The sequence below is a fragment of the Nitrosopumilus adriaticus genome (assembly GCF_000956175.1).
Classification (GTDB): domain Archaea; phylum Thermoproteota; class Nitrososphaeria; order Nitrososphaerales; family Nitrosopumilaceae; genus Nitrosopumilus; species Nitrosopumilus adriaticus.
Genome location: NZ_CP011070.1, coordinates 1,738,253 through 1,795,923 on the forward strand (window position 1 = coordinate 1,738,253; position 57,671 = coordinate 1,795,923).

Sequence of the window (57,671 nt, forward strand, 5' to 3'; positions counted from 1 at the left end):
GAACAGAAAAAATATTCGTGTAAATACGATGACATTAGGCGGGGTGCTTGACAAAGAGTACATGAATAAAAAATTCATAAAAAATTACTCTGAAAAAACAATGATTGGACGAATGGCAAACAATAATGAGTATAACGGAGGATTATTATTTTTGTTATCAGATGCTTCATCCTACATGACTGGGGCAAATCTAATATTAGATGGAGGATGGAGCGCGTGGTAATTAAAAAGAAATCAATTTCTGTTTTATCATCATTTCTGCCAACCTAAATTCAATTTCTGTATCGATCATAAGACCACACTCAGGAGGGATTTCTACAGGTAATGATCGTGGTAAGATAGGTGTTTTGTATTTAAGAAATTGTTTAACATCATATGCAAATAATCCATTTAGTTGATAAACAATGGGTGCATCTTGTCTACGCTTTGGTCTATTTTTTAATTTTTTAGATAACTTGAGAAAACCCTTTGAATCTAATTCCATCATATTAAAATATGGATTAAAGTGCTGTTGATAGACACCATAAACTGCGTATGGTTTTTTATTTTTTAATATTCTTAGAGCATTTTTCATATCAGATATTCTGAAGAAAGGAACAGTACAATCACGATTAACTAAAACATCAAATTCATAACCTAATCCTCTGAGTTCTTTAATTCCATGAAGCATCACATTGGCAAATCCAGCTGAATCTGTTGCGAGGTTTTTAGGACGTTTGAATGGAACTTCTGCACCATATTTTTTTGCAACTTTTGCTATTTCAGTGTCTTCTGTTGAAACAACTACATTGGTAAATATTTTTGATTTGAGTGCAGATTCTATGGCGTAAGATATCAATGGTTTATTATCGAGTTTACGAATATTTTTACCAGGAACACCTTTTGAACCACCTCTAGCCCCAATAAAACAAATTGCTTTCAAAATTACTCTTTTTCTTCAATCCACGTATTAAATAAATTCTTGTTAATTGATTTTTAGATAAGATTAAAAATAGACTTTGTTGTATTGTAGTAATTTATGAGTAAAACAAAGCAAAAAACTGCAATGACTAAAGAATTAAAGAATAAATCAATTTTAGTTACTGGAGGGGCAGGTAGTATTGGTTCTGCGCTAGTTGAAAAACTATTAGAATTTCCTATCCAATCAGTTAGAGTTTTTGATAATAATGAATACGCATTAGCCAAATTAAATAAAAAATTGAAAGATTCTAGACTAAGAATTATCTTAGGGAATATCTTAGATCAGGACAGAGTATCTATTGCATGTGATGAAATTGACATAGTTTTTCATCTTGCAGCAATTAAAAATATTGAGATTTCAGAATTTAATCCGATTGAAACAATTGATACCAATGTAAATGGAACTGTAAATATGATAAAAATGTTAATTGAAAAGAAACCAAAAAAATTTATCAATATTAGCACAGATAAAGCTGCTGATGCATCTACTCTTTATGGAAATACAAAACAGTTAGGTGAAAGACTAACAAGTTGGGCTGGTTCTCATACATATCCACGAACAAAAACCGCAACAGTCAGATTTGGAAATGTTATAGAATCTAGAGGAAATGTTTTTGAAATATGGAATGAGGAAAAAAGTAAGAACAAACCTCTGTCAATCACAGAGCCTTCAATGAAAAGATATTTCATTCATGCTAATGAAGTAGTAGATTTTATCTTAACTGGTTTATTGTTAGCTAAGAAAGGAGAAATTTTTATTCCAAAAATGAAAAAATTTAACATAAAACAACTTGCAGATAAAATATCAAAATCACAAAGAATTATTGGATTACGTCAAGGAGAGAAATTAGAGGAAATTTTATTAAATTCTGATGAAAAAAGTAAGGCGACTGAAAAAAACGATATGTGGGTAATAGAACCAAATAAAGGTAAATTAGTACGTTAAATAAATCATAATTAATTAATACATAGCATTGAAAATTAAAAATTGTTGAATGAGATTAAAATTCGAAGTATAAAAATTGGTTCAAAACATCCAGTTTTTGTAATTGCAGAAGCAGGAATTAATCATAATGGTTCTTTTTCTATAGCGAAAAAATTAGTTGATATGGCAAAAAAAGCAGGTGTTAATTGCATAAAATTTCAAACACATATTACAGAAGAAGAAATGACAAAAACAAAAATTCTACCAGGTAAGATTTCAAAAAAACCATTGTGGGACATAATTAAAAATTGTGAATTAACAGAAAACGAAGAAGTAAAACTGAGTAAGTATTGTAAAGAAAGAAAAATTCTTTTTTTATCTACTCCATTTTCTATCACTGCCGTAGAAAGATTAGAAAAAATAAAAATGCCAGCATATAAAATTGGTTCTGGAGAACTAACAAATATTCCATTCTTAGAACATATTGCAAAAACGAAGAAACCAGTAATTCTTTCTACAGGTATGTCAGAAATGAATGAAATAAAAACTGCAGTCAGATTGTTTAAAAAATATAAAACTCCACTTGCTTTACTTCAAACAACATCAGAATATCCATGTGACTATAAGGATATTAATTTAGGAGTTATAGAAAAATATCAAAAAGTATTCAAAATTCCAATTGGAATTTCTGATCATTCCATTGGAATCTATACTGCATTAGGGGCCGTTGCAAAAGGTGCATGTATTGTTGAAAAGCATATAACATTAAATAAAAAAATGTCAGGACCGGATCAGAAATTATCTTTAGAATATAAAGAATTATCAGAATTAGTTAAAGGGTGTAAAGCAATTAAAGAAGCATTAGGAAACTCTAAAAAAATTCTAAAAAAAGAATTACCCGTTTTACGATTTGCAAGAGAATCAGTTGTTACATTAAACAAAATTTCAAAAAATGAAAAGTTTACCCATGATAATTTAACCACAAAAAGGCCAAATACTGGTCAAATACCTGCAAAAGATTTCCACAAAATTATTGGTAAAAAGGCTAAAAAAGATCTTCATAAAAATAAACAATTGAAATATAGTGATATTATTTGAAAAGAAAAATTTTGTTTGTTACTGAAAGAAGAGCAGATTATTCTAAATTACGACCAGTAATTAGTGCAGTAAAAAAATCAAAAAAATTTGAATATTATTTAGTTGTAACAGGTAGCCATTTATCAAAAAAACATGGAAGTACTATTGATGAAATAAAAAATGATGGATTCAGGATTTATAAAAAATTTCATATGTTTTATGATAATGAGGATGACTCCCCTGCTACAATGACATTAGCATTTGGAAGAGCTATTGAAAATTTAACCAAGATTATAAAATCATTAAAACCAGATATTGTATTTTCTGGTTTTGATATTGGTGCAAATTTTGCTGCAGCAATTGTTGGTGCACATATGAATATTCATGTAGCACATTTAGAAGGAGGAGAAATTACAGGAACAATAGATGAATCAATTCGACATGCAACAACAAAATTTTCACATATTCATTTTACTAGTAGTAAAGAGGCGTCAAAGAGGCTTATCAAGTTAGGAGAATCCCCCAAGAATATCTTTACAGTAGGAAATCCATCATTAGATGTAATAAAATCTATTAAATTTTTATCAAAAAATGAACTTGAGAAAGAATTTGACATAGATCTTAAAAAACCATTTTTATTAGTTGTTCAGCATACAGTTACTACAGAAATCAATAAAATTGACAGATATTTCTTAGAAACAATTAATGCTATCAAAGAATCAGACATACAATCAATTATTATCTCTGGAAATATTGATGCAGGCTCGCAGAGAATAAAAAAGATCATTAAAAATTCAAAAATTTCTCATTATGAACACTTACCATTTAAAAAATACATTAGTTTGCTTTATCATGCTTCAGCAATAATTGGTAATTCAAGTAGTGGAATAATGGAAGCACCATTTTTACATATTCCATCAATAAATATAGGAACTAGACAGGAAGGAAGAAGTAAAAACAAGAGTATCATAAATGTAACTTATAATAAAGAAGAGATTAAAAAGGCAATCAGAAAAATTCTTAATGATAAAAAATTTTTAGTGCAAATTAAGAAGCAAAAACCTCAACATGGTAAGGGTGAAGCATCAAATAAAATTGTAAAAATATTAGAGGATTTAGATTTAGAAAAAATACCTATTCAAAAGAAATTAGCATACTAAATTATGTTAAATACGTAACAAACTAAAATCGGAAATAAATAAAATCTTCAGGATTTCCATCAAAGAAAAATAGAATAGAGGACATAATAATTATTAGAATTAGAATCCAATATGAAAGTCTCATATTAGAAATACTTTCAACCAAATTAGGTTTCTTGAAAGTTATAAAATTCAAAATAACAAATAATATAATCAATCCAATTGCAAATCTATGTTGAGAAGCAGTTGTAAAAAGACTAATTAATTGAAAATCTATCAAAACATATTTTTCAATTGAATACATCATACTGTCTACATCATGTACTCTAAATGGAATCCATGCTAGAAACACAAAATACTGTGTGACTGATATTGAAACTATTTTTCCTATTTTTGATTTGAAAAATGAATTGTTTTTAAGAATTGGGAATTTATTTAGAATTAATTTGTGAACTGCAAGATATAATCCGTGTAATAATCCCCAGACAACAAAATTCCATGATGCTCCATGCCATAATCCTCCTAGGAACATAACTGTCATCAAATTGAAATATGTTCTGCCTGTAGATTTCTTGTTTCCACCTAATGGAATGTACAGATAGTCTCGAAGCCAACTTGACAGTGAGATGTGCCATCTTCTCCAAAAATCTGATGGAGAGGTTGCAAAATACGGTTTGTTGAAGTTCAGGGGCAACTTGAAGCCTAGAATTAGTGCAGCTCCAATTGCAATGTCAGAATAACCTGAAAAATCACCATAGATTTGAATGCCAAAAGCTATTGTGCCTAAAATAATTGTAAATGACTCTAAGCCAATAGGATTTGAAAATATATCATTTACCATAGGTGCGATATTATCTGCAAAAAACATTTTCTTAAGAAAACCAAACGCCATAATTGTTATGCCTAGTTTGAGATTTCTGTCATGAATTGAGATCAGAGATAGTCTGTTGGTTCCAAAGTTCTCCATCTTTTCTCTTAGTTGGGGCAAAAAGTCCTTGGCTCTTACAATGGGTCCTGCAACTAGCTGTGGGAAAAATGCCACAAACAAAGCAAATTCTCTTAATGTTTTACTAGGCTCTAATTTCCCTCGATAGATATCAGCAGTATAACTAATTGTTTGAAACGTGTAAAATGAAATTCCTATGGGTAATGCAAGATTGAGAAATGGAATTGATTCGAATCCTAACGAATGAGATACTGCATTGATTTGAGATATTCCAAAATCAGCATACTTGAAGAATCCCAATAATCCAAGGTTTCCAGCAAGACTGATTGAGAATATTATTTTTTTGCGGGTAATATTTTGTGATTTCCAAATTTCTCTACCTGCATAAAAATCAAGAAGTGTAGAAAATATCAGTAGAATAATCAGATAGTTACTGGTATAATAAAAGAAAAAGTATGATGCAACAAGTAAGAAGAGATGTTGAAACTTTCTATATTTGAAAATTACAACTACTGATACTACAAAAATAAAAAATATTATAAAATCAGGGGAATTGAAAAGCATTATGTTTCCTCGATAATCATTTTTGCAATGTCTTGATTAAAGATAAAACCTTTAGGACCATGAACAATATGGTTTGGTGAACTCCAGATCTCAGATTTTGTGTAATTAGTTAACAATGAATTAACATGTATATCGTATTTATTTTCAATAAATTCAATTATGTTTTCAAAGTTCTTTTTATCAACATCATTTAATGTCTCCAGATATTCTGAATTATGAGGCGTGATAAATAAAATCACATCAATGTTATTATTTTCAAATTGATTTAGCAAAAAAATCAAAGATTGTAATTGTAAATTATTCTCAGGCTCAGGTATCTTAGTTACTTCAGCATTATTCTTATAAAAAATTCCTATGTCTTCAAGATACATGATATTAGAATGTCTTTCAGAATATGGAAAAAAAGGAGTGGATGTCATACTGGTAGCATGAGATGGCGTTACTCCAACAATATTTCTAATAACATTCAAAGTAGTTAGTTTAGGATTTTGAAGAAAATCAGCTTCAAAATAAAAGGAATTTTTAATAAAATTTTCCGGATTAGGAAGTGGATATTCATTATTAATTGGAGTTATGCCTGCAAAATCCCTAAACCCAAGTCCATAGACCACTAGAATTGGTTTCAATGAATGAATTTGTGAAAAATGTTTTAATCTCTTTGTAGGTGTATCAGAACCCTTGGCCAGATTATAGATTTCAAATTCCTCAGAATGATTTTCATTAATAATTTTCTCAATTTCCTCAGAATCAAGCATGCCAACATGACTAGAACCAATTAATAATATTTTATCAGAATCATCAAAAGTTCTGGAGAAAAATTGTGTTTCATTAGTAGTCATTTCTTTTTGAAAAATATATTGAAATGAAACAAAAAGAGAAAATGAGATTAATAATGCTAAAGAAATTGATAATAGAATTTTTTTCAATGTGAGATATTTAAGAATAATCCATTATACATATTTAGATTCAAAAAAAGAATAACTTTTAGAGTAACATAAGGAAGTAAATTTAATGAGGAAAATTCTTGTCACAGGATCTACAGGATTTATTGGAAAAGATCTCACAAAGAAAATCCCCAATTCAATTATTATTAAAGATTTTAGAGAAAATGAAAAAATTAATTTACAAAATAAAAATGATGTAATGAAAATTGAATCTGTAGATACAGTAATTCATCTTGCTGGAAAGACACCACTAAAACAAATAGAAGATATAGAATATTTTAGAAACAATCTTAGTGCTACAACAAACATTTTAGAATATTGTATAAAAAAAATATTAAAAAATTAATTTATGTAAGTAGCTATGTATACGGAAATCCGAAATATTCTCCAATCGATGAAAATCATCCAATTCACCCACATAATGCATATACAGAAAGTAAATACCTAGGAGAAAGATTATGTGAGTTTTTTTCAAAAAATTCAGAATTAAGTGTAATTATATTAAGGCCATTTAATATTTTTGGAGAATCAATGAAAGAAGGATATTTGTTGAGTAATTTGATAAATTCTGCAAAAACTGATAAAAAAATTAAAATCCTAAATAAAAATTCTAAAAGAGATTTTCTATATATTGATGATTTTGTGGATGCGATTTTAAAAGCTTTAGATTATAATTGCAAATTTGAAATATTTAACGTTGGTTATGGAAGATCATTCTCCTTTATTGAAATAATTTCTAAAATAGAAAATTTTCTCAATAAAAAACTCAATATTGAGTATGAATATGATGAAAAACAATTAATCCCAAAAATTGAAGCAAACATAACAAAAATTAAAAATAATTTAAAATGGGAACCAAAGATGAATTTTGAAGACGAATTATTCAGATTGTTAAAATAAATTATTTTATGATTGTGTCAATTTTTTATATAATTCTAGATATTTTTTTCCAATATTAGACCAATCATACTCTTGAACTAGTTCAAAAGCATTGTTAGAAAGTTTTTGTAACTTTTCTGTATTATGTATTATTGAATTTATTGAATTGAGTAACTCAACAGAGCTGTTAGGTTCAATTAAAATTCCAGTCTTATTATTTTCAAATAATTCTACATTTCCACCTATAGCAGTAGCAATTACTGGAGTTTTACATGCCATTGCTTCAAGTAATGTTGCACTAATTCCTTCAGCAAGTGAAGGCTGGATTAATAATTTAGATCCACGGATTAAAGGAATTGTTTTTTCTTTAGGTTGATACCCCAAATAATGAATATTTTTATTAGTTTTAATTGATTCTGTTACAGTTTCTTTTTCTGGTCCATCACCTACAATCAATAAATGAATATCTTTAGGAAGATTTTTTGCAGTTTCAAGTATTGTTAGAATACCTTTTTCTTTTGATAAACGACCAGCAAAAATTATTTGTTTTTCATACCTAGTATCAATGCCAGAAGGTATTGATTTGATATCAATTGCGTTTGGAATGAAAGTGACTTTTGGGCCTAATTTACTATAATATTCAAATGCTTCTTTAGAACCTGCGGTAACAGCATCAGCCCATTCAAAAGCATTTTTTTCGTATTTATTTGAAAAATTTGAACTTGATTGCCCATGAAGCATTCCAATTTGTTCACTATAAATTCCATGAATGGTAAGAATTTTTTTTCCAGAAATATTTTTCATTGCAAGTGCAGCTATTGGATGCTGTGCATGAACTATATCATAAGGTTTCATTAATTTTGCTTTTAAAAAAGAAGAAATCAAAAAGCTGGGATTTTTTAATTTTTTAATTGGAATTACAGGAGTATTTTCTGAAGAAAGTACATCCACATGATGGCCATTTTCTTTAAGAAATTTTATTAAATCTCTAACATGTTGTGCCACTCCACCAATTCCTTTTAATGTTGGTGAAATAAGGAGAATTTTCACATAACAAAATTAGTTGGTGACCTTTTAAGGTCTTGGATTAAAAATCCTTTTACATTGTAGCTTGTGCAGCATCATGGAACATCTGACTCTTTGCACAGCCAGCAGCAAGTTCATCACCTGCTCCACGTCTCATGAGACCACGATATAATCCATCTTCAAGTTTAACGCCTTCTCTTTCTTCCCATTCCTCTACAGTGATAGAATATTTCTTTTGGATTCTGTCTCTATACCATTCTGGAATTACATTGAATGCACAGAATGGAACTATTCTAAGATCTGGAGTTAGATAGTGAATATCACATCTTTGTAATCTTTCAAGATCTTCATTGTATTTGTCTTGAAAGTGCATCATACCAAGGAATAATCCTTTGACATGCCATGAACCAACTGAATCAAATGATCTCTTCATAAGGATATTACCAAACATTTTTGCTAAATCCAATCCTGCTGGTTGTTTCTTTGTATCAACAAAGCCTTTGAGTTTTCTTACAACTTCTAGCATTGTAAAGTATTTGTTTTTACCAGAACGAATCTCTTCTGCTTTATCTTCAAATAATTCTAACATTCCTTGAATGTCACAGAATTTTGTTAATGGGACAAACTTCTTTGTATCTGCATCTTCAAAGATGTATGTTCCTGCACCACAAGCAAAGTGAATTGATAATTCGTATTTTGGTTTGCTTGAGAATGCTTCAATTACATTTGTTAATGGCATGCAACTTGGGACTGGGAACCAGTCATCAACTGTTACTTCCCCGTTAGTTTGTTCCTCAATTCTTTGAACACAATCAGGAACTGTGATTCTATATTTTTCACGTTCAGATTTACCCATTCTTCCAGTTAATGATACTGGTTGAAAGTTTACAGCGTGCACTACATCCATGTTCTTTTGTGCATATCTGATAATCCCACCTAATTCATGATCATTGATTGATTTGATTACTGTTGGAACAAATACCACAGTAGTACCTGTCTTTCTGCAACTATCAAGTGCATATGGAATTTCCCAGTGGTTCTTTGGATTTGTTCTTGCAGTTACACCATCAAAGGAAAGATACAAGTTGTTACATCCAGCAAGTCTTACTTCTCTTGCTGCTTCCGGATCCATGGCGTGTCTAATACCATTGGTATTCATCTGAATATGGTCAACACCTTCTTCTTTCATTATTTTAATAACATCAGCAATATCTTCTCTAAGCATTGGTTCTCCACCAGTAATTTGCATAGAGTTTCCTGGAATTGGTCTTTCAGATCTTAGTGTCTTCATCATTGCTCTGACTTGAGTATGATCTGGTTCATACATGTAAGCGCCTTCAAGGCCTTTTTTTACATAGAAAAAGCAATACCAACATGTCAAATCACATCTATTAGTTACAATCATGTTTGCAAGTCCACTGTGTGATAAGTGATTTGAGCATAATCCACAGTTATTAGGACATGAACATTTGTCAATCATTACGTTTGGAGAATGGGCACCTTTTCCATCCATCCAGTATGTACTAAATTTCTTGTACATTTCATAAGAACCAAAGTATAATTCCTCACATTCACCGTGAGTTGGACAAACTTTAGACATGAAGACCTTGTTATCTCTCTCAAAGACTTCAGCATCCAGAATCATGTTACAGTCTGGACAAATACTTTGAGTGAATCTAATTGTGGATTTTTTACCTAAATTTTTTGTTGATTGATTGGATATCTGAATTAGTGCCATACCTGTAATCGAAATTCTTCTGAAATACTATATAATCCATTTCACACTCACCCCCGTGTGGAATTTAGTAATTAGGCATACCTGATTTAAATACCAAAACTGATCGACTAGATCGCATATGAGTATCTCTGATAAAACAAGAAAGGCATTAGAAAAAATCGGTCTAACTAGTTATGAAATTAGAACATTCTCTGCATTACTCAAATCTGGTGAGTTGACAGCTTCAGATCTTAGTCAAAAATCAGGAGTACCATATTCAAAAATTTACGAAGTATTAGGAACTCTAGAGGATAAGGGATGGATAGGATCAGATGATTCAAGACCAACAAAATACTTTGCAAAATCACCTTCTACCGGACTAGAAACTACTAAACAAAAAATGGAAAATGATTTTTCTCAAAATCAGAATGTAATATTAAATGAGTTAGTTCCATTATATGAAAAAAGTGGAACTAGTGAAAGACCAGATATTTGGGTACTTTCAGGTGCCATTAACATTGCAGCTAAAATTTTAGAGATGGTAGATACTTGTAGAAATGAAGTAATGATTGCATTACCTGAAGCTGGAGTAGATTTAGTAAAACAAGCATTACCAAAATTAAGATCACTTCATGATAAAGGTGTAGACATTACAATTCTTACTTCAGATAAGATGGACAAAGAATCAATCAAGGCAATCAAGCGTGTTTCAACTGTAAAAATAAAAAAAGGTCTATTTGGAGGAGGTATAATTTCTGATAAAAGATATGTTGTAATTTTATTAGGTCCAGAAATAGGAGGTGCCAATACTTCAGAAGTTGTAGCAATTTGGGCAGATCATGCAGGATTGGCAGGATTTGCACGTCAATACTTTGAATATTTATTAAAAGATTCAAAGGTGATATAATATGGATGCAATAGATGAAGAAACTCTTTTTGTAGGTACTGCTGAAGCTGAACATGTAGAGATGTATCTTAAGGCAATCTGGCATATCAAAGAAAGAGGTGAAGATGTTAAGATCAGTACCATTGCAAAAATGCTCAATGTCAGACAACCAAGTGTAGTTCAAATGCTCAAGAAATTAAATTCCAAAAATCTGGTAAATTACAACAAGGCAGGTGTAAAACTTACAGAGGATGGTGAGCGTATAGGTGCGAGTATGATGAGAAATAGTAGATTACTTGAAGTTCTCATGGATAGTGCATTAAAAGTAGAAATTGATGAAGAAATGGTATGTGGAATCGAACACCATATGAATAAACAATTTACAGATGCACTTTGTGTAATGTTGAAGCACCCAAGAAAATGTCCACATGATCACGATATTCCAATGGGCGAATGCTGTAAATCAACATAATTGAAATTACATCCCAAAAGATATATCATCTTAGAAACTAAATTTATTCATGGCATGTTTCTGTGGCTGTGAAATTTATGAAAAAAATGAAGATGGATTCAAAATTGCATGTGTAAAATGTGGACATGGGCCTCAAAATCATGATGAAGAATTCAGAGCCGCTGCAAGAAAGAATGAATCACAAAGTCAAAAGCGTGATGCAGACTTTGGATGATTACTCACCAATTATTTTTACTAAAACTCTTTTTGGTCGTTTACCATCAAATTCACCATAAAAAATTTCTTCCCATGGTCCAAAATCTAATTTTCCATTAGTTATTGCAATAACAACTTCTCTTCCCATAACTTGTCTTTTGAGATGAGCATCTGCATTATCTTCACCAGTTTTGTTATGTTCATATTGAGTGGTTGGTTCGTGAGGAGCTAATCCTTCCAACCATTTCTCATAATCATGAAGCAATCCTCCCTCATTATCATTAATGAAAACACTTGCAGTAATATGCATGGCATTTACAAGACAAAGTCCTTCCTTGACTTTACTTTTTGTTACAAGATTGTTTACATCATTTGTAATATTGACAAATGCTCTTCGTGTTTTAACTTCAAATGTAAGATATTCTGTAAGGAATTTCATATTTTTAAACACAAATTAATCATTAAAAACCTAAGGCAGGCTCAGAACTCAAGATCCTCATCATCATTTCAAAGGGATAGGTTCATCACTGCCTGCATGCATAATTCAGGCAGATTCCTATTGAGTCTTTCAAGAAGCTTGATAAATGGCTAATAGTTCAATCTTTCAAAATGGTTGCAATTGATACTCCCGCCTCATTGGAAAGCTTTAGAAGATTTATAATTTCGAGTACTTGTAAATCCTACGCCCCAAGGAGTTATTTGGAAGATTCGGAGGTGTTTGCAGAAAGAGAAGACAGTCTTGGTGCAATTTACGTAGAAGCAGCTGATAAAGTAACTTTGAAAAAAATAAGAGATATTACATTTGTTAATGCAAGAGATATTCTAGGAATTATATATAATTCAAAAAGTGGAAACACATCTTTGAAATGGCGTCAATTAAGACGAAATAATGGTAAAGTTTCTGGCGAAGCTTCTGCAAACTCTCTTACAAATCTAGCAGAATCAGGAGTTCTTACTTTAGATTGGGTTGAAAATTATCTAAAGAAAAAAACAGAAGAAACAAAGACTAACGAAGTCACAGGCTAAACTCTTTTCTTTTTGTAGATTAAAGCATAATTATGATTACAAAGACTATTGATGATAATTCAATTTCAGTAATAGCAGAAGATTCAGATGACCTTTTGAATTTACGTCGGATTATTAAGAAAGATGATAAAGTTATTGGAGATACAACAAGAGTACTAAAACAAGATAAAGATTATTCAAGACCAGACAAAGGAGAAAGAATCAAAGTAAGAATTGCATTAACTGTTGAAAAAATTTCACTTGATGATGTCCTTGACAGATTGAGGGTTGGTGGAACTATTTATGAATCAAGTAATGAATCAGTACCTCATGGATCACATCATTCATTTATTTTAAAAATTAATGATGGAATAACAATTTCAAAGAAAAAATGGTCACCAATTGAAAAGAAACTTTTAGAATCAAACAATAATCAAATTGCTTTTGTACTTGTAGCTATAGATACTGCTGACTGTGGAATTGCAAGATTGAGAGGAACACATTTAGAATTTATGCCAAATATTTATTCAGGTTCTGGTGGTAAAAGATACAAAACTAATTTTAATATTGAAAAATTCTTTGATCAAGTCCAACAAGCAGTATTATCCATTAGAAAAAAAGAAGACATAATAATAATTTTTGGGCCAGGTGAAACTAAAAAAAGACTAGTAAATTTTATTCAAAAATCACAAAAATTCAAAATTCAGATTGTTGAAGGAATTGATTCAGGTGGTGAAGATGGAATATACACATTCACAAAATCTCAAGCGATGCAGGAAATAATGTCTGATAGTAACTTAGCCAAGTCTTCATCTATTATTAATGAAGTAATGGTTCTTGCAAATAAAAAAAGTAGCAAGTTTACTATGGGATTTGATGAAACTTTTCATGCAAATCAAATGAGCGCTGTTGAATCTCTTGTTTTCTCAGATAAAGCAATACAAGATAATGATGAGCAAAAAATTATGGATTTTCTCAATGATGCTGAAAGTAAAGGAGTCAAAATTTACAGTGTTGATTCATCAACAGATATTGGTCTTAGGGTTTCAGGTTTGGGAGGAATAGTTTCCTTGTTACGATATGCAATTGAATCTTAATTTGTAGAATCAATTAACCATTTAAGATAGGACTTGTTCATCGAAGTTACTTCAACTTCAACTATTTCTGGAACATCATAAGGGTGAGATTCCAAAATTTTCTTTTTTAGCAATTTTTTATTTTTTGTCATGGTTTTAAAAATTGCAAGATATTCTGTTGTATTTTCAATTTTTTTATTCCAAGAATAAATTGAAGAAATTTTTGAAATGTTTACGCATGCAACAATCTTATTATTTACAAGTTCATTTGCAATTTTAGAAATTGATTTTTTGTTAGGATATGTTGAGATAATTACTGTAGGTTTCATAGTAACCGATAAATGTACGTACCTTAAAAAAATTAACAATTAGTTTGGAACTTGATTTTATTACACAAAATTCGATAATCTATGTCTTAATTGCTTGGGTCATTATAGTCATAATTGCAAAAGGGCTAAAATTAGAAAAATATGGTTTTGAAATAAAGGCTTACAGTTTAGTATACAAAAACAGAGGGGTAGATTTAGTTCTAAATAAAATTCTCACTCGAACAAAAAGAGGAATCAGAGTTTTTGCAGATACGAGTGTAATTGCAGGTTTTATTATGATGGGTTTTGCATTTTGGTTTTTGCTCAATAATGTATCAAACTTTTTTGTTGCACAATCTGAATTCTCAGAATTAACAGTTCTTATTCCAGGAGTGACATTAACATCTGCATCATCAATCACATACTTTTTACTATCAATTCCAATTGTTCTCGTAGTTCATGAGGGAGCACATGGAATAGTTGCTGCTTTGGAAAAAATTAAGATCAAAACAGGTGGCTTTGCAATATTTATCGCAATGTTTGCAGGATTTGTAGAGCCAGATGAAGAAGAATTTGATAAGGCAAAAAAGATTTCAAAATTAAGAGTAATAGGTGCAGGGGCAACATCAAATGTAATTTTTGCATTTGTATTAGGAGCTATATTATTAACAAACCCATTTTTTGCAATGGTATTACCTGAACCGCTTCTCAGTGCATTTTATGAATTACCTGACGGAGTTTTGATTCTATCTATCATAGAGAACTCAGGAGCTGAACAAGCAGGATTGCTTGCAAATGATATCATTACATCAATTAATGGTATACCGATCTTGAGTCCAATTGATTTTCCCAGTTTGAATCCAGGTGAAACAGCAAGTGTGACAGTAATAAGAGATAGTCAAACATTAGAATTTGGAGTTGAGATAATCCCATCTCCAGAAGATCCTGAGAGAGGATTAATTGGAATAATGAGAGACAATACATTTGCATACAAACCAATAATGAATTTCATCACATGGAATGATCCAAATGTTTCAATGTTTTTGTTATGGTTATGGATGATTTCATTTTTCATAGGAATTATCAATATGCTTCCTCTACCAATTTTAGACGGGGGAAAATTCATTCATACAATTATTGACAAAAAAATCTCGGATAAATCAGTTAATGTAGTCATGTGGGGAATTTACGCATTCACGTTTACCCTATTTGGACTTAACATTGCATTATCATATTTAAAATCTGGCTGGTTTACAATATAGAATTCACCTAAAGAATCATTAATGAAAAAATATCAAGAAATTCATGATATGTGATAGTTGTCAAAATCCAGCTGTCTATACGAGAAAATATTCAGGTCAAAAATTATGTTCACCATGTTTCTCAAATTCTATTGTTAGAAAAACTGCTAAAACAATTTCAAAATATAATATGATTCAATATAATGAATTAGTAGCTGTTGCTGTTTCTGGTGGAAAAGATTCCTTGGCGTTACTGAAAATTATTCATGAAATGGCATCTACACATCAGTTTAGAATAATAGTAATTACCATTGACGAAGGAATTCCAGGATATAGAAATGAGGCTTTAGAAATTGTTGAAAAATTTTGTTCCGAACTTAATGTAGAGCACAAAGTTTATGCATACAAAGAGCTTTTTGAATTGACATTAGATGAAGCCTTAGATTTACGAGAAAATGAGAAAACTTCATCATGCTCAATATGTGGAACCCTTAGAAGAAGGGCAATAGATTATGCTGCAAAGGATGTAGGTGCAGATGTGATAGCAACTGGGCACAATCTAGACGATACATTACAAACATTTGTCATAAACATGCTTTCAGGAGATACTACTAAGATTGGTTGGATGGATCCAGATACATCCTCAAATTCTTTAAGAAAAATAAAACCGTTTTGTGAAATTTATGAATCTGAAATAGTGTTTTATGCATTTACAAATAATATTCCATTTCAATCAGAACCTTGTCCACACATGAATGAAGGTATTAGAACAGAGATTCGTGAATTTCTAAATTCTCTTGAAACTCAGCATAGTGGAATTAAAAATAACTTGTATCAATCAATTCTCAAAGTTTCTCAAATTGTAAAGACTTCAAATTCAAAAGAAAAAATATCTTGTAAAAAATGTGGAACAGAATGCACTGGGGATATATGCTCAGTTTGCAATATCGTTTTAAAACTAAAAGAAAATCAAACCTAATGCAAATATAACATACTTTTTTTAGAATAAACGGTAGTAGGTAGGATTAGGGTGCCAGCCGTGCCCTGTTCTGAAACCGGCTATATGCAGAGATCAGCAACTGTTGGGTAAATCTCTAGATGGGTAATTCCCGCTTGGTGTGCGGAAATGAAATCACGCCGAGGCGGGTGGTTGCAGGACTAGAAATATCCGAAGGGATAACTTCTAAGACCGAACCATCGAAAGGGATGAGGTCCGGGAGGGAGCAATCCTAAGGTGGAGCATCCACGCTTCCTCGTCAACGTGGCGGATCTTGTATGCCTTGAAATGGGGCTATTCGTCTAGACTGGAACCAGCAGATCTACTACCTTTATAATTTCAATAAAATCAGTATGTTCATGGAAGGAATAATCTCATTTGGAAATAAAAGAGATTATGAAGACTTTAAGAAGCAGATTCCTAGTTCAGTATTACCTCTTTTCAATTCTATCAGAGATTTTTGCTTATCTTTAGGAGATAATGTAGTTGAAGACATTAGGATGCACAGAGTTGTTTTTTGTAAATCAATTACTTTTAGATGGTTTGCAGATGTAGAGCCTCAAAGAGAAGGAGTGATAATTAAAATTCAAAAAAGTAGAAAAGAACCCATTGAGATTATTCAGATCAGTAAAGAACAAAATATTTTAGAATTTGGCAATGTAATTAAAGAAGCCTTTGAAAAAATTCACTAGTATGCAACATCAAACTTTGAAAATTCGCCACTAAATTTTTCATTTCGTATTTCTATATCTTCAACAATTGCATTTGCAGGTCCACCATGAGCCCATTCAACTAATCTTGTAACATTTTCTGTATCACCTTCTAAAACGGCTTCAACACGACCATCCTTCAAATTTTTGACCCAACCATAAACATTGTTTTGTTTTGCTTTCGCTTTTAATGTCTGACGAAAAAAAACTCCTTGTACTCTACCAGTTACAAAAATTCTAATTCGTTGTTTTGACATTAGAGATAGATTTCAAAGAGTCATTAATCAATTTTAGGCTATAGAAAAAAACTATTTCCTTTCTTTGATTCTAGCTCTACCAGTCTTTCTAGCAGCAATACTTCCCACTTTAGCACCTGGAGGGGCATCTCTTGAAACGGTTGAGCTTTGTCCAACATGTTGATGACGACCACCACCGTGTGGGTGAACGTAAGCTGCTTGAGCAACACCTCTAACAATTGGATATTTCTTTCCTTTAGCCTTAAAACTACGCCACTTGTTGCCTGCACTCATAAAGTGTCGTTCACTTGCTCCACCACCAGCTAGAGTACCAATCATAGCCCTATTCTTTGGATTTAGAGTAGTAAATCTCCCAGATGGTAGTTTAACAGTAACTCCCTCATCACCATGAGAGAAAATAGTTGCATCAGTACCTGCAGATTTTACAATAGCACCACCATCACCAAAATGCTTTTCAATATTACAGACAATTGTACCGTCAGGGATATTTTGTACACTAATTACATTACCCTTCTCAATCTTTGATTTTAATCCAAATTGTAAAATTTCACCTACTTTAGCTCCCAAAATTGCTGGAACGTATGATACGGATCCATCTTCAAATCTAATCTTGGCTAATGGTGCTTCTCGTCCACGTTCGTGAACCAAATCGATAATTTCCCCTTCATGTTGTTCTGCAAGTGGAAATCGAGGGTAATTTGCTTTGGAGCCTACTTTTCCAGTAGATGTAGATCTAAACTGCATTCCTCCACGGCCACGTCTTCGAACTAATGGTCTCTTACCCATGTTGATCGTTTCCTACGGAAAGAGGATTTTAAGCTTGTGATGGCTATTGTAAGTTAAGAAAATTACCACAAAGGTATAAAAATTAGACAGAGGGCATTTCTGTATGAGCCAAAGTGGTCTTTCTCTCAAAGTTCTTGAAGCATATACTAGAGATGTTGGGAGAGGAGTAGCAAGAATAGATTATGATTCTATGGATACCCTAAATGCCTCCACAGGCGATGTTATTGAAATTAAAGGTAAAAGGAGAACGGTTGCAAAATGTCTTCCTTTGTATCCATCTGATGAAGGAAAGGGAATTATTAGAATCGATGGGCTTGGAAGGAATAATTCAGGAATTGCAATTGGAGATACAATTTCTGTTAGAAAAATAAAAGCAGTTGCTGCAGAAAAAGTAGTAGTTGCACCATTAGAAGCAATTCCCCCAATTGATGAAAGATATCTTGCAGATGCTCTAGAAAGTGTTCCTTTGATTAAAGGTGATAATGTAATGGTACCATATTTTGGTGGTCGTTTAACTTTTCAAGTTATTGGAGTCACTCCCGCAGCTGATGCTGTTTTAGTTACTCAAAAAACTGTTTTTCATATTGCAGAAAAAGGAGAAACATTACGTGGAGTTCCACAAGTAACCTATGAAGACATTGGGGGTTTAACAGATGAGATTAAAAAAGTCAGAGAGATGATTGAACTTCCCTTAAGACATCCAGAGATTTTTGAAAAGTTGGGAATAGAAGCACCAAAAGGTGTTTTGTTGTATGGTCCTCCTGGAACAGGTAAGACATTACTTGCAAAAGCAGTAGCCAATGAAAGTAATGCACATTTTATCAGTATCTCGGGTCCAGAAATAATGAGTAAGTTTTACGGTGAAAGTGAAGCTAGACTAAGGGAAATTTTCAAAGAGGCTAGAGAAAAAGCTCCATCAATTATCTTTGTAGATGAAATAGATTCTATTGCACCAAAAAGAGAAGAAGTTACTGGAGAAGTTGAAAGAAGAGTTGTTTCTCAAATGTTGTCATTAATGGATGGTCTAGAAGCTAGAGGTAAAGTAATTGTTATTTCTGCAACAAACAGACCAAATGCAATTGATCCTGCACTTAGAAGACCAGGTAGATTTGATAGAGAAATTGAGATCAAAGTTCCAGACAAAAAAGGAAGAAAAGACATCCTTGCAATTCATAGTAGAAACATGCCATTATCTGATGATGTAAATATTGATAAAATTTCAGCAGTTAGTCACGGTTATGTTGGAGCAGACTTGGAATATCTCTGTAAAGAGGCTGCAATGAAATGCTTGAGAAGATTACTACCTATTCTTAATTTAGAAGAAGAGAAAATCCCACCAGAAACTTTAGATAAATTAATCGTAAATAATGATGATTTCCTCAAAGCTTTGATAGAAGTTACACCATCTGGAATGAGAGAAGTTTTCATAGAAAATCCCGATGTAAAATGGGATGATGTTGGTGGATTAGAAGATGTTAAACGTGAACTACAAGAGGCTGTCGAATGGCCTATGAAATATCCTGGGCTTTATGACAAATTAGGCCATAACATGCCAAGAGGAATTTTGCTTCATGGACCAAGTGGAACAGGTAAAACATTACTTGCAAAAGCAGTAGCCACACAAAGTGAAGCAAATTTTGTTTCTGTTAGAGGTCCCGAACTTTTATCAAAATGGGTAGGAGAATCAGAAAGAGGAATCAGAGAGATTTTCAAAAGAGCACGTCAATCTGCCCCATGTGTTGTATTCTTTGATGAAATAGATTCTATTGCACCAATTAGAGGTGCAGGTGGAGAAACAGCAGTTACTGAAAGAGTTGTTAGTCAATTACTTACAGAATTGGATGGAATGGAAAACATGCACGGAGTTATTGTTTTAGCTGCTACAAACAGAGCAGATATGATAGATCCTGCATTATTAAGACCGGGTAGATTTGATAAAATTATTCAAATTCCACTTCCAGATAAAGAAAGCAGAAAGAGTATATTGAAAATTAATGCAGCAAAAATTCCAATAATTGATGATTCAAGTGATCCTCAGCATGTTGACATTGAGAAAATCGCTGATCTAACTGATGGTCTAAGTGGTGCAGATACAGCATCCATTGCGAATACTGCAGTATCTTTAGTTATCCATGAATTTTTGGATTCACATCCAGATACAAAAGATATTGAGAAAACTACAATTGACGCTAAGGTAACAATGAAACACTTTGAAGAAGCAGTCAAAAAAGTCAGAGAACAAAAAGATCTAAAGTTAGGCGAAAAACTAGTTGCATCCTATTACAGGTAGTTTTAATTAAATAACAAATCTAATTCTCATAAATGTCAGAACACAGAGGATATGAAGGTAATTCACTAGATTTTCTTAAGGCAAATAAAATTATAGTGGGGGATTCTGTTAAGATCACTGCAGATATTACGTATTCAGGCATAATAATGCCAAGATATGAACATAGTGATGATAAACATATTGTTTTGAAATTAAAAAACGGATATAATATAGGATTAGAAATTTCTGAAATAAAAAAAATTGAAAAAAGTGAAAGTATAGAAAAAATAATTGAAAAAAGTGAAAGTATAGAAAAAAGTGAAGGGCTACCAAAAATTTTACTTTTATCAACTGGAGGAACAATAGCTAGTAAGGTCGATTATAGAACAGGATCAGTAACTCCTGTATTAACAGCTAAAGAACTTAATGCATCTGTACCAGAGCTTGCTAAAATTGCTAATATTGATGCAGAAGTAATATTTTCAGAGTATTCTGAAAACATTCAACCTAAACAATGGTTACAAATTGCTGAGAAAATAAACCAATATTCAAAATCAGATTATGTTGGAATAATTATTGCACATGGTACAGATACTATGCATTATACATCATCATTTCTTTCATTTGCATTAGCAGGATTTTCAATTCCAATTGTACTTGTAGGTTCTCAAAGATCTTCAGATCGTGCTTCATCTGATGCGGCATTAAATTTGATTGGTGCAGTAAAATTTATCACTACAAGTAATACTAAAGGAGTCTACATTGCAATGCATCTAGATGAAAATGATGAAACAATTGCATGCCATATTGGAACCAGGGTGAGAAAAAATCATACTAGTAAAAGAGGTGCGTTTGAAACAATTGGGGATGATCCTGCATTCATAATTGCAGAAGATCAAATTCAAAAAATATTAAAGAAGATTTTTTTAAAACAAAAGAGTTTCTTCCAAAAATTAAGCTAGATACTAATGTTGCATTAGTAAAATATCATCCTGGATTTAATCCAGATTTGTTAGAAAAAATTATTGAGATGGGATATAAAGGAATAATTTTTGAAGGCACAGGACTAGGACATATTGGGAAAACAATGTACAAAAGTGTAAAAAAAGCTAATGAAAAAGGAATTTTTCTAGGCATGACTTCTCAATGTATTGACGGAAGAGTTAGAATGACAGTATATGAAAGTGGTCGTGATTTGCTTAATTTAGGAATAATTCCATTAGAAAATATGATTCCTGAAGTAGCATTAGTTAAGACAATGTGGGCAATAGGGAATATACAAAATATGGAAGAGGTGAAAAAAATTATGCTTCAAAATATTGCTTCAGAAATATCAAATTGAGAGAGTGAAAAATGTGTCAGAATTCTCAATTAGTGAAGTTGGATTAAAAGTAGGACTAGAAATTCATCAACAACTAGCAACAAATAAGAAATTATTTTGCAATTGTAGACCAATTGAATCAGAAGAATACTCAATTAAATTTCAAAGAAAATTGCGTGCAGTTAAAAGTGAATTGGGAGAATATGATCCAGCTGCATTATTTGAAAAGTCAAAATCTAAAACAATAGTCTACTATGCAAATAAAGAAAGCAGTTGTTTAGTTGAACAAGATGAAGAACCACCACATAACTTAGATAATGATGCAAAAGATCTTGCACTTGTAATTGCAAAATCACTGAATTCAAAAATTTTTAATGAAATTTATCCAATGAGAAAAACAGTAATTGATGGCTCAAACACAACAGGTTTTCAGCGAACTATGTTGATTTCACAAGGAGGTCATATTGAAGTTGAGGGTGATAAAGTAGGAGTGCAAGCTATTTGCCTTGAAGAAGATGCAGCAAAACTTCTTGGTGATAAAGGTAACATTAGAGAATATAGTTTAGATAGACTTGGCGTTCCTCTTTTAGAGATTGCATTAGATCCTGTAGAAGGAGATTCTAAAAAAATTAAGAAAATTGCATTGTCTTTAGGTAGGCTACTACGAAGTACTAAAAAAGTAACCAGAGGAATCGGATCAATTAGACAAGATGTCAATGTTTCAGTTAGAGATGGAGGGGCAGTAGTAGAAGTAAAAGGAGTTCAGCAATTGGATCAATTGGAAAAAGTAGTAGAATTTGAGGCTAAAAGGCAATTTGGATTAGTAAAAATTGCTGAGAAGTTGAGAAATTCTGAGTTTAAAGGAATTTCAAAAAAAGAAAATATTTTTGATATCACTGAAAATTGGAAAAATTGTAAATCTAAAATAATTCAAAAAGCATTAAAAGATAATTCAATTATCAAAGCAATAAAAATTGAAAATTTTTTGGGAATGTTTGGTTATTCCCCATTTGAAGGAATAAGATTAGGAAAAGAAATAGGACAATTAGTAAAGTTTTATGGTATTGGTGGTGTTTTTCATTCAGATGAATTGCCAAACTATGGAATAGAAGATGAAGATATCACGATTGTTAAAAATATTTTAAAAGTAAATCAAAATGATGCATTTTTGATAATTGCTGCTCCTTCTTCAAAAATAGATTTTGCAATTAATTCAATTATTAACAGATTAGAAGTGGCAAAGAAAGGTGTTCCTGCAGAAACTAGATTGGCCACACAAACTGGTGAAACTGTTTTCTTAAGACCCCGTCCAGGTGCATCAAGAATGTATCCTGAGACAGACATTCCACCGATCTCAGTTTCAAATGAAGAATTAGAAAATGCTAGTAAAAATATTCCAAAATCATGGGATGAATCACTTTTAGAATTACAAAAAAAATATGAATTGAATCCTCAGCTGTCTGAGCAGATTTTTGATTCACGATATATTGAATTATTTGAAAAAATTGTTGAAAAAATTAAAGTCAATCCCACTTTTGTAGCATCAATTTTATGTTCAACGATTACTAATTTAGAGAGAAACGGTCTTGATTCTGAACTATTAACAGAAAAAAACATTGTAAAATCATTTCAGTTATTAGAAGAAGGGAAAATTGCAAAAGAATCAATTGAGATAATCTATGAAAATATCATGTCTGGTAAGTCTCAGTCTATTGATGAAGCTTTGAAAAATGCATCAATTGAGGCTATTGATGAAGTGAAAGTGGAAGAAATTATCTTGGAAATAATTGAAAAAAATCAAGAAATTGTAAAAAATCAAAAGGAACGTTCAGTAGGGCCTTTGATGGGTATAGTTATGAAGGAATTAAGAGGAAAAGTTTCTGGTGAAATAGTTAACAATCTTCTTTTAAAAAATATTAAGAAAAAATTAGATAATATTTGATGAAATGCGGGAAGTGGGATTTGAACCCACGAACTCCTAGAAGATAAGGATCTGAACCTTACACCGTTGACCAGGCTGGGTGACTCCCGCAATGTGAATTTTTGAAATCTAGAATAAGTTTCTTTATTATACTATGAATAAAGTATTCAAATCAATCAAGTGAAAAAATGGAATTTAATGAAGTGTATTGTTCAAATTGTAAAAAAGTTTTAGGGCAATATAATGTAAAATTCTACAATGATGAAAAAGTTAAGGAGTTATTGAATACAACTCATTCTTCTCATGTTAGAAATGGGCATCAAGTAAATATTAGAAAACTTGTAAAAGACTAAACAGTTTTAATTTTTTCTATAGCTTCTTCAAGAATTGAAATTCTATGTACATTATTATCAGAAATATGTTGATTCCAAGGTTGTGAGTACAGAATTACTGTTTTGTTATTTTTAAGAAATTTTTTTGTATTTAATGGTGAATCATCAATAAAAATATCATAATCTAAATCAGCTTTCATAGGGCCATCTATTACAGACACATAATTATCAAAAAATATTTTATGATGATTTAACCAATTTTTTACAAAAGAATCTGTCGAACGTTCTCTTGCAGTTACAATATCTACCTGACCTAGTTTCAAAAGATTTTTTGTTACGGAAGATAGACTCTCTTGAGTTGGAGGTATTGAATTCCAATTTTTCCAGCATGAACTTAATTCTGTGTAGAAATCATATTGATTGATTTGATATTTCTTCCAAAAATCCCAATCTGTGATATCATTTTTTGAGATTTTAGGCCTAATTTTATTACTAAAATTTAACCAAGGTACTATTACATCAGCAAGTACGCCATCAACATCCAAAGCAATTTTCATTAATCTAGTCACTATCTTTTTTAAATTCCTCTAGAAGCTTTTTTTGATGCTTACTAAGTTTTTTTGGAATATTTACAACAATTCTAACATATTGATCTCCCTTACCTCTAGAATTAATGTGTGTGACTCCTTTTCCCTTTAGTTTGATTATAGTATTTGGTTGACTACCAGAATCTACTTTAATTTTTTCATTTCCATGTAAAGTTGGAACAATAATATCACATCCTAATGTAGCATCAATCATTGAAACATCCTGATCATAAAAAATATCTTTTCCATCTCTTTTGAATTTTAAATGAGGTTGAACTCTAACTCTTACTATTAAATCACCATTTGATCCTTCTGGAACCTCATTTCCTTCATTAGGAACTGTATAATCTCCTGAATCAATTCCAGGTGGGATTTCAAAAGTTATTTTTTTATTACCTTTTTTCTTCCCTTGACCATTACATTCGTTGCATGGAGTCTCAATAATTGAACCTTGACCATTACATGTAGAACATGGTGCTGCAGTTACAAAAGATGCAAAACCCATGTTTCGAGTTTGTCTTACTTGTCCTTGACCATTACATGTAGAACATGTTTTCTTATTAGTTCCAGGTTTACATCCACTCCCGTTACAATTATCACATTGGACTTGTTTTTCTAAATCAATTTCCATTTTTTTTCCATGTAAAACATCCTCTAATGTTACTGAAGTTTCATATAGAATATCAGATCCTCTTTGCTGATTAAAACCAAATCCGCCTCCACCACGACCAAATATTGATTCAAAAATAGAATCAAATCCGCCTCCACCACGACCAAATATGTCACTGAAATCTCCACGAGCCCCTTGAAAAATATCTTCACTAGAATATCTTCCATCTACACCTTCATGACCATGCTGATCATAGAGTTGTTTCTTTTCAGGGTCGGAAAGCACTGCATATGCTTCAGAAATTTCTTTAAAATGCTCGCTGGCGTCAGAAGATTTGTTACGATCAGGATGAAATTTTAAAGCTAGTTTTCGATATTGTTTTTTTATTTCATCTGTAGAAGATGTTTTTGAAACTCCTAAAACCTCATAATAATCACGTTTTGCTGCCATGAATCATACCTGTACAATTATTACCGTATAAATGATTGAATTTTAAAATTAGTTAGTTTTGGTTTCATCGTTTGAAGATGATTCGTTAGGTTGATTTTCAGCACTTTGTTGTCCTTCAGCACCTGCACTTTGTTGTCCTTCAGCACCTGCACTTTGTTGTCCTTCAGCACCTGCACTTTGTTGTCCTTCAGCACCTGCACTTTGTTGTCCTTCAGCACCTGCACTTTGTTGTCCTTCAGCACCTGCACTTTGTTGTCCTTCAGCACCTGGTGGAGGTGAAGCATTTTTGTATAGTTCTGTAGTTACTTCGTTGACCAAAGTTTGTAATGCTTCAAGTTTAGGTTTTAGTTCATTTGGTTCTTTATCTAAGACTTCTTTCACTTCTTTTACAGCATCAGTAATTTTAATTCCTTGTTCTTGAGAGATTTTATCTTTTAAATCATGATTGACTAATTTTTCTGTAGTGTAAATGTAACTTTCTGCCTCATTTCTAAGATCAATTTTTTCTTTTTTCTTTTTATCTTCATCAGAGAATTTTTCTGCATCTTCTTTTAATTTTTCAATTTCTTCTTTTGATAATTTTGATGTAGATTCAATGGTAATTTTTGCTTCTTTTTGAGTTCCAAGATCTTTAGCAGTTACATTGATAATTCCGTTTGCATCAATATCGAATTTTACTTCGATTTGAGGGATTCCTCTTGGAGCAGGAGGTAAATCAGTTAGATTAAAGCTTCCTAATGAAACATTATCAGTTGCCATTGGACGTTCACCTTGAACAACATGAATAGTAACAGCTGTTTGATTATCAGCTGCTGTAGTGAAGACTTTACTTTTAGAAGTTGGAATAGTTGTATTTCTTTCAATCAGTGGTTCCCTTACACCACCTAAAGTTTCAATTCCTAATGTTAGTGGAGTTACATCAAGTAGAACTATATCGCTAGTAACATCTCCAGCAATAATTCCTGCCTGAATTGCTGCTCCCATTGCTACAGCTTCCATTGGATCAACTCCTGATTCAGTTTCTTTTCCAATAATATTACTTACAAATTTTTTAACTAATGGAATTCTTGTTGGTCCTCCAACCATGACAATTTTATTTATATCAGAATTGGAAAGTTTTGCATCTTCTAGTGCTTTCAATATAGAAGGCTTACATCGTTCAACGATTGGGCCAATTAACTCATCCAATTTAGCTCTTGTTAATCGGAATTCAAGATTTTTTGCACCTGATGAAGGATCATGTGCAATAAATGGTAAATTGATATCAGTTTCCATAACTGTCGATAACTCAATTTTTGCTTTTTCAGAAGCTTCTCTTATTCTGGTCATTGCAGTTGTATCTTGTGATAGATCCACACCTTCTTTCTTTTTGAATTCATCAACAATAAAATCAATGAGAACTTTATCCATATCCGTTCCACCTAACTGAGTATCACCTGATGTACTCATAACTTCGAATACACCTCCACCCATTTCCATAATAGTCACATCTAATGTACCACCACCAAAATCAAAAACGAGAATTTTCATGTCTTCTTTTGCTTTATCTAATCCAAATGCGAGAGATGCTGCAGTTGGTTCGTTAATAATTCTGACTACATCAAGACCAGCGATTGTTCCTGCGTCTTTAGTTGCTTGACGTTGATTATCATCAAAATAGGCAGGTACTGTAATTACTGCTTTTTCTACTGGTTCACCAATAAAAGCCTCAGCATCTTTTTTGATTTTTTGAAGAATGAATGATGAAATTTGTTGAGGTTTGTATTCTTTATCTAAAATTTTAAAAGTGTAATCTGTTCCCATTTTTCTTTTGGCAGCAACAATAGTACTATCAGGATTTGTAACTGCTTGTCTTCTTGCAGGCTCACCTACTAGGCGTTCCCCATCTTTAGAAAATGCTACAACTGATGGGAATGCTTTACCTCCAACAGTGGATCCTTCAGCAGCTGGAATAATGGTTGGCTTTCCACCCATTATTACTGCAGCAGCAGAATTACTTGTTCCTAAATCAATACCAATTATTTTTGCCATTTTTTATCATCCTTTTTTTGAAATTTCTACTAGTGTCGGTCTTATAACTCTCTCATGAGAAATATATCCTTTCCTGATCTCCTTTGTGATTGTGTTATCATCCAAGTCAGGATCAGTAATAATAGAAATTGCTTCATGGAGATTTGGATTAAAGATTTCTCCTAGAGATTCAATAGGAATTACATGATATTTTTTTAATAATGAATCCATATTTTTTAAAATAGAATCTAATCCATCTGAATTTATTTTATTGCCAGACAAGACTTCCTTTGCACGAATAAAATCATCATATATTTTTAGAAAATCCAGTATGAATTCATCTACTTTTGTATTAACACCTTTTTCTATATCAGATTGTGTTTTTTTGTTTTGATTTTCAAAGTCTGCCAATATGCGTTTTAATTTGTCTTCATATTCAGACACTTTTGCTTTTTCTTCATCAAGTAATTTTGTTAGTTCTTCAACAGTTTTGTTACTTGATTCTTCTGGTGAATTTTCAGAATATGTTTGTTTTTCAGATATTATATTTATTGGTATTTCATCAGAATTATTTTCACTTGACAAATCAAAGAAAATAATTTGTTAGCTAATTTATACTATTATTGAATTGTTTCGCATAAGGGGTTAGCTTTCACGATTATTAATTCAGAGCCTTGTTTGGTTTTTTCAATAATATCAAAATCATTTTTTGAACAAGCTACAACAATTGTGGTTTTATCACTATGAAATAAATCAAAATTCGGATCTTCATAGGCTTCAACATCACCAATATAATCACGCAATCTAGATGTCAAATTTTGAAGCATTTCGATTTTATCACCACGCATAGCATGTTGATCAAGAGTCCATGACAATGCAATTTTTGTTCTACTTGCTTTGAGATCATTTTTCTTTAACGTAGATCGAATTTCATCAATTAATCGTTTGATATAGCCATCAATGCCCTTTACACTTCCATTAATTAGGTACATGAGGGAATTTGCACCTTCAAATGAAGAACCCAAGGATTTCAGATCAAAAAGACCGCTGACCATATTATCAAGGAATATCTCCTGAAAATCATCTGAAGAAAGATCATTTTTAGTTATATCATCTTGAGCATATTTGCAAACTTCCAAAACACTACACAAACTAGAAAATCTAGATAGGATGTTGATGGCATGAAAATGTTCTGATGATGAAATAGCTACAAATTTTTTCTCTTTTTTGCCTAGAGTAAGTAAATCATGAAGCACAGGATCTTCCTTTCCATTAAATGAGCCAATGATTTTTGGTTGTTGGTTTAGATCCTCTAACGGATAATAAAAGTAAGAAATGTGTTTTCCGGCCTCAAGACCGGTTACATGTTCAAGTAATGAAATATTCTCATTATTACCACCAAATCCTGTTGGAAGTGTAAAAACAACAGAGCTGTTTTTCTTTAGTGAAGTAACTGCATCCTTAAATTTTGAATGGATTTCAGTTTTGATATCTTGTCCTGTTTTTCTAATTCTTGGTGTAAAGAAAAGATATTGAGCTTTAGAAATGGCCACATCAATTGGCTCCATGGCTAAAAGAGGTTCATCTTCTTTAAGGGAAGATACATTAGGATATGTTTTAGCTATTTCTGCTTTTAGAGAAATTGCTGATGGAGTAGATTCATCTATTATGTAAACATCTGCACCTTTGATTGCCATTTGTGATGCAATTGCATAACCTTCTGTACTGAGACCATAAACGACAACTTTTGCTCCCCCCATACATTTACACTGATAATGGACTAAGAAAAACTTATTGAACTAACTAGAATTATGAAAATAACTTGAAAATATGGATAGATATTCTAACTCCTAAACAATTATTGTTTTCTGAACCAATAATTGAGAAATTAGGAAAAAAACATAAAATTTTGTGTACATCTAGAGACTATAATGAAGTTTCAAAATTAGCAAAAATACGTGATTTTGACCTTATTTTTGTTGGAAAACATGGAGGGGGGGATAAAAAGAGTAAGCTTCAAGCCAGCATTATCAGAATGGAGAAACTTTTCAAAATAATTGAGAAATTTTCGCCAGAAATGGCAATCAGTTTTTGTTCTCCAGAAGCTGCAAGAATTTCATTTGGATTGGGAATTAAACACATGGCATTTTGTGATTCACCACATGCTTCTGCTGTAATGCGATTAACATTACCATTAATTCAAAAATTATTGATTCCTAATGTAATACCAAAAAATGAATTTTCAAAATACGGGATTGATAAAAAAGATATTATTTCATACAATGCTATAGACGCATTTGTTACAATTAAAAGAAAAATTAATCAAAAAAAGGTATCTCCATTTAAGAAAAACAATAGGAAAAATATTTTGATTAGAATAGAAGAAGAGGAAGCATCATATGCTTCAAAATCAAGTAAAATAATTCCAATTATCAAACGAATTGTAAATGAGTATGACAATGAAAATATCGTAATTTTGGGCAGATATACAAAACAAATTGAAAGTATTCAAAATATAATTGGTAAAAAGGCCAAAGTTGTAAAAATGACATTTGATGGAAAACACTTGCTGAGTAATACAGATATTTTTATTGGTTCAGGAGGAACCATGACAGCTGAATCAGCATTAATGGGAATTCCAACGATATCATATAATGCAGTTCCAAACATAATTGAAGATTTTTTGGTGAAAAAATATTTGATTAAAAGAGAGACAAATCCAATTAAAATTTCAAGATATATTAATAATATTTTTGAATCATCAAACAGTAAAAATCAAAAAAGAGCAAGAAAAATAATTGGGCAAATGGAAGATCCCATTGAAAAACTAATCGAAATTATCAATCAATAATTTTAGTTAATTTAAGACTCAAATTCAGCTAAAAAGTTCATTAAGGGAATGAGAGTGCTCGATTTAGCAGCCCGGTAGTGTAGCGGTCAAGCATAGAGGCCTTTGAAGCCTTTGACCCCAGTTCGAGTCTGGGCCGGGCTACTTTTTTTGTATAATATGATTTCGTAACAAGAATATATCACAGATAGTTTTTTTGGAATTAGGCATAATGACTGACATTATTTTGGGAATGGGTGAAGTAGGGGAAACACTATTTCATCTTCTAGAAGAAAAAAATTTTGATAGTATAGGAATTGATGTAGATATTTCAAAATGTAGGAATTATTCAGAGAGTAAAGAGATTGAAAATCCTGAATATCTTCATATTTGCTTGCCAGGAGAAATACCAGAATTTGTGGATGTAACAGTGAATTGGATTAATAAGATTGATGGAATTAAAGTTGTCCTAGTACATTCAACTGTGAAACCTGGAACTACAAAAATGATTCAAGATAAATCCAAAGTCTTAGTTTTATATTCACCAGTTCGTGGAGTACATAGAAGATTTTTAGAAGATATTAAAAAATATACAAAATTTATTTCTTCAGATGAAAAAAAATAGATCCTAAAATTAAAAATGATCTAGTAAATAGATTTGAAAAAATTGATTGGATGTCTACAACAAAAACTGCAGAATTAGCAAAGATATTGGTGGATACTACCTATTATGGATGGTTGATCAATTATGCACAAATAACAAAAATGATTTGTGAAAAAGAAGACGTTGATTTTGATGAGATGTGGAAATTTGCAGATGAAATTCATGAAAATTTGGGTAATAGACCTAAAATGTATCCTGGGATTATTGGTGGTCACTGTGTAATCCCCAATCTAAATTTAATAGACTATGAGAATCTGGATATAATTAAAAAAATAAATGAAATGTATAAACAATTTAAAAAATGATTTTAAATTCTAAAAATCTAATTTAGTTAAAAGTCTAGATGCAATTACAAATAATATTGAAGCAATCACAACAAGAACTATCATTTCAATTATAACAAATTCAGTAACAGTTCCAAATATTCCTGCCCTTATTACATCAACAAGGTATGTTAATGGATTTAGATAAAATGCTGTTCGTAATGGTTCAGGTGCACCACCTGCAGGATAAAATGCTGTACTAACAAAGGCAAAGAAAAGAAAAACAGTATTAATTATTACATTAAATCCTTCACTTGATCGTAATCTAGTAGAAATAATTGAGGCCAGTGAACCAAAAAGTACTGAGCCTGTTATCGCACCAAAAACGATTATTGGGATTGTAACAAGAGAAAATTCTACGGATTCAAAAAATACAGGATATCCAACTACTGCTATTAATGATGCACTAACTAATCCAATAATTCCAATTGTGCAAATATTGCTAAGAATATAATGACTTCTAGTAAATGGACCTGACATAATTTGTTCAAACATTCCATGCTTTCTATCATTCCAAATAATGATACCAGAAATTAGTGTACTGTTCATAATATTAAACCCAATCATTCCTGAAGCTAAGAATGCAGGATAGTCAAGATCTTTATTTCCAAATGGGACTGCACTAATTAATGGTGCATAAGCAAATCCTGCTACAAAAATATAGATTAAAGGAAAAATAACCTGCCAAATTAAAAATCCAGGATTGAGAGAAATTGTTAGATTTCTATTTACTAATCTAATAATTGGATGCATTTTCTCTCACCATGTTTAAAAATATCTCTTCAAGATTTGTTGGAACTGCTGATAGATCTTCTATCTCAATTTTATTTTCATTAAGTATTTTCAAAACTTGTAGTAGAACTAATTCTGATTGTTCTGAACGAATAACTATGTTGGTTCCAGTTTCAAAATCAATTTTACAATCTGAGATCCTAGATAAAAGAGAAGGGATGTCTGATTGTTTTTCTAACAAATGAATTTTAATAGTTTTTTCTTTTCCAAATCTATTTTTTAAGGAATCAGGAGAATCGACGGTTACGATTTTACCTTTATCAATAATAGCTATTTGATCGCAAAGATATTCTGCCTCAGATAAAATATGAGTAGTATAAAAAATTGTTAACCCTGTTTTAACTTTATTTTTTAAATAATCTAACAATTTTCTTCTTGCGCTAGGATCTAATCCAACAGTAGGTTCATCTAAAAATAATAATTCCATATCGTGCATAAATTCTCGTGCAACCTGTACTCTTCTTCTTTGACCTATAGAAAGATCCTCATTTCTTTTTTTACGAATTTCAAGAAGATCAAAGTCTTTCAATAGTTGTTCCATTCTTTTTTTGCATTCAGTTTTTGGAACATTCCACATCATTCCATATTTATCAAGAGATTTTTCAACTGATAATGTAGGTTCATAGCTTGGTTGTTGTAAAACAACTCCTATTTTATGACGAATTTTAAGGGGATGGGCAACAGCGTCAATGCCTAAAATTGACAGGGTTCCACTTGAAGGAGGGATTAGAGTGGTAAGAAGTTTGATTGTAGTAGATTTTCCAGCACCGTTAGGACCTAAAAATCCAAAGACTTGTCCTGCTTTTACCGATAATTTAAGATCATTTACAGCATAAATTGAACCATACGATTTAGACAGATGACTAACATCAATGCAGGACATAACAAAATTGCGATCTTCCTATTAATTTACTTAATGAGGTAAATCAGGTGCATTCTTAAGAAAATTAAATTATCTAAGAATAATCATGAAGAAATTTGATTAAAAGAAGTTTTTTAGAATTTCATCATTAAAAAAAGAAGTTAAAAGCGATCATTCTTCTCATCTAAAAAAATTAGAAACTAATGAAATTTTTATTAATACATCAAGTTTACAGAAAATGAATTGTCAGAGATAGAAAATTTGATGAATAAATTACTTGAGCAGAAACCTGAACTGACAAAAGAAGACATAGAAGAACAAATTAAAATTAAAAAAGAAAAAATTGGTGCTGGGTATCTAACAGATCAAGGGGCAATATTTTTGATTGCTTCTGATTATGGAGTTACTTTATCTGAGCCATTAAAAGTTGAAATGGGTTTAAAAGATCTTTATGCAGGAGCAAAAGAAATTTCTTTAGAAACAAGAGTTTTGAATCTTTCACCGGCAAAACAATTTTCAAGAAAAGATGGTTCTCCATTTTATCTTAGAACAATGACAGTTTACGATGAAAATTCTACTGCTAGTGTGAAATTATGGGATGAAAAAGCAAATTTACCAGGTCTAGAAAATCTAAAACCAGGAGATTTAATTAAAATCATTAAAGCCTACGTAAAATCAGATCTTGATGGCTCACCAACAATAAACATTGGTTCTGGTTCAAATATTGAAACTACAGATAGTCAAAGTGAAATTCCAACTATCGATACTATTACAAAAGACATTAGCGGATTACAAGAAGGTCAAAAAGATCTTGTAATTTCAGGAATGATTGATGGTGTAATTAGCGGAATGGAATTTACTAACTCTCGAGGCATGCCTGGAAAAGCACTTAGAATGAGACTTAAAGATAAAGACGGAAATGGTATCAGAGTAGTGCTTTGGGGCAAAGATGAATCATCTATTCCTAACATGATATCACAATCTGCAAAAGTAAGATTACTAGGAGTTAGAGTCAAATCAGGAAATCAGGGATTAGAAATTCATGGAAATGATGCAACAATTATTGAAATTGAAGGAGGAAAAGAAGCAGAACCAGTTATTGCAAGAGTTCTTTCTATAACACCAACAGAGAAAGGAAATAATATGATTTTAGCAGTAGATAACAAAAAGAACTTATACAACATTAGTGATTTTTCAAATTCAACTAGTATTTGTGTAGAAGGTGATGTAATCGAGTGTATGCCATCAAAAATATATGGGAATTCAATTACACTGGATGATAATTCTTTTGTAAGAAAACTAGATAATGATGATTCTATTCCATCATTATCTCAGATTAGAACAAAAATTAATGATGTCAAAGTAGATGGAAGTTATTGTATTGAAGCAATTATTTTAAAAGTTCCTGAAAGACGTGAAGTTCAAACAAAATCTGGTGAATCAATATCACTTTCAGAAATGTTTGTAGAAGATGATACAGGTCAAATTTGGGTAAAAGGATGGAGAAATCAAGCAAGACTTATTGATAAATGTGAATTAGGTGAAATTGTTTCAATAACTGGATTAAATGCAAAAGCAGGATTAGAAGGTAGAATTGAATTGTTTATTTCTGCATTTTCCAAAATTACTAAGAAAAATTAAGAATCCCAAAACCCTCTTGTTACAACATATTGTCTTTCTGCTTCATAGATTTGTTTGAAGAGATGTTCTTCATCAACCATATTTCGTAAAATTCGTGCAGCTGTGTCAGCACCAACACCATATCCAGATATTACAGTAATGGCTATTTTACCAAAATTTTCCACCAAAGATGAGACTTTCCAGGCACGATCAAACTTGTGTTTTTCATCGGTTGATAGCCTTTTTCCTTCATGTTTCTTTCTGATAATTTTTGGGAGATCATAATCAGAATGATAAGTAGCAGTGATTTGTCTTCCCTTACAATAAGGACAGATTAAGATATTTTTAACTTCGTGCGTTTCAACTAATCGTTCCCATTTACCACATCTCGCACAAATTAGACGATGCTTTGTTTTTTGAAGTCGAGCTTTGACAAGATCAAGAATTCCTTTATCAAGATGTGCAGGGGATGAATAATATTTTGCTGTATGATCTAAGATAGGTTCTGCTAATTTTGAAAAAGTGTCAACTTCTAACCATTTAATATGGATTTGATCTTTACGGATTTTTTTTAAAATATTTTCAGAATTTTTAAGATCATATTTGTCATGAAATAACTCACGAAGTGCTTCACGTACAAGTGCAGTTTTAGAATATCGTTCATACAAAAACCTGGCAGATTTTCTTTCATAAATTGCTCCACGTCCGACAATACCAAATTTTTTAGCAACACACCATGTTCTCCAATTTACATTATGGGTTCCTGTTAGTGATGCACTAATGATTGAATGTAGATCATAGTCATCTTTAATTACTTCAATGAAAAGTTTTTCTGAGATACGCGATCTAGAAGATAAAACAATTCTATAACCATCTGAGCGTGAATCAACTATCGAACCCAATAATGATGAAATAAATGAAGAAAGTAATGTGGATATTGTAGAATTAATTTTAGTTCCAAAACATGAATGAATAACAATTGAACCTTGAGATCTATTTGATTCAACAACAATATTTGTTTCATCAGGAATTATATCAAAATTTAATTTTTCAATTAGTTTATTGTTTAAAATTAATGATCCAGTCTTAACTCTACTACGAAAGTTTCCTACTTTTCTTGCAGTTTTATAATCAATTGGAATACTTTCACCCTCCCAGTATGGAACAGTTATTCCACCTCCTCTAAATGGCTCAACATTTACAGTAAAAGATTTTTCATCCACATTTAATATTCTCCATTGTGAGCCTTTTAGCACAAAAATATTACCAGAATCTCCAAAATCCCCTACAAATCTTTGATCAAGTGAACCAATAATTTTTTTACCTACACTATCAAATACTTTGAATTTTAAAATATCTGGAATTGTTGAAAGGTTCTCAAAATAATATTTGAAAGAACGGCCCTTCTTCCAAAAAGTCATTTTTGTTCGATCAAAAAATATCAGATAATTGGAATCTAGTAAATCTAGTACATCTACAAGATCTTTGATTTGTAAATTCCTAAACGGATATGCTTTAGTAACCAAATCAAAAGCTTGTTCAACTGAAATTTCACCACTTTGCATTGCAAATCCAACTAAATGATGAGCCAAAACGTCCAGGGAACCATCATGAATTTTTTGTTCTTCAATTGAGCCTTCCTGAATACGATCAAGTATTGCTTGTGCTTCAAATTCATCATCAGGATTATTTGTTATAATTAATCCCTTAGCTGATGCGTCACGATTATGTCTACTTCTTCCAATTCTTTGTACGAATTTTGATACTTGTCTAGGCGAACCATAATGAATCACCAATTCAATAGATCCAATATCTAGTCCTAATTCTAATGAGGAGGTGCATACAACAATACCTCTTCTTCCGTCACGTAAAGATGATTCAGTTTCTTCTCTAACTTCTTTTGAGAGTGAACCATGATGTAATTCAATAGGAATTGATGATTTATCTTTTAAAATTGAGGCTAGAAATTCTGCTTCGCCTCTAGTATTAGTAAATAGCAATACAGGGGAATCTAATTCCAATTCTATAACATAATCAATAATTTTTTCTGCAACATCAGAAATTGTACCTTGTACAAATTTTATTTCTACATCATATTTTCTTACTGATGTATCTCTAATTATCTCACATTTTCTTTTAGTCCCAACAACAAATTTTCCTGCCTCCTCAAAATTTCCCACTGTAGCAGATAATCCTATTTTGGTGAGTGGGAATTTGGAATTGAATTCCAATCTTTCAATACTTAATGAGAGTTGAGAGCCTCTTTCGCTAGAAAGTAATTCATGGACTTCATCAATTATTATCCATTCCAAATCAGATAATGCATTGAGCATTTTGATTTGTGTCAAAAGTATAACTAGAGTTTCAGGAGTTGTAATTAGAATATCTGGAGGATTTTCATTGATTTTTTTCCTATTTTTTTGAGTTGTATCTCCATGTCGGATTGCAATAGACAATTCATTTTGTTTGGCATAGTTTGTAATTCTTCGAAATACATCACGATTTAATGCACGTAGAGGAGTTATGTAAAGAGCTTTGATTTTTCCTTGTTTTTTAGATTTTTTCATGATTGAAAAAATAGGAATTACAGCACACTCTGTTTTTCCTGAACCAGTTGGGGCTATTACTAAACAATCTTTTTTTTGTAGAATAAATGGGGAAGCTTGTTTCTGAATTTCAGTTAGTTTAGAAAATCCAAATTTTTTAAATAAAGATTCAAGAATCTGATTCGTCTGTTGTGTTTCTTTGTGATCTCGCATAAACAATAACACCTATCAATCCAAGTGCAAATAGAACAACAGTGATAATTGGAATTGAATCAAAAATTCCTGCCATTGATAAAATATTATGATTGACCATTAAATATCTTCAGAATTGTGTGATAAACCCATTTTATTGATTGTATAAGAAAAAGATTGTTTATCAAATGCCCAATAAATTTGGCCTTGAAATTTTGAGGAGTTTTTAGTTAAATGAATTTTGATGTGTGTAAAAGGATCAACTGCACTTTTCATATTTTCTACTTCTTTATCATCAAGGATTCTAATCATATTAGTAATTATAATTGGAATTTTGTTAGTAATTGCAAATTTTGATAACTGATTCAAATATTTCATAAATAATGAATTTTTTTCAAATATTGATTCATCATTTTTGTATTCATAAGAAAATAAATCAGTAATATTATCAATGACGATTAAAGAGAAATGGTTTTTTCCAAAATTGTTAATTGATTTTATTTGTTCTGAAGTATTTCTAATCCTAGATACAGTAATTTTTTCAAGACAATCAAATTCTATTCCAAACTGTTTCTGAATTTCTAAAATTCTTTCTGGTCTAAATCCACCTGTAGTATCCAAATACAAAACACTTCCACCATTTTTAATTGAATTTATACATAATTGTAAAAGAAGTTGAGTTTTTCCAGTCCCATTCCCACCAAAAATATCAACAATCACGCCATCAGGAATTCCCCCAGACAAGAATTCATCTAATTTTTCTAAACCAGTAGAGATCATTTGTATAATTATTAGAAAAAGAAGAAAAAATTTAAGGAATTTCAATTTTATCAAAGGAGGTAAGGCTTTTATTCAAGAGAAAAAAGTTTCAAAACAAGTGAACAATTAGTGTCCCAATCAAATAGTGCAAAAAGACCTCTAACAACTCTTCAAAAAAGTACAAAGAAGAAAGTTACAGTGAGACTGAAAAACGAAGTAGAGTACAAAGGGAAAATGGACAATGTTGATTCATACATGAATTTGATTATGACTGATGCTGAAGAGCTTCATGATGGTAAAACGATTGCAAATTATGGAAGAGTTATCGTAAGAGGCAATAACGTATTATTTATCAAACTAGAAAATGAACTCTAGTTAATAGGGTGATTTAATGACTAACAGTTTTCTATTCACATCTGAATCAGTAACCGAAGGACATCCAGATAAAATATGCGATAATATTTCAGATGCATTCTTAGATGAATTTCTCAAACAAGATCCAGATTCAAGAGTTGCTGTTGAAACAATGGTAACTACAGACTATGTAGCAGTTGCAGGAGAGGTAACATCTAAAGCTAATTTTGATAAAAAAGCTCAAGAAGAATTAGTTAGAAAGACAATTAGAGATATCGGATATGACAACAAAGATTTAATGTTTGATACAGAAACTTGTGAAATAACTTTACGACTGCATTCTCAAAGTCCAGATATTAGTCAGGGTGTTACAGCTACTGAAGAAAAAGAACAGGGTGCTGGAGATCAAGGATTGATGTTTGGCTATGCAACAAATGAAACTGCAGAGCTTATGCCAATGCCAATTTTACTTTCACAAAAACTTGCACAGAAATTATCTGAAGTTAGAAAAAATCATGTTCTTCCTTGGACAAGACCTGATGGAAAAACCCAAGTTTCTGTTAGATATGAAAACAACAGACCAGTGAAAATTGAAACTGTTGTGGTTTCAACACAACATGCACCAGAAATTTCTCAAGAAGAGATAACAAATGAAATTATTGATAAGGTAATCAAACCAGTTTTAGGGAATCTTTGGAATGATCAAATCAAAATACACATCAATCCAACTGGAAAATTTGTAATTGGTGGCCCACATGGTGATGCAGGCTTAACTGGAAGAAAAATTATAGTTGATACCTATGGAGGATTTGGAAGACATGGAGGGGGAGCTTTTTCAGGTAAAGATCCTTCCAAAGTAGATAGATCAGCATGTTACATGTGTAGATACATTGCCAAGAATCTTGTTGCAGCAGAATTAGCAGATAGATGTGAGGTTCAATTAGCATATGCAATTGGAGTTGCAGAACCAGTATCACTTTATGTAAATACATTTGGAACAAACAAAATTCCAGAAAATCAAATCGAAGACTTAGTTAGAAAGAATTTCGATATGAAGCCTTCAGGCATTATTTCTCAATTAGATTTGAAAAGACCAATTTATAAAAAAACTGCTTCATATGGTCATTTTGGAAGAAATGAGCCTGAATTTACTTGGGAAAAAACAGACAAGGCTGAAGCATTAAAGCAATCTGCCGGATTCTAATAGTTTCATGACAGATTCAAATTTCATACCTGTGAGTTTTTTTAGTTTGGTGTGATTACCTTGGAAATTACCAATTAGAATATTGAGATCGTCAATTCCAAAATCTGATTTTGGATTAGTTATTGCATTATGATAAGAATCTTCCAAATTAATTTTTTTAATATTAGTGTTAGTGCCTTTAGAAAATAGTTTAACATATTTTTCAAAAGTAATAGTCTCAGAACCTACAAGATCAATAATTTTATTCTTAAATTTTTCTTCAGAAAGTGATTTAAAAATAATTTTTACAACATCATCGATATGAATTGGTTGAATTGAATACTTTCCAGAGCCGGGAATTTTGATTTCACCCTTTTTAACTTGTTTTTTTAGATATTTTGTAAAATAATCATCTTTTCCAATAATATATGATGGTCTAAAGATGGTAAAATTTAATCCAGACTTGAGAATTTGCTGCTCAGCATTATATTTTGAAATAAAATAACCTATTGAAGTATTTGAAGAAACGCCTAATCCACTCAAATAAACAATTTTTTTAATTTTAGCTTTTTTACTCAAGTTAACCATATAGTTTGTTAATCCAGTATTCACTATATGATAATCAGTGTTAACAGATTGTTTACCTATTCCTACAAGATGAATTAGCACATCTGAATTTTTAATTTTTGTAAGAAGATTCTTTTCATCAAAATAGTTTGAGATAATTTTAGATTCACATTTGAATTTTTTGAAATCATTTCTGGATATTGAGATAAATTCAATGTTCTTTGCAGATAGATGTTTCCTAAGATTTTTAGCAATGAATCCACTTGCTCCTGTTACAACAACCTTCGGATAATTAACCATAATTGAACCTAGTTTGATTTAATTTTAAATCTATTTAGTTGATTCTCAAAAATTTTGAAATAAGAGTTAATACCATAAAATGAAATTAACATATGTGGAAGAAGAAAAGGTAAAATTAAAGACAGGTTACACTACAGGAAGTTCAGCTACTGCTGCTGCAAAAGCCGCATTATTATCAATAATTAATCAGGAAAAAATAGAAAGTATAGAGATTCTATTACCAAAACGATCTTTTATTCAGATTCCTGTACATTCATGTGAATTTGAATTGAATAATGCAAAATGCTCTGTGATTAAAAATGGTGGAGATGATCCAGATGTCACTCATGGTGCAGAGATTATTGTAGAGTTATCAATAACTAAGAAAATTAACAAAATTGAAATTGATGGTGGAGAAGGAGTTGGAATTGTAACCAAACCAGGGTTAGGTTTGGAAATTAATAAACCGGCAATAAATCCTGTACCCAAAAAAATGATTACAGAAAACTTAAGAGAAATAGGAAAAGAAATTCTTTTGAAAAATGGAATTAGAGTCTTAATCTCAGTTCCTAAAGGTAAAGAGTTAGGGCCTAAAACAGATAATCCTAGATTAGGAATTATTAACGGAATTTCAATTTTAGGAACTAGTGGGATAGTAATTCCATTTTCAACTGCATCTTATGCAGCATCAATTAGGCAAAATCTTGATGTTGCAATTGCAATGGGAAATGATACAGTTGTACTTACAACTGGTGGTAGAAGTGAAGATTTTGCAAAAAAAATTGTAGATTTGCCTGAACATTGTTTTGTGCAGATGGGTGATTTTTCAGGGTACACTATTCAGCAATGTGGTAAAAAAGATATCAAAAAAGCATATGTTGTTGGTTTTATTGGAAAACTTGCAAAAATGGCAGCAGGTGTTAAACAAACACATGTTAAGGGATCAAAAGTTGACATGGCTTTTCTATCTGAATTAGCAAAGAGATGTGATGCAAATGAAAACGTTATTCAAAAAATCAAAAAGGCTAATACAGCAAGACATGTGTCAGAAATAATTATTGAAAATAAGATAGAAGGTTTTTTTGATTTAATTTGTAGTGAGACGTTTAAACATATGAGAAAACATTCAGAAGAAAAGGTTCCAATTGATGTCATATTATTTGATTTTGATGGAAATATTTTGGCTAGAAAATATGAAGAGTAAGGTATTTTATTAAAGCTGGGAGATTTTGATTATGGAAAAAACTTCATTACTTGCTATTACAAAAAATGGAGTAAAAATTGGTGAAAAGATAAATGAGCTATTTCCAGACTGGAAAATTTTTGCACCTTCAAAACTATCAAATGGGAATAATGGAATAATATGGTATTCTGAGCCTACATCTGAGAAAATTATTGAACTTTTCAAAAGTAGTAATGCATTAATTTGTCTTTTTTCATTAGGTGCAGTAATTAGATTAATTGCACCACATTTGAAAGATAAGAAAACTGATCCTGCAGTAATTGTAATTGATGATAAAATGAATTTTGTAATCAGTGTTTTATCTGGACATATTGGAGGTGCAAATGAACTTACAGAAGAAATTGCAGAAAAACTTGGAGCAATATCGGTAATTACTACTGCAGCAGATGTAAACAAAACTATAGCTGTTGATTTGGTAGGAAGGGAGTTTAATTGGAAAATTGATGATGATTCTACTGTAACAAAAATTAGTGCACACATGGTAAATGAAGAGCCAATCGGCGTTTTTCAGGATATAGGAGAGAAAAATTGGTATAAAAAATTACCAAAGAATGTTGTGATCTATGAGAATATAGAAGATTTAAAAAAATCAAATTCAAAAGCACATTTGATAATTTCTGATAAAATAATTGATGATGATATTATAAAAGAATCTGTAATTTATCGTCCACCAAGTTTAGTTATTGGTATTGGATTACATTGGGATACTTCAAAAGAAACTATTAGAGAGGGGGTTGAAACTTGTTTGGAAAAATTCAAACTTAGTTCAAAATCCATTGTAAAATTAGTTTCAATAAAAAAACCACAAGATGTACAAGGGTTGATAGATCTTGGAAAAGAAATGGGAATTCCAGTAGAGTACGTAGACAGAGAAGATCTGGCAGAAATTTCTGCACCAAATCCTTCTGAAACAGTTAAAGCATTTGAGGGAACTGCAAGTGTTTCTGAAGCTGCTGCAATTAAGGTTTCAGGAGGAGAATTAATCGTAGAAAAGCAGAAATTCCCACCAAATTTGACTATAGCAATAGCGAGGATTATGAATTGAAACGAGGATTATTACTTATTGATAGAGGAAGTAGAGAAAGAGAGGCTTCTGAAGAATTAGAGGCGATTTGTAAAGGAATCAAGGCTAAAGGAGAGTATGTTTTTACTGATTATTGTTTTCTTGAGGTAGAACCACCATATATCGAGGATGGGATTCCTAAATGTCTAAAACAAGATATAGATTCGTTAACCATAGTTCCATACTTTTTGTATCCTGGTAAAAAAGTGAAAAATGCAGTAACAGATGTAATGAAATTTCAAAAAGATACCAAAGTGAAATTTCTAGTTACAAAACAAATGAGCATGCATAAAACTTTGGTAGATGTTGTTGAAAATAGAATATCTACAACACTAAAAGAAAAGAAAATTACACTTTCAAATAAAGAAGTAGATGTTATGATTATTGGGCACGGTAGTAAAGATCCTAATGCACAAAGATCATTGGATTACATTGTAAATGAATTAACAGACTCCTACAGAAATGTCAGTAGATGTTGGCTAGAAATAGAACAACCGGATATTTTTGAAGGAATTAAAAAATGTGAAAAAGATAAACCCAAAGTATTGATAATTGTCTTTTATTTTCTTCATGAAGGTGCACATGTAAAAACTGATATTAATAATGATTTGATACCAGCCCTTGAAAAATCTACTATAGAAAAAGCATACATTACAAAACATATAGGAACAGATCAAAAAATGATAGATTTGATATTAGAGAGAGCAAAAGAGGTTGAAGATGCAAACTAAGAAAGGTCAATCAATCGAAGATGCAAGTATGCAAATGATCGAAGATGAAATAGGATCACATGAATTCAATGAAAAAGAATGGCCTATTGTTAGAAGAATTATTCATTCAACAGCTGATTTTGATTTTGCAAACAAAAACAAGTTAATTTTTCACAAAGATGCAATTCAAAGCGGTATGAATGCTTTGAAGAATGGGTGTAGCATAGTAGTTGATGTTAATGGAGTAATTGGAGGAATGAATAAGCAAAATCCTATAGATTTTGGAAATAACATTGTTTGTAATATTTCAAAACCAGAAATTATGGAATTAGCAAAAAAAGAAGGTAAAACTCGTTCCCAAGTATCCATGAGGGAAGCTATCTCAGACATTGATGGAGGAGTTGTAGCAATAGGAAATGCCCCTACAGCACTTCAAGAAGTAATTCAAATGGTCAAAGAAGGCATAGTAAGACCTGCTCTAATTATTGGAATTCCAGTAGGATTCATCTGTGCTGCAGAATCAAAAGCAGAGCTAGCAAAGTTGGATGAAGCCCCATTCATCACAAATATTGGAAGAAAGGGTGGTAGTTCTTCAGTATCTGCTACAATTAATGCTCTTTTCAAACTAATAAGAGCAGAATCATCCCTTTGAATACTTTATACAGTTTTTAACAAAAATTTCTGCATAGTTTGAGCTATCAAAATAGAGATGACCATACGATGCCAAAGTATTGTCTTGAATTAATCCATCTTGATGATTTTTAATTCCTTCACCTATTTTTAAAGAATAAGCAAATTTTGAATCAGACGATACAGAATCCAGTTGTGAGTAGTGAAATTCATGTCCTTGAAAACTATGTAATTTTTCAGATATAGGATTTTTTGAAATAATCTTACCTTTTGTATAATTTAATCTCATTGTCTTTGTCATTTTAGTTTCAGCATCAAATAGACCAATCATTTTGTATTTTTTATCTTTAGATAATATGGATTTTGTCAAATACATCAATCCACCACATTCGGCATAAATAGGAATGTTATCTTCAGATAATTTTTTTATTGCTTTTTTCATTATTTGATTTTTTTCAAGAGAATCACCTAAAACTTCAGGGAATCCACCACCAATGTAAAGACCATCACACTTTGGGATTTTTTTATCTTTGACAGGACTGAAGAATTTTAATTTTGCACCTTCACGACGTAATGCTTCTAAGTTATCTTGATAATAGAAATTAAATGAGGTATCAAGTGCAACTGCAATAGTAGTTTTTGGTTTCTTGTGTATTGGTTTAGATATTTTTGTAAGAGCAGATAAATTTTTTGCGATTTTAATAATTTGGTCAATATCAATATTTTCTGAAATAATTTTAGATATTTTTTCAATTTGTTTTTTGAGAATTTTACTCTCCAATGTTGAAATTAATCCAAGATGCCTAGCTGGCATTTTCAATAAAGAGTTTTTTGGAATTACACCAATTATTGGGATTTTAGTTTTTTCTAGAGCAGTTTTACACAAAAGTTCATGTTTTTTACTGCCTATTTTGTTAAGAATAATCCCAGATATGCGAGAGTTTCTATTAAATTTCAAAAATCCAAGTGCAGTTGCAGCAATGGAACGAGAAGTTTTGCTTGCATCTAGAACCAAAATAACAGGGGATTTTGTTAAAGATGCTACATGATGAGTACTTGCATAGTTTGAATCACCGCCAAATCCATCATAATATCCCATTACACCTTCTATAACAGAAATATCAGATTTTGAGTTTGAAAGAAAGCTATTCAAAAGTTGATTTTCGCCCATTAACCAAGCATCCAAGTTGTATGTTTGATGTTTAGAAATACTTGATAGATAACCGGGATCAATATAATCAGGCCCAACTTTAAATGGTTGAACAGTAAAACCTTTTTTTTGTAATCCATAGATTATTGAGCAGGTAATTGATGTCTTTCCTACTCCACTAGTAGCACCTGCAATTACAATTCTAGGGATTCTCAATTGTGTGACTAGGACCAATTTTTATTTAAAGTGATAGATTGCTAAATCCTCAATGTTTTTAGTTAGAATCATTTGTTGTAATTTATGGAAGAAGATGGGCTAATCATTGTTTATACTGGCAAAGGTAAGGGTAAAACAACTGCAGCTTTAGGAATTGCATTACGTGCAGCAGGATATGAAAAGAGAACCTGTATGATTCAATTTATCAAAGGTTCATGGCATTATGGTGAAATGGATTCATCAAAAAAACTTGAACCAGAATTTGAAATGGTTGCAGTTGGAAAAGGGTTTGTTGGCATAATTGATGATAAAAGTCCAAAAGAAGATCATCAACAAGTTGCAAAAGAGGCCATAAGGATCAGTAATGAAAAAATTCAGTCAGGAAACTATGACATAGTAATTTTAGATGAGATTAACTATGCAGTAAATCTCAATCTAATTTCAGTTGATGATGTTTTAAACATTATAAAATCAAAACCAAAAGGCATTGATTTGATACTAACTGGCAATTATGCTAAAGATGAAGTGATTGATGCTGCTGATTTAGTTACAGAAATGAGAGAGATAAAGCATCCCTTTCAAAAGGGCATAAAGGCTAAGAAAGGCATTGATTTCTAGCCAGCAACATTAATTTACGTATTGAAGAGTTTTAGAAGAAATGTCTACTGAAATCCAAGAAATGCCAGAGCAAGGAGAGATTATACTTGCCACAGTTACCAAGGTAATGGATCATGGAGCATATGTAACATTAGATGAATATGATGATATCCAAGGATTTTTGCATATTTCAGAGATTGCTCCAGGTTGGATTAGATCAGTGAGTAGATTTGTCAAAGATGGTGAAAAAAAAGTCCTACTAGTAAAAAAAGTCAATTCTAAAAGGGGAGATATTGATCTCTCATTAAAACAAGTATCAAAAGATCAGAAAAAACAAAAACTAAAAGAAGTTAAAAAGTTTGAAAAGGGTAAAACGCTATTACAAAATGTACAGGACAAGGCAAAACTCACGGATGAGGAAATTGAAAAATTAGAGGATAGTATTTATTCAAAATTTGATTCTGTATATGATGCATTCATAGAGATTGCAAGAAATGGCATAGAATCTGTAAAGGATCTTAAACTTGCAAAAAAAACTGCAACAGTAATCGGTGAGATATGTTCTAAAATAAAACTTCCATCAGTGGAAATTAGAGGAATTATGGAGATTACTAGTATTAAATCTGATGGAGTTGAAATAATTAAAAAGGTTTTACTAGATGTTTTGAAAAAAGATCCGACAATAGATATTACATATTTAGGAGCACCAAAATACAGACTGTCGATTACTTCTGAGAATTTTAAATCAGCAGAAAAATCATTAAAGCCAATCATTGAAGAAATTCAAAATAATATCGAAAAAAAGAAAGGCTCATTCAAATTTACTAGAGAAGAATCAAAGAAAACAAGAGAAAATTAAAATGAAATTTCAATTAAGAAAATGTATTAAATGTAATCAATATACTTTGAAAGAAAAATGTACAAAATGTAATGAAAAAACAATTTCAGCACATCCAGCAAAATTTTCACCTGATGATAAATACATGAGATATAGACTAGCTGAAAGATATAATTAAAAAAATTAATTTATGGAGTTTTCCTTATTAATTTCATAAACAAATACTCCAATAACTTGTCCTCCTTTTTCAATGTCAAAGCTTGGTGAAGAATATACTAATCGTAATGGTCCATCTCCATCTTCTGGGAATTTAATATCTTTAGTATAAATTCCAGTAAAACCTGGTTGATAATTTTGAGATTGTTGATTAGTTGCAAGATTCACATAGCCTAAAGGAGTGAATGGAATCATTTTACCCAATAATGTCTCATTCCAGAAATAATCGGTTCCACTAATTCCATCAGATTGTAGATATTTAGATACAGGCTCATTAGCAATTTTCATAAACCATTGTTTTTTTGATTCATCCCCACCACCACCAAGAGTGTAAAGAGGCTGATCACCATTATCAATCCCTAGTCTTTGACCAACAATAAAAATAACAATATAATCAGATTCCATTTGAAGTAGCATATTTTTACCCTCATCAGGAGGACTTAGAAAAGCAGTTGCAATTTTTTCGATTATACTGGTAATCAAGGTTGAATTATCTGCAAGAGTTGCACGTTCTGCTTTAGTTTGAATCCAATACCCATAATCCCACCACGTCGCTATTACTGCATCTTTTTCAGTATTGTTCTTAATCCAATCTAAAGTGTCAACCCAGTCAGTAGTACTTACTCTATATGAACTTCCACCATTTAAAATTGTGGGAGGATTATTGACAGTAGAAAAAATATTTCCATTAACAGGAAAAAGTAATGGTACTATCAGTAACAACATAATTCCAATAGCAAATGATGATTTAATTACAATAATTTTAAATTTTTTGATTTCTATTTTATTTGAAAAAAATTCTTTAAATAATGCTGATAAACCTAAAGAGGATAAAATGATTATAGATAATGATGCAAATACTTCTAATCTTACAAATGCAGAACTTACATAAACGCCAATTAATCCAAAAATTAATGCAAATGATATCATATCATTTTTTATAAAATTTGATTTGTTATGATTTTTTAAAATTAACCATATACCAATTCCAGCAAATATCATCAATACTGAATGGAAGAGGAAAGATTGAGATATTGTAGTTGTTGCATGCTCGGAGACTGAATCAACTAGAGGATCCGTAGTTGTTAACAATGGATTTATTGCATTTAGATATCTATGAGTAGGTAAAGGAATGAATTGTGAATCATGATTTAGTATAAGTATACCAGAAGAAATAATCAAAATTGCTGCTAGAAAAAATAAGCCATTTCTATTTTTAGTATACTCATTACTTTTATTTTGGATAAAAATACAAGTCACTAAGAAAATTGTAGGGATAATTAATGATAATCCTCCTAATCCCACTACAAACTGTATTCCTAATCTTTCAAATCCTAATGATGCAATTAAAGAAGATATTGTAAAGATGGGTATGATCCATATCAAAAATTTGTGATCTTTTCTTAAGAATGGTAAAGTCATTATAAAAAGTCCTAAGGGTATAATGAAAAATTGATCCCCTCCCCAAGCAGACAAACCAAATACAATAAAAATTCCAGCCGCAACCATTTTTGGAATTGTGATTTTATAATTTTTTGATTTTAATGCACTTAAAAAAAGATAAACTGCTAGAATACTGAAAAATAATCCAAGTGGTTCTGATTTGAACCAACCTACTTGGCCTCTAATAATTATTGGGAGTGAAATAGAAAACAATAATGCAGAAAATAATCCGGATGTCGTCCCTCCAATTGTTCTAACTAATGCAAAAACTACAACAGTTGTTAAAGAACCAATAATTACTGGAAATAAAATTGTAAAATCATAAAGATTTACACTACTGCCAAATATCCAATAAGTTGTTGCTGCTGTAATGTGTAACATCACTTGAGATGTATGAGAAACATCTCTTCCATGTGGATACCAGCTTAGATCATCATTCCATTGAAAATATGAATCAAATCCATTTTCAACAATATATTGTGTTGCTCGGTAGTTAAAGTAAGGATCAAACTCATTTAACTCCCATCCATAATTTGCAGGTTCTGATCTAATCATAAATGACATTGAAAAAGAAATTGCTAGAATTCCAATGATCAACAGATGTTGTAATTTGAAATCAAATTTTCCAATTGAAAATATATTAGCATGGGAATTCAATATTTTGGATGATTACTGTGTGTTTATTACTCTTTATAAAAAATTAATATTCTTTTCAAAAATCAAGTGTTCTTATGGAGCATATTTTCCTTCAAGTTTTGTTTCAGTAAGTATATGGTTTTTTATGGAATTCTCAACATCTGATTTTGTTGAATTCTTTTCTAAATCAAGCTGAATATCTAGAGCATAAAGTTTGAAAACATAAAGATGTTCTTTATCGGGAGGCGCAGGTCCACCATAACCAATTTCATCAAAATCTGTTTTTCCCTCAATTGAATTTTTTGGGATAGAATTTTCAGGAACTTCTTGAGTATTTGGAGGAATATTCCACAATATCCAATGGACCCAAACTTTGCCAACTGCACCCATTGCATCTGGATCATCCATTATCAAAACTAGGGATTTAGTTTTTTCAGGAACTTCACTAATTATCAATGGAGGGCTTAAATTCCCATTTTTGTATCCAAATTTTTTTGGAATTGTACCACCATGTTGAAATGCAGGGCTCTCTAAAATCAATATGATCATTAATCTTAGAATATTCTTCAAGTTAAATTTTTCTAAGATTCTAAGATAATTTTATCATTTGACAAAGAAAGTATTGAACCCCCAGCTTGTTTAATTTGTTTTTTTAATGCTTTATCCATTGTTCCAATTATTGAGTTATAATTTTTAACATATTCTAATAATTCCTTATCAGCAAAATTCCCATTTAGAGGAATTATCTTCAAATTCTTTATAAAATTTAAAGTCATTGTAACATATTTTTTTTTTGCAGGTATTTTTTGTAATTTCTTTAGTTCTGTTATTACCACTTCTGGAACAACAAAAGAAATTGAGCCTATTTCAACATCAAGATTATCAATATTTTTTATTCGTTTAGTTGCTAAATGGATTAGAAAATTTGTATCACAGAGTACTTCAACCAATTATTCCTGCACCAATAAGTCTCCATCTTTCATCTATTCTTCTACTGATTGCCACATTTCCACCTTCGAATATACAAGCTGGTCGTCTAAGCTCAATTTCAATATTTTTTGATTTTAATTTAGTGACCTTACCTAATACTGGAGCAGTTCCAATATTGAGTCTAAGTAGTTCACCAGATTGAATTGGTTTGACTTTAATATCCTCAGTTATTCCTACTGCTACATCAAATAGATTTACTTCTAGTTTTAACAATGTAGAGTTTTCCGGAAGAGTTCCTGGTTTTCCAATGACTGAACCAATAAAAGAATCACTTCTAGTCATGGAAGGATCTAGTTTTGTTCCAATGGCAACTAACCCACCAGGTTTGACTGATTCAACTATCCCTGCAGCAGTTCCCAAAGATGTTATTTCTGTTAGTAAGGGTTCGTATGATTTTTTCTTTTCATTCATAATTCCAGGTTTTATTTCAATTTCATCTCCAATTTTAAAAATTCCTTGTGTTAAGCTACCACCAATTACACCACCTTTGATATCTTTCAATTTTATTCCAGGTTTGTTTACATCAAAAGAACGTAAAACATGCATTACAGTATCCTTCTTTTCATCTCTTTCTGGAGTTTTTATTGTTGATTCAATCGATCCAATTAATGCATCAATATTCAATCCAGATTGAGCAGAAATTGGAATGATTGGTGATTTTGCAGCAAAAGTTCCTTTGACAAATTTTGTAATATCTTGATAGTTTGCCATCACTTCCTTGTAAGGTAGTAAATCAACTTTATTTTGAACTACAACTATTTGTTGGATTCCAAGTGTTTGAAGAGCTAAAAGATGTTCTTTGGTTTGAGGTTTTGGAACTTTTTCATTTGCTGCAACTAACAGCAAAGCTCCATCCATTAATGCAGAACCTGACAACATATTTGCCATTAAACTTTCGTGTCCAGGACTATCTACAAAACTTACAACTCTGGATAATTCGCTTTCTTTTCCACAATTATTACATTTTGGTGTTGTGGAATAACCTAAAGGCTCCTCACAACTTTTACATTTGTAAAATGCTGCATCAGAATACCCTACACGGATTGTAATTCCTCGTTTTAATTCTTGACTATGAACACTTGTCCATGAACCAGTTAATGCTTGAATTAGAGTTGTCTTTCCATGATCTACATGCCCTGCAGTTCCAATGTTAACACATGGTTGATAACCATATTTTTTTATGTACCAATCAGGAAGTGTTTCTCGCCAATGCATTATTCAAAATGAAGAATCGGTATATGTTAAGTTATTCTTTTTTATCTTCAGTTTTTTCTTCTGTAGATTCTTCTGCAGGAGCTTCAACTGGTAATTCTCCATCAAATTTACAATTTACTTGATAAATTTCTTCAGATACTGTATTTCCACGCATTAATTTTCTCTTTCTTTGTCCAATCTCTGCATCCTGTAGACCTACGCCTTTAGAGAGTAAAACTTTTTTTCTTGCAGAACCATGAACATCATTTCTCATTGGAACTCCAGATTTATCACTCCCTCCAGTGAGTTTTAATTTCCCTGACAGTCCAACAATTGATGCGTCAGTTTCATTTCCAAGTTGTAATCCCAGTAAAGGATTGGCATCACTATCTTTTAGTTCCTTAGAAACTGACTTTCCTTTAATATCTGAAATGGTAACTTTGAAGTTTGTCAATTATTCCAAAAAAAAGTTGAACGACTAATTAACCTTTGGACATTATTTTTAAATCAAGATACACTATGAAGTATATGGCTGAAGATATCAGATGTCCAAGGTGTGAGAAAATCATGGTAGATATGCAAGCTTGTCATATGTTTTGTCCAAATTGTGGAGCTCATTTAGATTGTTCTGATAAAGGAAATTATTGGTAATTACATTCCAGGTCGATCTGGAATATAGTCGGATGCCATGTTAATTGCCTGATCTTTCATGATTTCAAGATACGAATCGTAATCGGTTTCAAAGTTACAATGAGGACATTTAACATTGGAAATATCATCGTCTAAGATTGCAACTTTTTCACATTCAGGACATTTTGCATCCATATACTAGTTTTCCAATTAAGATATTTAATCATAATCAATCAATTGGTCTTAAGCGGAGTTAGTTTAGTCTGGTATGACGTCAGCTTCCCAAGCTGAAGGCCGCGGGTTCAAATCCCGCACTCCGCATTATAACTCTCTAATTGCCTGCTCAATTACTCCTCTATCAGGAGCCTTTGGATTAAATTTTAAATAATTTTTAAGATCATCTTTTGCTTCAGCATTCTTGTTTTGTTTTTCTCTTAGATATGCCCTATTTTTATAAATTTTAGCAGATCTTTTTGGATTAATTTCGATTGCTTTTGTATAATATTTTTCTGCTTTTTCAAATTGATTTGTTTTAAGATAATAATTTCCAAGACCATTACAAGTCAAATATGATCTTTTATTTATTTCCAAACATTTTTCATAAAATTTTACACATTCAGGGGAACTTTGTTGATTCATTAAAGATCCTAATTGTTGTAAAGCAGTAGAATTTTCTGGAGAAATTTCTAAAGATTGTTTTAATAATTCTATTGCATCTGAAGAATTTTTAAGAATATTTTGTCGTTCAGAAATGAGACATAGTCGATTTGATTTATCAGTAGAATCATTTTCTAGTTTTAAAGAAGATAAAATATCAATTGGTGCTAACAATATTAATAATCTCCCATCTTCAGACCATTCTTTGTCAAAAATGTTTTCAGGTATTGCTCCTTCCTGTTGTTCACCTTCTCGGTTACCTTTCTGAATATAATGCAGAATAGTTTTTTCTTCTTTATCATAACCTGTAATGATTGATGCATGTTGTGTAATTTCTGGAATCCCTGGCAGAATGACAATTGGAGGTATTCCAGTATCAATAATTTTTTTTAGTTCGGATAAAGATGAATTTACTATCTTACATGTTAGGCCATATCTTTCAGCTAATTCTATTCCTTCTATAATTATACTACCATTAAATTCTGAATATTTTTTGGCAGTCTCAATAGCTTCTGCCATTGGTAATTCTACATTCCAATATTTTGATACGACGTTAATTGGTAATGGAAGACAGATATTTTCTTCGTCAACTAGAGGTAAAAGTAATTCGTGATCTTCTTGCTCCATTAATCAAAGAAATTTTTAGAGTTATTAAAATCAATCATAGAAAACAGAATTTTTCAATTAAATCATTACCATCATTTGTCATTTCGGGATGAAATTGGGTTCCAAAAATTGGTTTTTTATCATATTGAATAATTTCATATTTACAATTATTTGATTCTGCAAGAGGAATTAAAATAGGAGGTAGTCGTGATATCTCGAATCCATGACTCTCAAAAACATTAAGGGATCCATTACAAACTAAATTCTCTTTTGATATACTGATTAATTCATTTCCTTTTTGAAGTAATTTAGTTTTTCGAATTGTTCCACCTAATGTAAGGGCCAAAATTTCTGCACCATAACAGATTCCAAGTAATTTGATATTATTTTTAATGGAAAAATTAATAATTTTGGAATTGATTTCGTTAATCTTTTTTTCATTTTTTCTTCTTCCAGATAGAATAAAACCATCATAATTTGAAAGAGAGTTCAGGTTTAGAATGTGAGGAGTTTGTTTTTTAAATGAAATATTTTTTTGAGTTAGAAATTCAGTTAAATTTTTTGTGTAGATAGAACCGTTATCAACAACTAAGATCAATTAGTTGCCTACCTCAATTGAGACATAATGTATCTCAGATATTCCATCCTTGACAAATATTGTTCCAATGTTGAGATTATTTTCTTCTTGCCACATGAATACTCTATCGCTACGTGGTTTTACAAAGTCATCAATGAATTCATGGAGGAATTCTTCAGTATTTTCACGATCACTTTCAGTAAAGAAGAAGATCTCACCTTCGTTAAATGATAATGGAATCTGAATTGATGTTGGTTCAGATACAGTAATGTTACTTTCTTCAAATACCGATTTTATTATTTTAATCCTATCACTCCTAACTAATTCAACATAATTGTCATCTGCTGTAGTTACAGTTGGTGCTACTCCAGAAACTTTTTTGAGATAAGCTTCAAAGGCTTTTTCCTGAGTTTCACCTAATCCAACAAAATATTCTCCATTAAATGCTGCACCTACTGCTGCAATTGTACCTAATTGTGCAACTACACCACCAGCTCCTGCAGTATATACTGGAATAAAGTAGATATCATGATCACCTACACGATACAAAATATTATCACCAATTCTTGGATTTCTCAAGAGTGTTTTTAGTTGAGCAAATTCTGGATCTCTATCAAGTGCCTCTCTAACTGCGGTAGGACCAATTAATTTGGTTGTAGAGTTTAGTGGAACTTCATAGAATTGGAGATTTCCTAGATTAGTTAGATCATTTTCAACTACCATGTATCCTGCAAGGTTCCTTCCTTGAGAACCTCTTAATTCTAATGATAGTAAGCCCAAGAATTCAGTTTGTGCAAAACCAGGAGGTTTTGCCTCAACATAATAGGTATCTAATCCACGTGGAATTTCATAGAATTCATTAGCTTGGATAAATGTCTCAACATTAGTAACATGGTAGATATTGTACATCTCTGTTTTCCAATTAAATAATTCAACAGGGTATCTGATTTGTTCTTCTAGCCAGGTAGGCATTGGTTTGAATTGGTCAGAATATTGACTAGCAAACATATCTGAAAAGAAATCATCTCCAGTCTTTAGTAATTGAATATCACCATTGTAAGTGTCTACTAGTGCATATCCAACCAAACGTAAGTATGGATTTCCAACAGACCATGGAACATCATTTGTATCAAATCCAATAATTAATGGAATTAGCCAATAGGAATTAGTTCCATCAGTAACAGGAAGTGAATCTAGTTCTTTTCCAAATAAATCATAAAGAAAGTAAGGATACAATATTTCCATTCTATCATGCACATCTTTGTATCTCATAATGTGAACTGATTCAGCAGGAAATGAAAGTAAAAAGTTTGGCTCAAATATCCAACTTAGAGGTGGTGAAACATCCAATCCACCTAAACCAGAATAAGATACTCCTCCTAATTCTGCACTGTTTTGACTATCTCGTGAATTTGGATAGCCAGACCAAGTTTGCTCAAATAATCCACCTTCACCATAGTAAATCTCTCTTTGTTTGAAAAATTCACCACTATCAACTATTTGACCATCAGTTGCTTCAAGGGTTAAGAATCCATTAGGAACGTGAGTGTAAACTAGATGTTCGTTATACCATCTATTTTCAAGACTAACTGATGTTGGTAAAATTGGTTTCATTGAGGCTGTCCAATAAAGCGTATTGTTAAATCTGAGAATATCATTATCCTCAAAGTCTACATAAGGAATAAGACCAATTTCAGGCTTTAATTTGGCAAAAGCTGCTTCCCAATCCCAAACTCTAATGACATCTAATACATCGCTATGTTGATTAACATAATTTTTTATATTATTTGCAGAAACAGATGTTAGTTTTACATCATGAATATTTTCTTGTATATTGTTTAGTTCGCCAAGATATCGATTCACTCCTATTTGTTGAGCTGTGTATGGACCCAAAAATTCTATCTTTTTGGCATCAGCTATACTGTTGTTTACGGATACAACTCCTGCAACTATTATTGCAATTGCAATAATAGTTAGAATTCTAATGTAAACATCTCTCTTAAACATATGAGTTAGAACTCGTGCTCTAATTCTATCAACTACTGAAAATGCAATTAGTGCAAATCCAATGAAAAGTGTTCCACCAATTACATATCGTGTATTGTAATCAATTTGATCAGTAAAGAAAAGATTAAAGCCTGCCCAAATTATTCCAATTCCAATTATTCCTTCAATTGTTGAAACATAATTTAGATATCTTGGCTTTCCATCATTAGAGTCTTGTAAAAATGAAGTGATTACATCAATTATTCTATGAATTCCGACATACAAAACTAGACGTAATCCAATTGCTGCAAGTAGTGGTGGAATCAAAATTACTAAAGCAGGGATCATTGGAACAACATTTTCTGCTGCAAAGTTTGGATTATTTTCAGGAGTTACAAATGGTAAAGAGAATAATTTTGGTAAATTTTCAATTCCTAGATAATTACCATCGATAAATGATACTGCTGCAAACCCAAACATTATATTTGCAAAGAATGCCCCAAAGAGCAAAATTTTGGTTATTTGCCAAATTAAAAATTGTGGGGGAGAGAGTTTGTAATTTCTGAAACTTGATATGTTATTTGAGATCGGTTGCTGTCCACCACTTCCAATAAATCCAATTGCTGTTCTAATAATATACCAGAAAATTGACGATCTTCCAGAAATATTTACACGTACTAAAGCAATCGCAGATAGAATAATTGTAGAGACCAGTGTGTAATAGAGAGGTTTTGTGAACTGGTCGCCAAATTCTGTAAAATTCATGGATAATATTACTGCCTGATTTCCAACCATGGCAAAAATTACAATTCCAATAATCGCTACAATGCCTAATCTGATGAATTTTCCAGCATCAGGAGGCGGAGCTTGCTTATCAGTAGAGGCGCTATACAAAGTTAAATTTTGTTAAGATTTGGTAAATTAATGTCTTATTAGCAAAATTAAGCAATTTTTGCCAGTTTTTTGCAAATCATATAGACTGCTGCAAATGTCGGAACTGCTACTTTTTCATTGTTATATGGCCCAAATTTTTTGTTTTTTAATTGAAATTCAATTGGGGAATTGGCTAAAACTTCTATCATATCGTCACTAAGAAATGATGCTTCAGTGTATGGATCAAACTTTACTATATCTTTACAGTGAATTTTCGTAAGACCACTTTTGCTGTTAATGGATCCTGGTAATCTAAAGATTCTATGAATATCCATAGTTACATTTGGATCAATTTTTACTCCAATATTTTCTGATACATCATCTAAAGTTTTTTGGAAAGAAGAATAACCATTTGTAAGAAGTTCTGTAACTATTTTTGAGCGCTTTGATTTTGAACCAAAAATATATTTAGAGAACCTTCCTCTCCATCCTTTTTCATTAAAATCAGGAAAAGCTGCACGATCTTGTTTGAATTTCCTCATTCCAAATGTTTCAGGGATGGCACCACGTAGTGAGATATAATCTGTCAATTCTGATCTCTCTCTAGAACCAATTTCTTGAAATTGTGAATTATATACATAAACATGAAATCCTTCGTTCCCTGAAAAATATACTTGAATATTTTCTTTATCTATTGCAAAATCCTCATTTAGAATTTCAGATAACTTTTCTACTTGGATTTTTGATTGATCAATACAATTTTTACACGGTAATGATTTTTTTTCTAATTTTGTTGAATTACATTTTCTGCATTGTTTTGAATCCTTTGAAATTTCAT

56 protein-coding genes, 3 tRNA genes, 1 other RNA gene and 4 pseudogenes (2 of these 64 running past the window's edge) are annotated in these 57,671 nt (G+C 31.3%); 32 read left to right on the forward strand and 32 right to left on the reverse strand.

All coding sequences use genetic code 11. The features are described 5' to 3' along the window. Positions 1-223, forward strand: a pseudogene (locus tag NADRNF5_RS10790) (SDR family oxidoreductase); its annotated part reaches 422 nt to the left of the window's first position; the annotation flags it as partial. On the opposite strand, the gene NADRNF5_RS10310 reads toward NADRNF5_RS10790, so the two are convergent. After that, the gene (locus tag NADRNF5_RS10310; protein ID WP_048118427.1) at positions 224-922 is read right to left on the reverse strand and encodes an acylneuraminate cytidylyltransferase family protein; all 699 of its coding nucleotides are present in this window, start codon (positions 920-922) and stop codon (positions 224-226) included. Positions 923-1,018: 96 nt separating this feature from the next. On the opposite strand from NADRNF5_RS10310, the gene NADRNF5_RS10315 reads away from it, so the two are divergent. The 3 genes from NADRNF5_RS10315 to neuC are packed head-to-tail and all read left to right on the forward strand — an operon-like array spanning position 1,019 to position 4,122. Beyond that, positions 1,019-1,906, forward strand: a complete 888-nt coding sequence (locus NADRNF5_RS10315; RefSeq protein WP_052661949.1) for an SDR family NAD(P)-dependent oxidoreductase — start codon at positions 1,019-1,021, stop codon at positions 1,904-1,906. Between the two features lie 45 nt (positions 1,907-1,951). Then, on the forward strand, positions 1,952-2,983 hold the full coding sequence (locus tag NADRNF5_RS10320) for an N-acetylneuraminate synthase family protein (RefSeq protein WP_048118429.1): 1,032 nt from the start codon (positions 1,952-1,954) through the stop codon (positions 2,981-2,983). Beyond that, positions 2,980-4,122 carry a UDP-N-acetylglucosamine 2-epimerase gene (neuC, locus tag NADRNF5_RS10325; protein WP_048118433.1) on the forward strand — a complete coding sequence of 381 codons (1,143 nt, stop codon included), beginning with the start codon at positions 2,980-2,982 and terminating at the stop codon, positions 4,120-4,122. The genes NADRNF5_RS10320 and neuC overlap by 4 nt, the downstream gene beginning before the upstream one ends. A gap of 22 nt (positions 4,123-4,144) precedes the next feature. On the opposite strand, the gene NADRNF5_RS10330 is transcribed toward neuC, so the two are convergent. Together NADRNF5_RS10330 and NADRNF5_RS10335 are read right to left on the reverse strand one after the other, a co-directional pair. After that, positions 4,145-5,611, reverse strand: coding sequence for an MBOAT family O-acyltransferase (locus NADRNF5_RS10330; RefSeq protein ID WP_048118437.1), 1,467 nt, complete (start codon positions 5,609-5,611; stop codon positions 4,145-4,147). Continuing rightward, entirely contained in the window at positions 5,611-6,450 is an 840-nt protein-coding gene (locus NADRNF5_RS10335; RefSeq protein ID WP_160289410.1) for a hypothetical protein, read from the reverse strand. Before NADRNF5_RS10335 ends, NADRNF5_RS10330 begins: the two co-directional genes overlap by 1 nt. Before the next feature lie 172 nt (positions 6,451-6,622). Here NADRNF5_RS10335 and NADRNF5_RS10340 point away from each other — a divergent pair. After that, positions 6,623-7,455, forward strand: a pseudogene (locus NADRNF5_RS10340) (NAD-dependent epimerase/dehydratase family protein). Between the two features lie 6 nt (positions 7,456-7,461). Here NADRNF5_RS10340 and NADRNF5_RS10345 read toward each other — a convergent pair. Beyond that, on the reverse strand, positions 7,462-8,484 hold the full coding sequence (locus NADRNF5_RS10345) for a glycosyltransferase family 4 protein (RefSeq protein ID WP_048118443.1): 1,023 nt from the start codon (positions 8,482-8,484) through the stop codon (positions 7,462-7,464). 49 nt (positions 8,485-8,533) lie between these two features. Continuing rightward, positions 8,534-10,198, reverse strand: coding sequence for a tetraether lipid synthase Tes (gene tes, locus NADRNF5_RS10350; RefSeq protein ID WP_182129610.1), 1,665 nt, complete (start codon positions 10,196-10,198; stop codon positions 8,534-8,536). Positions 10,199-10,316: 118 nt separating this feature from the next. Here tes and NADRNF5_RS10355 point away from each other — a divergent pair, with 118 nt between their 5' ends. From NADRNF5_RS10355 to NADRNF5_RS11495, 3 genes are read left to right on the forward strand one after another with little or no spacing between them, the layout of a single operon-like run. Next, positions 10,317-11,084: a TrmB family transcriptional regulator gene (locus tag NADRNF5_RS10355; RefSeq protein WP_048118446.1), complete on the forward strand. Its 768-nt coding sequence runs from the start codon at positions 10,317-10,319 to the stop codon at positions 11,082-11,084. A gap of 1 nt (position 11,085) precedes the next feature. Continuing rightward, positions 11,086-11,535 (forward strand): metal-dependent transcriptional regulator, encoded by a 450-nt coding sequence (locus NADRNF5_RS10360; protein ID WP_048118449.1) that lies wholly within the window; start codon positions 11,086-11,088, stop codon positions 11,533-11,535. Between the two features lie 49 nt (positions 11,536-11,584). Next, a complete protein-coding gene (locus NADRNF5_RS11495; RefSeq protein WP_192828327.1) occupies positions 11,585-11,749 on the forward strand; it encodes a hypothetical protein in 165 nt (54 codons plus the stop codon). Here the strand turns inward: NADRNF5_RS11495 and NADRNF5_RS10365 are convergent, their stop codons facing one another. Next, positions 11,750-12,169, reverse strand: a complete 420-nt coding sequence (locus NADRNF5_RS10365; protein ID WP_048118452.1) for a secondary thiamine-phosphate synthase enzyme YjbQ — start codon at positions 12,167-12,169, stop codon at positions 11,750-11,752. 170 nt (positions 12,170-12,339) lie between these two features. Between NADRNF5_RS10365 and NADRNF5_RS10370 the strand changes: the two genes are divergently transcribed. Together NADRNF5_RS10370 and NADRNF5_RS10375 are read left to right on the forward strand one after the other, a co-directional pair. Next, positions 12,340-12,756 carry a hypothetical protein gene (locus NADRNF5_RS10370; protein WP_048118456.1) on the forward strand — a complete coding sequence of 139 codons (417 nt, stop codon included), beginning with the start codon at positions 12,340-12,342 and terminating at the stop codon, positions 12,754-12,756. A gap of 32 nt (positions 12,757-12,788) precedes the next feature. Continuing rightward, on the forward strand, positions 12,789-13,832 hold the full coding sequence (locus tag NADRNF5_RS10375; RefSeq protein ID WP_048118459.1) for a pelota family protein: 1,044 nt from the start codon (positions 12,789-12,791) through the stop codon (positions 13,830-13,832). On the opposite strand, the gene cutA is transcribed toward NADRNF5_RS10375, so the two are convergent. Further along, complete coding sequence (gene cutA, locus NADRNF5_RS10380) at positions 13,829-14,140, reverse strand: divalent-cation tolerance protein CutA (protein WP_048118467.1); 312 nt, start codon at positions 14,138-14,140, stop codon at positions 13,829-13,831. The genes NADRNF5_RS10375 and cutA overlap by 4 nt on opposite strands. Positions 14,141-14,184: 44 nt before the next feature. Here cutA and NADRNF5_RS10385 point away from each other — a divergent pair, with 44 nt between their 5' ends. The 4 genes from NADRNF5_RS10385 to NADRNF5_RS10395 all read left to right on the forward strand — a co-directional run bounded on the left by NADRNF5_RS10385 (position 14,185) and on the right by NADRNF5_RS10395 (position 17,049). After that, entirely contained in the window at positions 14,185-15,381 is a 1,197-nt protein-coding gene (locus tag NADRNF5_RS10385; protein ID WP_237089283.1) for a site-2 protease family protein, read from the forward strand. Positions 15,382-15,424: 43 nt separating this feature from the next. Beyond that, positions 15,425-16,339, forward strand: a complete 915-nt coding sequence (locus NADRNF5_RS10390) for a TIGR00269 family protein (RefSeq protein WP_048118477.1) — start codon at positions 15,425-15,427, stop codon at positions 16,337-16,339. Between the two features lie 34 nt (positions 16,340-16,373). Continuing rightward, an RNA gene (gene ffs, locus NADRNF5_RS10985) (signal recognition particle sRNA) lies at positions 16,374-16,685 on the forward strand. A 31-nt stretch (positions 16,686-16,716) separates the two neighbouring features. Next, positions 16,717-17,049, forward strand: a complete 333-nt coding sequence (locus NADRNF5_RS10395; RefSeq protein ID WP_048119622.1) for a hypothetical protein — start codon at positions 16,717-16,719, stop codon at positions 17,047-17,049. Here the strand turns inward: NADRNF5_RS10395 and NADRNF5_RS10400 are convergent. Both NADRNF5_RS10400 and NADRNF5_RS10405 read right to left on the reverse strand, forming a co-directional pair. Next, the gene (locus NADRNF5_RS10400) at positions 17,046-17,324 is read right to left on the reverse strand and encodes an acylphosphatase (RefSeq protein ID WP_048118480.1); all 279 of its coding nucleotides are present in this window, start codon (positions 17,322-17,324) and stop codon (positions 17,046-17,048) included. The two genes, NADRNF5_RS10395 and NADRNF5_RS10400, sit on opposite strands and share 4 nt — an antisense overlap. Positions 17,325-17,375: 51 nt before the next feature. Then, positions 17,376-18,110 (reverse strand): 50S ribosomal protein L2, encoded by a 735-nt coding sequence (locus NADRNF5_RS10405; RefSeq protein WP_048118484.1) that lies wholly within the window; start codon positions 18,108-18,110, stop codon positions 17,376-17,378. 103 nt (positions 18,111-18,213) lie between these two features. Here NADRNF5_RS10405 and NADRNF5_RS10410 point away from each other — a divergent pair, with 103 nt between their 5' ends. The 3 genes and pseudogenes from NADRNF5_RS10410 (at position 18,214) to gatE (ending at position 23,642) form a co-directional block, all read left to right on the forward strand. Further along, entirely contained in the window at positions 18,214-20,400 is a 2,187-nt protein-coding gene (locus NADRNF5_RS10410; protein ID WP_048118487.1) for a CDC48 family AAA ATPase, read from the forward strand. A gap of 32 nt (positions 20,401-20,432) precedes the next feature. After that, positions 20,433-21,721, forward strand: a pseudogene (gatD, locus tag NADRNF5_RS10415) (Glu-tRNA(Gln) amidotransferase subunit GatD). Between the two features lie 13 nt (positions 21,722-21,734). Continuing rightward, the gene (gene gatE, locus NADRNF5_RS10420) at positions 21,735-23,642 is read left to right on the forward strand and encodes a Glu-tRNA(Gln) amidotransferase subunit GatE (protein ID WP_048119625.1); all 1,908 of its coding nucleotides are present in this window, start codon (positions 21,735-21,737) and stop codon (positions 23,640-23,642) included. Between the two features lie 5 nt (positions 23,643-23,647). Here gatE and NADRNF5_RS10425 read toward each other — a convergent pair. From NADRNF5_RS10425 to NADRNF5_RS10450, 6 genes are all read right to left on the reverse strand, one after another. Continuing rightward, a tRNA-Leu gene (locus tag NADRNF5_RS10425) sits at positions 23,648-23,732 on the reverse strand. Positions 23,733-23,970: 238 nt separating this feature from the next. Beyond that, the gene (locus NADRNF5_RS10430; RefSeq protein ID WP_048119629.1) at positions 23,971-24,510 is read right to left on the reverse strand and encodes a 5' nucleotidase, NT5C type; all 540 of its coding nucleotides are present in this window, start codon (positions 24,508-24,510) and stop codon (positions 23,971-23,973) included. A gap of 4 nt (positions 24,511-24,514) precedes the next feature. Then, on the reverse strand, positions 24,515-25,600 hold the full coding sequence (gene dnaJ, locus NADRNF5_RS10435; protein WP_048118488.1) for a molecular chaperone DnaJ: 1,086 nt from the start codon (positions 25,598-25,600) through the stop codon (positions 24,515-24,517). 48 nt (positions 25,601-25,648) lie between these two features. Continuing rightward, positions 25,649-27,631, reverse strand: a complete 1,983-nt coding sequence (gene dnaK / locus NADRNF5_RS10440) for a molecular chaperone DnaK (RefSeq protein WP_048118491.1) — start codon at positions 27,629-27,631, stop codon at positions 25,649-25,651. A gap of 6 nt (positions 27,632-27,637) precedes the next feature. Continuing rightward, a complete protein-coding gene (locus NADRNF5_RS10445) occupies positions 27,638-28,195 on the reverse strand; it encodes a nucleotide exchange factor GrpE (protein ID WP_048118494.1) in 558 nt (185 codons plus the stop codon). Positions 28,196-28,230: 35 nt separating this feature from the next. After that, entirely contained in the window at positions 28,231-29,370 is a 1,140-nt protein-coding gene (locus tag NADRNF5_RS10450; protein ID WP_048118497.1) for a hypothetical protein, read from the reverse strand. Positions 29,371-29,432: 62 nt separating this feature from the next. Here NADRNF5_RS10450 and NADRNF5_RS10455 point away from each other — a divergent pair, with 62 nt between their 5' ends. The 3 genes and pseudogenes from NADRNF5_RS10455 (at position 29,433) to NADRNF5_RS10465 (ending at position 31,406) form a co-directional block, all read left to right on the forward strand. Then, positions 29,433-30,461 (forward strand): DUF354 domain-containing protein, encoded by a 1,029-nt coding sequence (locus NADRNF5_RS10455; protein WP_048118500.1) that lies wholly within the window; start codon positions 29,433-29,435, stop codon positions 30,459-30,461. Positions 30,462-30,529: 68 nt separating this feature from the next. Then, a tRNA-Gln gene (locus tag NADRNF5_RS10460) sits at positions 30,530-30,602 on the forward strand. A 67-nt stretch (positions 30,603-30,669) separates the two neighbouring features. Continuing rightward, positions 30,670-31,406 (forward strand): annotated as a pseudogene (locus tag NADRNF5_RS10465) (GDP-mannose dehydrogenase). A 9-nt stretch (positions 31,407-31,415) separates the two neighbouring features. Here NADRNF5_RS10465 and NADRNF5_RS10470 read toward each other — a convergent pair. Then, positions 31,416-32,177: an ABC transporter permease gene (locus tag NADRNF5_RS10470; RefSeq protein WP_048118503.1), complete on the reverse strand. Its 762-nt coding sequence runs from the start codon at positions 32,175-32,177 to the stop codon at positions 31,416-31,418. Then, positions 32,161-33,099, reverse strand: a complete 939-nt coding sequence (locus tag NADRNF5_RS10475) for an ABC transporter ATP-binding protein (protein WP_048118514.1) — start codon at positions 33,097-33,099, stop codon at positions 32,161-32,163. The genes NADRNF5_RS10470 and NADRNF5_RS10475 overlap by 17 nt, the downstream gene beginning before the upstream one ends. Before the next feature lie 243 nt (positions 33,100-33,342). Here NADRNF5_RS10475 and NADRNF5_RS10480 point away from each other — a divergent pair, with 243 nt between their 5' ends. Continuing rightward, positions 33,343-34,719, forward strand: a complete 1,377-nt coding sequence (locus NADRNF5_RS10480) for a single-stranded DNA-binding protein (RefSeq protein ID WP_425339015.1) — start codon at positions 33,343-33,345, stop codon at positions 34,717-34,719. Here the strand turns inward: NADRNF5_RS10480 and NADRNF5_RS10485 are convergent. From NADRNF5_RS10485 to NADRNF5_RS10490, 3 genes are read right to left on the reverse strand one after another with little or no spacing between them, the layout of a single operon-like run. Continuing rightward, positions 34,716-37,457, reverse strand: a complete 2,742-nt coding sequence (locus NADRNF5_RS10485; protein WP_048118521.1) for a DEAD/DEAH box helicase — start codon at positions 37,455-37,457, stop codon at positions 34,716-34,718. The genes NADRNF5_RS10480 and NADRNF5_RS10485 overlap by 4 nt on opposite strands. Then, entirely contained in the window at positions 37,414-37,557 is a 144-nt protein-coding gene (locus tag NADRNF5_RS11185) for a hypothetical protein (protein ID WP_160289411.1), read from the reverse strand. The genes NADRNF5_RS10485 and NADRNF5_RS11185 overlap by 44 nt, the downstream gene beginning before the upstream one ends. Continuing rightward, positions 37,557-38,216 (reverse strand): ATPase domain-containing protein, encoded by a 660-nt coding sequence (locus NADRNF5_RS10490; RefSeq protein WP_048119632.1) that lies wholly within the window; start codon positions 38,214-38,216, stop codon positions 37,557-37,559. The genes NADRNF5_RS11185 and NADRNF5_RS10490 overlap by 1 nt, the downstream gene beginning before the upstream one ends. Positions 38,217-38,324: 108 nt before the next feature. On the opposite strand from NADRNF5_RS10490, the gene NADRNF5_RS10495 reads away from it, so the two are divergent. Together NADRNF5_RS10495 and metK are read left to right on the forward strand one after the other, a co-directional pair. Next, the gene (locus NADRNF5_RS10495) at positions 38,325-38,570 is read left to right on the forward strand and encodes a U6 snRNA-associated Sm-like protein LSm6 (protein ID WP_014964213.1); all 246 of its coding nucleotides are present in this window, start codon (positions 38,325-38,327) and stop codon (positions 38,568-38,570) included. A 16-nt stretch (positions 38,571-38,586) separates the two neighbouring features. Continuing rightward, positions 38,587-39,753: a methionine adenosyltransferase gene (gene metK / locus NADRNF5_RS10500; RefSeq protein ID WP_048118530.1), complete on the forward strand. Its 1,167-nt coding sequence runs from the start codon at positions 38,587-38,589 to the stop codon at positions 39,751-39,753. Here the strand turns inward: metK and NADRNF5_RS10505 are convergent. Then, positions 39,730-40,599, reverse strand: a complete 870-nt coding sequence (locus NADRNF5_RS10505) for an SDR family oxidoreductase (RefSeq protein WP_048118533.1) — start codon at positions 40,597-40,599, stop codon at positions 39,730-39,732. The two genes, metK and NADRNF5_RS10505, sit on opposite strands and share 24 nt — an antisense overlap. A gap of 79 nt (positions 40,600-40,678) precedes the next feature. On the opposite strand from NADRNF5_RS10505, the gene NADRNF5_RS10510 reads away from it, so the two are divergent. From NADRNF5_RS10510 to NADRNF5_RS10525, 4 genes are read left to right on the forward strand one after another with little or no spacing between them, the layout of a single operon-like run. Beyond that, entirely contained in the window at positions 40,679-41,782 is a 1,104-nt protein-coding gene (locus tag NADRNF5_RS10510) for a cobalt-precorrin-5B (C(1))-methyltransferase (RefSeq protein WP_048118536.1), read from the forward strand. 31 nt (positions 41,783-41,813) lie between these two features. Beyond that, on the forward strand, positions 41,814-42,866 hold the full coding sequence (locus NADRNF5_RS10515) for a cobalt-precorrin 5A hydrolase (RefSeq protein ID WP_048118539.1): 1,053 nt from the start codon (positions 41,814-41,816) through the stop codon (positions 42,864-42,866). Continuing rightward, entirely contained in the window at positions 42,863-43,615 is a 753-nt protein-coding gene (locus tag NADRNF5_RS10520; protein ID WP_048118542.1) for a sirohydrochlorin chelatase, read from the forward strand. The genes NADRNF5_RS10515 and NADRNF5_RS10520 overlap by 4 nt, the downstream gene beginning before the upstream one ends. Then, positions 43,605-44,246 carry a precorrin-8X methylmutase gene (locus tag NADRNF5_RS10525; RefSeq protein WP_048118545.1) on the forward strand — a complete coding sequence of 214 codons (642 nt, stop codon included), beginning with the start codon at positions 43,605-43,607 and terminating at the stop codon, positions 44,244-44,246. Before NADRNF5_RS10520 ends, NADRNF5_RS10525 begins: the two co-directional genes overlap by 11 nt. On the opposite strand, the gene NADRNF5_RS10530 is transcribed toward NADRNF5_RS10525, so the two are convergent. Further along, positions 44,235-45,590: a cobyrinic acid a,c-diamide synthase CobB gene (locus NADRNF5_RS10530; protein WP_048119635.1), complete on the reverse strand. Its 1,356-nt coding sequence runs from the start codon at positions 45,588-45,590 to the stop codon at positions 44,235-44,237. The genes NADRNF5_RS10525 and NADRNF5_RS10530 overlap by 12 nt on opposite strands. 84 nt (positions 45,591-45,674) lie before the next feature. Between NADRNF5_RS10530 and cobO the strand changes: the two genes are divergently transcribed. Genes cobO through NADRNF5_RS10545 form a run of 3 tightly spaced genes read left to right on the forward strand, consistent with a single transcriptional unit; the run spans position 45,675 to position 47,203 of the window. Next, positions 45,675-46,208: a cob(I)yrinic acid a,c-diamide adenosyltransferase gene (cobO, locus tag NADRNF5_RS10535; protein WP_048118549.1), complete on the forward strand. Its 534-nt coding sequence runs from the start codon at positions 45,675-45,677 to the stop codon at positions 46,206-46,208. 40 nt (positions 46,209-46,248) lie between these two features. Beyond that, positions 46,249-47,046: a translation initiation factor IF-2 subunit alpha gene (locus tag NADRNF5_RS10540; protein ID WP_048118552.1), complete on the forward strand. Its 798-nt coding sequence runs from the start codon at positions 46,249-46,251 to the stop codon at positions 47,044-47,046. A 1-nt stretch (position 47,047) separates the two neighbouring features. Beyond that, positions 47,048-47,203, forward strand: a complete 156-nt coding sequence (locus tag NADRNF5_RS10545) for an RNA-protein complex protein Nop10 (RefSeq protein ID WP_048118554.1) — start codon at positions 47,048-47,050, stop codon at positions 47,201-47,203. 5 nt (positions 47,204-47,208) lie between these two features. On the opposite strand, the gene NADRNF5_RS10550 is transcribed toward NADRNF5_RS10545, so the two are convergent. The 5 genes from NADRNF5_RS10550 to NADRNF5_RS10570 all read right to left on the reverse strand — a co-directional run bounded on the left by NADRNF5_RS10550 (position 47,209) and on the right by NADRNF5_RS10570 (position 51,958). Beyond that, complete coding sequence (locus NADRNF5_RS10550; RefSeq protein WP_048118556.1) at positions 47,209-49,341, reverse strand: STT3 domain-containing protein; 2,133 nt, start codon at positions 49,339-49,341, stop codon at positions 47,209-47,211. Between the two features lie 72 nt (positions 49,342-49,413). Then, positions 49,414-49,869, reverse strand: a complete 456-nt coding sequence (locus NADRNF5_RS10555) for a YbhB/YbcL family Raf kinase inhibitor-like protein (RefSeq protein WP_048118559.1) — start codon at positions 49,867-49,869, stop codon at positions 49,414-49,416. 32 nt (positions 49,870-49,901) lie between these two features. Further along, positions 49,902-50,270, reverse strand: coding sequence for a type II toxin-antitoxin system VapC family toxin (locus tag NADRNF5_RS10560; RefSeq protein ID WP_048118562.1), 369 nt, complete (start codon positions 50,268-50,270; stop codon positions 49,902-49,904). Next, complete coding sequence (locus tag NADRNF5_RS10565) at positions 50,263-51,525, reverse strand: translation initiation factor IF-2 subunit gamma (RefSeq protein WP_048118565.1); 1,263 nt, start codon at positions 51,523-51,525, stop codon at positions 50,263-50,265. Before NADRNF5_RS10565 ends, NADRNF5_RS10560 begins: the two co-directional genes overlap by 8 nt. A gap of 31 nt (positions 51,526-51,556) precedes the next feature. Then, positions 51,557-51,958, reverse strand: coding sequence for a 30S ribosomal protein S6e (locus NADRNF5_RS10570; protein ID WP_048118571.1), 402 nt, complete (start codon positions 51,956-51,958; stop codon positions 51,557-51,559). Between the two features lie 74 nt (positions 51,959-52,032). Here NADRNF5_RS10570 and NADRNF5_RS11845 point away from each other — a divergent pair, with 74 nt between their 5' ends. Further along, positions 52,033-52,155 (forward strand): hypothetical protein, encoded by a 123-nt coding sequence (locus tag NADRNF5_RS11845; RefSeq protein WP_257719701.1) that lies wholly within the window; start codon positions 52,033-52,035, stop codon positions 52,153-52,155. Here NADRNF5_RS11845 and NADRNF5_RS10575 read toward each other — a convergent pair whose 3' ends face one another. Continuing rightward, entirely contained in the window at positions 52,156-52,329 is a 174-nt protein-coding gene (locus tag NADRNF5_RS10575; RefSeq protein WP_048118574.1) for a hypothetical protein, read from the reverse strand. It lies immediately after the preceding gene. A 52-nt stretch (positions 52,330-52,381) separates the two neighbouring features. On the opposite strand from NADRNF5_RS10575, the gene NADRNF5_RS10580 reads away from it, so the two are divergent. Continuing rightward, a tRNA-Gly gene (locus tag NADRNF5_RS10580) sits at positions 52,382-52,455 on the forward strand. Here the strand turns inward: NADRNF5_RS10580 and NADRNF5_RS10585 are convergent. The 4 genes in view from NADRNF5_RS10585 to NADRNF5_RS10600 are tightly spaced (at most 47 nt apart) and all read right to left on the reverse strand, a layout consistent with a single transcriptional unit that may run on beyond the window. Further along, positions 52,456-53,418, reverse strand: coding sequence for a tetratricopeptide repeat protein (locus NADRNF5_RS10585; RefSeq protein WP_048118577.1), 963 nt, complete (start codon positions 53,416-53,418; stop codon positions 52,456-52,458). 34 nt (positions 53,419-53,452) lie between these two features. Beyond that, positions 53,453-53,995, reverse strand: a complete 543-nt coding sequence (locus tag NADRNF5_RS10590) for a type 1 glutamine amidotransferase (RefSeq protein WP_048118580.1) — start codon at positions 53,993-53,995, stop codon at positions 53,453-53,455. Further along, positions 53,996-56,854 (reverse strand): UPF0182 family protein, encoded by a 2,859-nt coding sequence (locus NADRNF5_RS10595; RefSeq protein ID WP_048118583.1) that lies wholly within the window; start codon positions 56,852-56,854, stop codon positions 53,996-53,998. A 47-nt stretch (positions 56,855-56,901) separates the two neighbouring features. Further along, on the reverse strand, positions 56,902-57,671 hold the 3' portion of the coding sequence (locus NADRNF5_RS10600; protein ID WP_048118587.1) for a DNA primase small subunit domain-containing protein. Its footprint extends 352 nt past the window's final position; the window shows 770 of its 1,122 coding nt (coding positions 353-1,122); its start codon lies off the right edge, out of view; its stop codon occupies positions 56,902-56,904.

Coding starts and splice junctions, on each gene's coding strand:
- NADRNF5_RS11845 (WP_257719701.1), top strand. CDS start 52,033: ATGGCTGAAGATATCAGATGTCCAAGGTGTGAGAAAATCATGGTAGAT.
- NADRNF5_RS10470 (WP_048118503.1), bottom strand. CDS start 32,177: ATGCATCCAATTATTAGATTAGTAAATAGAAATCTAACAATTTCTCTC.
- NADRNF5_RS10360 (WP_048118449.1), top strand. CDS start 11,086: ATGGATGCAATAGATGAAGAAACTCTTTTTGTAGGTACTGCTGAAGCT.
- cutA (WP_048118467.1), bottom strand. CDS start 14,140: ATGAAACCTACAGTAATTATCTCAACATATCCTAACAAAAAATCAATT.
- NADRNF5_RS10480 (WP_425339015.1), top strand. CDS start 33,343: ATGAATAAATTACTTGAGCAGAAACCTGAACTGACAAAAGAAGACATA.
- metK (WP_048118530.1), top strand. CDS start 38,587: ATGACTAACAGTTTTCTATTCACATCTGAATCAGTAACCGAAGGACAT.
- NADRNF5_RS10555 (WP_048118559.1), bottom strand. CDS start 49,869: ATGATCATATTGATTTTAGAGAGCCCTGCATTTCAACATGGTGGTACA.
- NADRNF5_RS10505 (WP_048118533.1), bottom strand. CDS start 40,599: ATGGTTAATTATCCGAAGGTTGTTGTAACAGGAGCAAGTGGATTCATT.
- NADRNF5_RS10540 (WP_048118552.1), top strand. CDS start 46,249: ATGTCTACTGAAATCCAAGAAATGCCAGAGCAAGGAGAGATTATACTT.
- NADRNF5_RS10575 (WP_048118574.1), bottom strand. CDS start 52,329: ATGGATGCAAAATGTCCTGAATGTGAAAAAGTTGCAATCTTAGACGAT.
- NADRNF5_RS10370 (WP_048118456.1), top strand. CDS start 12,340: ATGGTTGCAATTGATACTCCCGCCTCATTGGAAAGCTTTAGAAGATTT.
- NADRNF5_RS10405 (WP_048118484.1), bottom strand. CDS start 18,110: ATGGGTAAGAGACCATTAGTTCGAAGACGTGGCCGTGGAGGAATGCAG.
- NADRNF5_RS11495 (WP_192828327.1), top strand. CDS start 11,585: ATGGCATGTTTCTGTGGCTGTGAAATTTATGAAAAAAATGAAGATGGA.
- dnaK (WP_048118491.1), bottom strand. CDS start 27,631: ATGGCAAAAATAATTGGTATTGATTTAGGAACAAGTAATTCTGCTGCT.
- tes (WP_182129610.1), bottom strand. CDS start 10,198: ATGGCACTAATTCAGATATCCAATCAATCAACAAAAAATTTAGGTAAA.
- NADRNF5_RS10525 (WP_048118545.1), top strand. CDS start 43,605: ATGCAAACTAAGAAAGGTCAATCAATCGAAGATGCAAGTATGCAAATG.
- NADRNF5_RS10490 (WP_048119632.1), bottom strand. CDS start 38,216: ATGATCTCTACTGGTTTAGAAAAATTAGATGAATTCTTGTCTGGGGGA.
- NADRNF5_RS10395 (WP_048119622.1), top strand. CDS start 16,717: ATGGAAGGAATAATCTCATTTGGAAATAAAAGAGATTATGAAGACTTT.
- NADRNF5_RS10565 (WP_048118565.1), bottom strand. CDS start 51,525: ATGCATTGGCGAGAAACACTTCCTGATTGGTACATAAAAAAATATGGT.
- NADRNF5_RS10475 (WP_048118514.1), bottom strand. CDS start 33,099: ATGTCCTGCATTGATGTTAGTCATCTGTCTAAATCGTATGGTTCAATT.
- NADRNF5_RS11185 (WP_160289411.1), bottom strand. CDS start 37,557: ATGGTCAATCATAATATTTTATCAATGGCAGGAATTTTTGATTCAATT.
- NADRNF5_RS10410 (WP_048118487.1), top strand. CDS start 18,214: ATGAGCCAAAGTGGTCTTTCTCTCAAAGTTCTTGAAGCATATACTAGA.
- cobO (WP_048118549.1), top strand. CDS start 45,675: ATGGAAGAAGATGGGCTAATCATTGTTTATACTGGCAAAGGTAAGGGT.
- NADRNF5_RS10335 (WP_160289410.1), bottom strand. CDS start 6,450: ATGACTACTAATGAAACACAATTTTTCTCCAGAACTTTTGATGATTCT.
- NADRNF5_RS10545 (WP_048118554.1), top strand. CDS start 47,048: ATGAAATTTCAATTAAGAAAATGTATTAAATGTAATCAATATACTTTG.
- NADRNF5_RS10375 (WP_048118459.1), top strand. CDS start 12,789: ATGATTACAAAGACTATTGATGATAATTCAATTTCAGTAATAGCAGAA.
- NADRNF5_RS10430 (WP_048119629.1), bottom strand. CDS start 24,510: ATGAAAATTGCTTTGGATGTTGATGGCGTACTTGCTGATGTAATAGTA.
- NADRNF5_RS10400 (WP_048118480.1), bottom strand. CDS start 17,324: ATGTCAAAACAACGAATTAGAATTTTTGTAACTGGTAGAGTACAAGGA.
- NADRNF5_RS10585 (WP_048118577.1), bottom strand. CDS start 53,418: ATGGAGCAAGAAGATCACGAATTACTTTTACCTCTAGTTGACGAAGAA.
- NADRNF5_RS10485 (WP_048118521.1), bottom strand. CDS start 37,457: ATGCGAGATCACAAAGAAACACAACAGACGAATCAGATTCTTGAATCT.
- NADRNF5_RS10365 (WP_048118452.1), bottom strand. CDS start 12,169: ATGAAATTCCTTACAGAATATCTTACATTTGAAGTTAAAACACGAAGA.
- NADRNF5_RS10450 (WP_048118497.1), bottom strand. CDS start 29,370: ATGGGGGGAGCAAAAGTTGTCGTTTATGGTCTCAGTACAGAAGGTTAT.
- NADRNF5_RS10355 (WP_048118446.1), top strand. CDS start 10,317: ATGAGTATCTCTGATAAAACAAGAAAGGCATTAGAAAAAATCGGTCTA.
- NADRNF5_RS10515 (WP_048118539.1), top strand. CDS start 41,814: ATGGAAAAAACTTCATTACTTGCTATTACAAAAAATGGAGTAAAAATT.
- dnaJ (WP_048118488.1), bottom strand. CDS start 25,600: ATGGCAGCAAAACGTGATTATTATGAGGTTTTAGGAGTTTCAAAAACA.
- NADRNF5_RS10315 (WP_052661949.1), top strand. CDS start 1,019: ATGAGTAAAACAAAGCAAAAAACTGCAATGACTAAAGAATTAAAGAAT.
- NADRNF5_RS10390 (WP_048118477.1), top strand. CDS start 15,425: ATGATATGTGATAGTTGTCAAAATCCAGCTGTCTATACGAGAAAATAT.
- NADRNF5_RS10330 (WP_048118437.1), bottom strand. CDS start 5,611: ATGCTTTTCAATTCCCCTGATTTTATAATATTTTTTATTTTTGTAGTA.
- NADRNF5_RS10510 (WP_048118536.1), top strand. CDS start 40,679: ATGAAATTAACATATGTGGAAGAAGAAAAGGTAAAATTAAAGACAGGT.